A 55,376-nucleotide genomic window follows, 5' to 3' on the forward strand; every position below is an offset into this window, starting at 1 on the left:
GTCGTCGAGGACGGCCGCCGCGCAGTCGACCACGGGGCGGGAGGACATGTGTTCAACCTCGGTCATGGCGTGCTGCCGAGCACCGAGCCCGAACTGATCACCGACGTGGTGGCTCTGGTGCACTCGTTATGACCGCATCGTATTGCGTTGTCGGTGGCGGCGTTTCAGGCTTGGTCGCCGCCTACCGGCTGCGCGTCGCGGCCGGACCGGACGCGTCGATCACGCTCTTCGACCCCGCGGACCGCCTCGGCGGGGTGCTGCGCACCGAGCGTGTCGGCGGGCAGCCGATGGATGTCGGTGCGGAGGCGTTCGTAGCGCGCAGGCCGGAAGTGCCTGCGTTGCTGGCCGAGCTTGGCCTCGCGGGCAGGCAGATCGGGGCGACGGGAGTGCGGCCGCTGATCTACAGCCAGGGGCGGCTGCATCAGATGCCAGCCGGCACGTTGCAGGGCATTCCGGCGCAGCCGACGGCGCTGGCAGGTCTGGTCGACGAGGCGACGATGGCGCGCATCCGCGACGAGCCGGCCCGCCCGCTCTCCTGGCGGCCCGGCGCCGACCCTGCGGTCGCCGACCTCGTCGGCGACCGGTTCGGCGAGCAGGTCGTCGCACGGTCCGTCGACCCGCTGCTGGCCGGCGTCTACGCGGGCTCAGCCGCCTCGATCGGCCTGCGGTCGGCGATCCCGGCGCTCGCCGTCGCACTTGACCGGGGGGCACGCAGCCTCACCGACGCGGTCCGCGACGCGCTGCCGCCACCCGTTACCGGCTCGGTGTTCGGCGCGATCGACGGCGGGTACGCGGTGCTGGTCGACGCGCTGGTCCGGCAAGCCGGCATCCGATGGGTCCAGGTGACCGTCGAACGGGTCGACCGATCACCGCGCGGATGGCAGCTGACTGACGACGAAGGCGCGCGTCATCATGCCGACGCGGTGGTGCTGGCGGTGCCCGCGCCGCGGCTGGCCCGACTCGTCGGCGACGTCGCGCCGCGTACCGCGGCGGCCGCGCGGCGCATCGCGGTGGCGTCGACCGCACTGGTCGCCCTCGCGCTGCCCGGTGGCACGCCGATACCGCCGCAGTCCGGGGTGCTGGTGGCCAGCGGAGAACAGCATGCCCGCGAAGAGCGCCGAATCCCGTTGCGCGCCAAAGCGATAACGTTGTCGACGCGCAAGTGGGGACAACGTGGCAACGTCGAACTGGTTCGCCTGTCCTACGGTCGCTTCGGCGACGACTTGGCCCGCAGCGCGGGCGACGAGGAGCTGCTGACGTGGGCGGGGCAGGACTTGGCCACGGCCTTCGGCGTGAACACCCAACCGGTGGACTGCCACGTGCAGCGCTGGATCGACGCGATGCCCCAATACGGGCCGGGGCACACCGCACTTGTCGCCGAGTTGCGCGCCGGACTGCCGCCCGACCTTGCGGTCGCCGGGGCGTACCTGGACGGCATCGGAGTGCCCGCCTGCGTGTCGTCCGCCACCAAGGCTGCGGCGTCGCTGGTCACCTCACGCGTGGCACGATAGGCACATGGCCAAGCTCGACTACGACACCCTCAACGCGACCATCCGATACCTGATGTTCTCGGTGTTCGCGGTGCAGCCCGGAAGCCTCGGCGCTGAGGACGGGGCGCGGGCGAACGTCGTCGACGAGACCGCGACCTTCCTCAAGCAGCAGGAGGACCGCGGCGTCGTGGTGCGCGGGCTGTACGACATCGCGGGCATGCGCGCCGACGCCGACTTCATGATGTGGACCCACGCGGAGACCGTCGAGGCGCTGCAGGCGACCTATTCGGACTTTCGCAGGACCACGACGCTGGGCCGAGCCAGCACGCCGGTGTGGAGCAACGTCGCGCTGCACCGCCCGGCCGAGTTCAACAAGAGCCACATCCCGGCGTTTCTGGCCGGCGAAGAGCCGGGCAACTACATCTGCGTGTATCCATTCGTACGATCGCTGGATTGGTACCTGCTGCCCGACGAGGAACGCCGCCGCATGCTGGCCGAACACGGCATGGCCGCGCGCGATTACAAAGATGTGCGCGCCAACACGGTGCCCGCGTTCGCGCTCGGCGACTACGAGTGGATTTTGGCGTTCGAGGCTCCCGAATTGCACCGCATCGTCGATCTGATGCGCGACCTGCGCGCCACCGACGCGCGCAGGCACGTGCGCGAGGAGACGCCGTTCTTCACCGGGCCGCGCATCGGAGTGGAAGAGTTGGTCAACAAGCTCCCCTGACGTTCGCGGCGGAAGGACATTCGTTGTCTGAGGCGAAAACCGGCCAGGACAGGCTGTTCGACGCGCTGACGACAAAGGGCACCGCGTTCACTCACGCCGAGCGTCGCAAGCACGGGATCCTCGGCCTGCTTCCCACCGCGGAGAAAACCCTCGAGCAGCAGGTCGAGCACAGCTGGGCCGAATTCTGTACTCGCCGTGAGGGTTTGGACCAGCACATCTACCTGCGTGCGCTGCAGGATCGCAACGAGACACTGTTCTACCGGCTGCTCAGGGAGCACATCGCCGAGACGATGCCGGTTGTCTACACCCCGACCGTTGGTGAGGCCTGCCAGCGATTCAGCGAAATCTACCGCAAGCCACGCGGATTGTTCGTCTCCTACACCGACAGGGAACTGCTGCGCGAGGTGCTGGGCAACCGACCGAAGTCACGGCGCGAGGTCGACGTGATCGTGGTGACCGACGGTCAACGCATTCTCGGACTAGGTGATCAGGGCATCGGCGGAATGGGGATCCCGATCGGCAAGCTCTCGCTGTACACCCTGATCGGCGGCATCGACCCTGCGCGCACGTTACCGATTGTGCTGGACGTGGGCACCGACAACGTCGAGTTGCTCGAGGACCCGCAGTACCTCGGCTGGCGACACCGCCGCATCGGCGACGACGAGTACTACGCGTTCATCGACGAATTCGTGACCGCGGTGCACGAGGAACTGCCTGACGTGCTTCTCCAGTGGGAGGACTTCGCGACCGCGCACGCCCAGCCGATCCTGGACCGCTACCGCGACACACTGCTGACCTTCAACGATGACATCCAGGGCACGGCCGCGGTCGCCCTCGGGGCTCTGCACGGCGCGGCGAACGTGGTCGGCCGTCCGTTGAAAGACCAGCAGATCGTGATGCTGGGCGCCGGTTCGGCGGGTATCGGCGTGCTCAACATGGTCCTGCGCGAGATGGTGTCGCAGGGAATTTCGGAAGCCGAGGCGCTGTCGCGCATCTGGGTTGTCGACGTGGCCGGTCTGCTCACCGACGACCGCACCGATCTGTCGGAAGGACAACGGAAGTTCGCCCAGCCCGCCGGTCGGCTGGGGGGCTGGGGGTTGTCGTCGGCCGCCCAGCTGACCGACGTCGTGCATAACGTCGATGTCGGTGTCCTGCTGGGGCTTTCGACCGCGGCCGGCGCCTTCAGCGAGAACATCGTGCGCGAGCTGGCCAGCAAGACCGAGCGGCCGATCATCTTCCCGCTGTCCAACCCGACCAGCAGGGCGGAGGCGCATCCCGCTGAACTCGACGAGTGGACCGGCGGACGTGCGCTGATCGCCACGGGATCACCGTTCGCACCGCTGCGGCGTGACGGCGTGGAGCGTCAGATCGCCCAATGCAATAACGCGTACATCTTTCCGGCGATGGGTCTTGCCGTCACCGCGGCTCAAGCGACTCGGGTGACCGACGACATGATGCGGGCGGCGGCCACTGCGCTCGGCGACCTGTCGCCGGCCCTCGTGGATCCCAACTCGCCCCTGCTGCCCGCATGGACGGATGTGCCCGAGGTCGCGGTCCGCATCGCGCACGCGGTTGCGCTCCAGGCCGTCAGCGAGGGCGTTGCCCCGCAACGCTCCGCCGAACAGCTCGAGGAGCGGATCACCCAGGTCCGCTGGACGCCCGATTACCCGCCCGCCTGAGGTATGGGATCCTGCTTTGCTGCCTATGCCTGACTGCGACCCGTTTCGAGCGCAGAACCTCGGCTGGCAACGTGGTGCGGATGGTCGTGACAAGGTCGTGCTCTAGTAAACGGCCCGACGATACTTAAACCGGCAAACGATGTGCAACTAGACCTGGAATTTCCCATGAGTGCAGTTATGTTGCTAGCCTGGGTATGTGGTGCATGTCGTCTGGGTCGCGGCCACGGCCACGACGGCAGCCGTTGCGCTTGTCGCGTGGCTGATCGCGGAATGGGGCGGACCGCAGACCACTGAGGCGGCAGCGATGATCGGTGTCCTGGCCTTTGCGGTGTTCGCTGCGCTGTCTGCGGTGTGGGCGGGTTGGTCATCCCGCGGCAGGCAGCGCCTCGCCTGGATGTGCCTGGCCGCCGGCCTGGGGGGATGGGCGTTCGGCGAAGCGCTGTGGGCCTACTACCGCCTGGTGCTGCACGCCGATCCGTTCCCTTCCATCGCCGATGTGGGGTACCTGCTCTATCCCGTGGGCGCCTGCGCGGCGCTGCTGTTGTTTCCTCTGGGGCACAGCGTGCACTCGCGCACCCGCCTGCTGCTGGACGGGTTGATCGTGGTCGGAGCCCTGTTCGTCGTCGCGTGGGTGACGGTGCTGCGATTCGTGTTCGGTTCGGGGTCCGAGAGCGCCTTTGCCGCCGTGCTGTACGTGACCTATCCGGCGACTGACGTAATCGTCGTCACGGTCGCCCTGCTGATCCTGGTTCGTGCCAAACGGCCGGCGCTGGTGCTGCTGACGCTCGGCAACATCGTGACTGCGCTGGCAGACAGTGCGTGGGTGTATTCCGACGCCAGAAATGTCTATATCGAGGGTGGCCTCGTCGATGTGGGATGGATCGTCGGGCTCCTTCTCATCGGCGTCGCGGCTCTGGCCAGCGGGCGGGGCGGCGTCACCGCCGAGGAGGTCCTCGGCCCGCCCAAGCGCGTGGAACTGTGGATGCCGTATCTACCGGTGGCCATCGCTGCGGCGGTCTGCGCGCCCTTCCTGTTGACCATGTCCGGCGTGCCGCCGCTCGTCGTCTCGTGGGCGCTGCTGGTTTCGGCGGTAATGGTGCGGCAGTTCCTGGTCGTCAATCAGAATCAGCGACTGCTCGCCATCGTGGCCGAGCAGGCCCTGCGCGACCCCCTCACCGGCCTGGCGAACCGGCTGCTCTTCCACGATCGCCTGAGCCATGCGATGCAACTGCAGAAGCGCGAGGGCGGGGCGGTAGCCGTGCTGTTGTTGGATCTCGACGACTTCAAGCGCGTCAACGACAGCCTCGGTCACCCCGCGGGCGATGCGTTGTTGGTTCAGGTTGCGCTGCGGATTGTGAGCTGTGTTCGCCCCGGCGACACGGTGGCGCGGCTCGGCGGTGACGAGTTCGCCGTTCTCACAGAGGGTGGACCCGCACAGTCGCGACGTATCGCGCATCGAGTGGTCCGCGCATTCGAAGAGCCCTTCGTCGTCGATGGCCATGCGCTGGTGATCCAGCCCAGCGCCGGGCTCGCCCTGGTGCCCGTCGATGACGACTCAGTCTCCATCGAGGATCTGCTGAAACGCGCTGATACCGCGATGTATTCGGCGAAGCGGTCCACGTCTGGCGGTCTGCAGACGTTCACTCCCGACATGTCCCACGTCGCTGCGAACAAGCGCGACAGCCAGGGCGGCCTTCTGCTTGAAGAGTTGCGCAACGCCATCGACAACGTCGATCTGACCCTCGCGTATCAGCCCAAGTTCGACCTGGACAACGGCGATATCGTCGGCGTCGAGGCGTTGATCCGGTGGCCGCATCCCGAACTCGGCGTGCTCGCGCCGGATCAGTTTCTGCCATTGGTACACCGGCACGGCTTGGTGCAATCGGTGACCGATCTGGTGGTATCCCGCGCCCTTGATGCGGCCGTCGAGTGGCGGGCCAACGGCGTCGCTGTGCCGATCGCGGTGAACATCTCGGCCCCGTCGTTGTCGGATCTGGACTTTCCGAACCGGATCGTGCGTGCACTCGCAGAACGCGGGCTGACCTCCGATGCGCTGACCGTGGAGATCACCGAGGATCTCCTCGTCGACAACATCGACCGCGCGCAAGCGGTACTCGAACGGTTGCGGGTGCGGGGGATCCGGGTCGCGATCGACGACTTCGGCAGCGGCTACTCCGCGCTGTCCTACCTGCGTGACCTACCCATTGACGAGGTCAAACTCGACAGACACTTCGTCAGCCCGATACTGACTGACACCCGCGCCGCGGCGATCGTCCGTGCGGTCATCGATCTCGCGCACGTTCTCGGCGTGACAACGGTTGCCGAAGGCGTCGAGAACGGCGAAACAGCCGCCAAACTGCAGGAATTCGGCTGCGACGTGGTCCAGGGCTACTACTGTGGCCCGCCGATCGACGCCGCGGCCATGCTCGATCTACTCCGCAGGCGCGGTCAGCGTTCTTCTGACGGGTCTTCTGCAGGGTGGGGCGACGCCGGGACCAGTCGCAGCGAAATCGAGTTGATGCAATAGCGCTGATCGGTGGGTGTCGGATATCCCTCGCCCTCGAAGAGGTGGCCGAGGTGGCTGTGGCAGTTCGCACACACGACTTCGACGCGGCGCATGCCCAGCGAGTCGTCGGTTCGCAGGATCACGGCATCCGATCTGGCGGGATCGAAGAATGACGGCCAGCCGCAATGGGATTCGAACTTTTCACTGCTGCGGAACAACTCAGCGCCACACGCCCGGCATTCGTAGACCCCGTCGGTCTTGGTGTCGGTGTATTCGCCGGTGAACGGCCGCTCGGTGCCCGCTCGGCGCAACACCGCGAACTCCTCCGGGGTGAGTTTCTGGCGCCACTCGTCGTCGGACAGTTCCACCTTGGGATGCGGAGTCGTCATAGGTCTACGCTAGCGGTCGCGGCGTTCGCACGGGTCTGGAACTTCTGGTGGTTTGCTGCAGCGGTGCGCCTTCGGGCGCTTGGCCCCCTGGTGAGCAACAGCAGCAATGTCGTAAAGCCGGTGAACCTCAGATGTTGCGCCGCAGATTCGCTGTAGGGGAATCAGGCGGCAAACCGGGGCGCCGTTCGGCCCGTTACGTATTTTGCTCTGTTCAGTATTTTGCTAGCCTCTGAGCGGTGTCCGAGGTCGCGAAAGTCGCGGGTGTCGCCACTACAGCAGCCGTCCTGTTTGCCGTATGGCTGATCGGTGGTTGGGGTGGCGTGTCGACCCTGCATGTCGTCGACGCGGTGGGCCTGATCGGGTTCGCGATCTTCGCGACGGGGTGTTCGGCACTGGCTGCGCGGTCGGCCTGTGGCCGCCAGCGCACGGCCTGGCGATGTATGACGGTGGGCCTGGCGGGATGGGCCGTCGGCGAGGTCATATGGGCGTTCTGCCGGATCGTCCTCGATATGGACCCCTTCCCGTCCGTAGCCGACGTGGCGTACCTGATGTATCCCGTCGCTGCGTGTCTGGCGTTGCTGCTTTTTCCCGCCGGATACACGAACCAATCCCGTACTCGCGTCATCCTGGATGGGTTGTTGGTCGCCGCGGCGCTGTTCGAGGTGTACTGGATACTCGTTCTGCGTGACATCAACGAGGCCAACGGCGTAAGCGGTTTCGCTGTCGGTCTATCGATCGCCTACCCGGTCAGTGATCTCGTCGTGGTCACCATCGCGGTGCTGGTGCTTATGCGTGCCCGCACCGCGCAACGCACCACTCTGATCCTGCTGACAGCAGGTAACGTGCTGAATGCCGTGTCCGACACCGCATTCGTGTATCTGACCACGTCGGGCGGATACGACACCGGAAACATCATCGACATCGGCTGGATCGGCGGACTGCTGTTGCTGGGCCTCGCCGCACTGCACAGCAGGCAGGCCAGTCAGGTAGAGGAGCAGACGCCCGTCGTGCCGTCGCGTCTGGAGATCTGGCTCCCCTATGTGCCGATCCTGTTGGCGGCGTTGGTGTGTGGCCCGGAGCTGATGCCGTTGTCGACTCTAGGCCCTGTCCTAGCCTCCTCGATCGTGCTGGTGGCTGTGGTGTTGGCCCGGCAGTTCATCGTGGTCGGGGAGAACCGTCGGCTGTTGGCCAACGCGGCCGAACAAGCGCTGCGCGACCCGCTCACCGGACTGGCCAACCGGGTCCTGTTCAACGACCGCCTGTCCCATGCCGTCCAATTGCACCAGCGCGACGACCAGGCGGTCTCGGTTCTGTCACTGGATCTCGACGACTTCAAGCTCGTCAACGACAGCCTCGGCCACCCCGCCGGAGATGTGCTGCTGGTCCAGTCGGCTCAACGGTTGATGGCGTGTGTGCGGAGCAGCGACACGCTCGCGCGTCTCGGCGGTGACGAATTCGCCGTGCTGTTGGAAGGCAGCGCCGATGACGCCCACGCCATCGCCCGCCGCATCAGTCGAGCGTTCGACGAGCCGTTCATCGTCGATGGGCAGGAGATCCTGGTTCGGCCCAGCGTCGGCCTTGCCGTCGCTTCGCCCGAAGGCCGCGAAACTACCGCCGAGGCGCTGCTCAAGCAGGCCGACGTGGCCATGTATTCGGCCAAACGGGCGCGCACCGGCGGCGTCCACACCTTCAGCCCGGACATGTACCTGATGGATCCGATCGAGGCCAACGGCGGCACCCGCCACGGCGCGATGGCGGTGCGCCTGCTCGGCGAATTACGATCTGCCATAGCCAATCTCGATCTGAGCGTAGTGTACCAACCGAAGTTCAACTTGCGTGGCGCCGAGATCGTCGGCGTCGAAGCGTTGGTCCGCTGGCCGCATCCTGAGCGGGGTCTGCTCGGCCCAGACCAGTTCCTGCCACTCGTCCGGCGACACGGATTGATGTGGTCGATGACGGAGGTTGTCTTGGCCCAGGCGCTCGATGACGCGGCCTGGTGGCGCTCGCGCGGCTTCAAGGTGCCGATCGCGGTGAACCTCTTCGCACCCTCGTTGAGCGATGTCGACCTACCAGGGCAGATCGTGCGTGCGCTGGCGAGCCGCAACCTGAGTCCCGAGACGCTGACCGTGGAGATCACCGAGGATCTGTTGCTGGACAACATGAGTCGTACGCGCAAGGTGCTGGACGCATTGCGCAGGCAGGGGATCCGTATCTCGATCGACGATTTCGGCAGCGGTTACTCGGCGTTGTCCTATCTGCGCGACCTGCCCATCGACGAGGTGAAATTGGATCGGCAGTTCGTCGCACCGGTGCTCGTCGACTGGCGGGCCGCGGCCATCGTGCGGGCCGTGATCGACCTCTCGCATGTCCTCGGGGTCACGACGGTCGCCGAGGGGGTCGAGAACGCCGAAACCGCGGCCCGCCTCCGCGGATACGGCTGCGACATCGCGCAGGGGTACTTCTACAGTCCGCCCTTGAGCGCGATCGAGATGCTCGAATTGCTGGACTCGGCATCGAAAGCGCCTGCCGCAGCGTCGCGCTGACTAGGCCGGCGCTGTTTCCTTGGTCTTCTGGAGCCACACTGGATCGATGCCCTCGTCAAGACGCCCTTCGGATTTCGCGTCCAGGTAGCGGAAATACAACACCGAGAACACGACGACCAGCATCAGTCCCCAGCCGTAGGTGAACTTCATGTACTCGAGGAAGCGGCCCGTCGTCGGCCAGTGTCCGAGAAGCCAACGGTCAGCGCTCATGAACCCGTAGATGGCCACCCAGGCCACCCAGTTGCGGAGCACTGAATTACGCAGCACCACCGTCATCAGGAACGGGAACAGCATCATCGAGTAGTAGCCCTGGCCCAACGAGAGCACCAGGAACGTCGCAATGAGCAGTACACCGGAGGACGTCAGCATCCAGAACAGCGGGTCCTGGGTCCGGTAGTACTTGTAGAGCAGCCACAGCGTGTAGCCGGCGAGCACCACGAAAGCGATGCGCAGCACCAGGATCAGCCACATGGGCAGGCCGTAGTAGATGCCGTTGCCCGCGATCGAGCTGTTGAAGTAGTCCCGCGTGGTGAGAAGGTAGGGCACCGTCCGCGTGATGAAGTTCATCGGGTCGCTGATCAACGGCCACGCCGCGATATTGAACACCGCAGGTACCACGACCGCGCCGACGAGTGGGCGCCACTGCCGGTTGAGCAGCGGCAGCAACAAGAGCGGGGCCAGGATCGGTTTGACGACGAGCGTCAGGCCGATGGCTACTCCCGCCAACCACTCATACTTCCTCTCGCCGGTGAGCAACCAGCGGAAGAAGAGCACCTCCAGCAACAGGAGGCACCCGTTGATGTTCCCGAAAACGAGTGTGTTGACGACGCTCTCGCTGATGAACATCGCAGCCAGCAACGCAGGCAGCGCCACGGAGTTCACTCCGTATCCGAACAGTTTCACCAGCAAGTACGCGGCCAGCACGATGGCGATCGTGTTGAACGTGATGAACCAGTAGCGCGATGCGTCGACGGGTAGATAGCCGAACGGCGCCATGATCAATGTGCCACCCGGCGGGTACAGGTAGTGCGGGTCGACATGATTGAAGTGCTCGTTGTAGATGTCCCAGCCCATCTTGAAGTTCACGACGGCGCGGTACACAGGTCCGTAGTCGTCGGTGATGTAGCCGTTCGTAGCCAGGACAAAGCTGCGGTGGATGATGAACAGAATCGCCAGCGGCCACAGGATGGACCGCAGCACCGTGGCCACCGAGGGCGGGGAGGTGCGGGGCCGGAAGGCGGCCAGGACAAGATCGCGCACCAGCGCACCGTACACCGATGGCGACGAGACGAGTCGTCAGGCCGGGCAGAACGTGTCGGTTTCCGGGAGCTTGCCGGTGTCGAGGTAGCCCGTCAGTGGGGGCAGCGCGCACGGCGAGTAGATGGCCGCGCCGTGGCCGATGCCCTGCCACATCACCCGCTTGTTGCTGGTGCCCGCGTTGAGCACGGTGGCCGCGACGGCTGCCACGCCTTCGTTGCCGACGACCGGGTCGTTCTGCGTGCCGAGCAGCAGCACCGGGAACTTCAGGTTCTGCGGCTCTTGCGGCGTCGCACCGCTGGGCCAGTTCAGGCACTTGACCAGATCGAGGGCACCGACCGCACCGAACTGCGGGTAGAGCTTGCCCCAGGCGACGACGAGTTCGCGGACCCGGTCCGGTGTCGGCCGGTTCAGCGAATCACTGCAGCCGTTGACGAAGTGACCGTCGGTGTCACGCAGCGCCTCGGCGTCGTTGATCAGGTTGGTCATCGCACTCCAATCGCCGGAGCGGGTGCCTGCCACCGCGGAGGCCAGGCTGTTCATGGCCGCGACGCGGTCGCCGCGCGGATAGGCCAGCGCGGTGGCGATGGCGTCGGCGACGGTGGCCACCGACCGCGACCCGAGCGAGTCGTACCCGCGTGCCTGATTCAGCACGGCGTCGACGGCGGCCTTGGGATCGGGCGCCAGTGGGCAGTTGGCGGCCACGCATTGAGCGGCCCACGCATCGAGTGCGGCCTGCTCGCCTTTGACGCGCTGCTCCATGGCGGCCTCGGCGGCGATGCCCAGCGGCAGCGGCGAATCGAGGACCAGGCGCGCCACCTTGGTGGGATGCGAGCTGGCGTACGCGAGTGCCACCTGGGCGCCGTTGCCGATACCGAGCAGCGCCAACGTCGGCACGTCCCACGTACTGCGCAACCGCTCGATGTCCTCGGCGGCGTGACCGTTGTCGTAGGCCGAGTCACCCGGGGCGATGGTGTCGGTGCAACTGGTGGTCGCGGTCTGCACGATCGCACCGAGGTTGGCGACCGGGTCGTCGCCGGACTGGAACTGCGCCTGGTCGGCCATCTCCTGGCGGTCGAAGAGGTCGCGACAGTCCAGCGCGCCCGACAGACCCATGCCGCGACGGTCGATCGCCACGACGGGACGCGTGTTGAGTACGTCGACACCCGACCGCGACAACCACACCGGCAGTTGTGTCGACGACGGCAGATCCGAACCTGTGGTCATCACCAGTGGTCCGGCGTCCGCCGGGGTCTGCGCGGACTTCGCCCGCACCACACCGATGCTCAGGTTGCCGGTCGCGCCGTTGATGGGATCGAGGTCGGCGTCGAAGGTGGCGCAGTCGAGCGTCACGGCGGGTAGCGGCGTGATGGCGGCCTCGGTGAACACCCGCGACGTGCAGTCGCGCCACGTCAGGTCGTTCTTCGGCACGTCGATCCCCGGCGTCGCGGCCGGCGGCGGGGCGGCTTGCGGCTGACCCTGCGGTTTGGCGCCTGAGTCGGTGGCGTAGCGCGGATTGGCGGCGAGGATCGGAGCGCAGGCAGCGACGAACACCGAGATGACGACCAGGCTCAAGGCCAGCTGAAGACGCCGCCGCATGCAGACCACAGTACTGATGCGTGACGCCTCAACCGCGCACGTAGCGGGTGTAGAGGTAACCCTCGTCGTCGGACAGCAGATGAGCCGGGCGCATCCGGTGGTGCACTTCGCCCGGGCCGGTGGCGATCCGCGGCGCCGCACCGCCGACCAGGAACGGTGCCACCGTCAGGCACAGCTCGTCGAGCAGTCCGTGTTCGATGAACAGGCTCAGGATGAGCGGACCGCCCTCGGTGAGCACTCGCAAGAGCCTGCGCTCAGCGAGCGTCTCGAGCACCCTCGCACCGTCTACCTGGTCGGGTGCGGATGCCGACGCGTCGATGACGTCGGCGACCGCACCCAGGCGCGCGCGGGTGGCCTCGAACGACTGGGTGCTGGTGAGTACCAGCGGCGGGACCTCGGTGCGGGTGAAGAACAGCGCGGTCGGGTCGAGGTCGCCGGAACGGGTGATGACCGCGATCGGCGGCACCTCCTGCTGGCCGCGACCCTGTCGGGCGCTGCGATGCGCGACGGGCACCTGCGCGCCGGAGTAATTCTCCGTGCGCACGGTGGCCGCGCCGACCACGATGACGTCTGCGGCGTAGCGCATCAGTGTGAACAGGCCGTGGTCGCCCGCACCGCCCAGTCCGGCGGTCTTGCCGCCCGAACTGGCCCCGCCGTCGACGCTGGCGATCATGTTGCCCCGCACCCAGCAGCGCTGCAGGCCCTCGGGGTATGCGTAGAAGTCCGACAGCCGGCCCTCGGCGCCGTCGATCTGCGGGCCGGTGGGCCCCAGCACGGTGTACTGCGCCCCCGCGGCGGTATCGGCCATGAACACGATTGCAGCACGCCGTTAAGGTGCCTGCATGCACGGGTCCAGTGGTGTCGGCCATCTGGTCGATCGGCACCCCGACGTCACCCCCGAGCGTCTGATCGCTCAACTCGTCCCCCCGCCGACGTTCGCCGACGTCAGCTTCGACAGCTACCTGCCCGACCCCGCCGAGCCGTCGCAGGCCGCGGCGGTGCAGTCGTGTGCGCAGTTCTGCGATCAGGCCGTCGAGCGTCGCGCGGGAAAAAAGAAGCTGTTCGGCCGTCGCGAGACGCTTCCCGGCGTCGGGCTGTACCTCGACGGTGGATTCGGCGTGGGCAAGACCCATCTGCTGGCGTCGTCGTACTACCGCCTGCCGGAACCGAAGGCGTTCGCGACGTTCGGCGAATTGACGCAATTGGCAAGCGTTTTCGGTTTCGTCGAGTGCATCGAGCTGTTGGCGGACTATGTGGTGGTGTGCATCGACGAGTTCGAGCTCGACGACCCGGGCAACACCACGCTGATCTCGCGTCTGCTGTCGCAACTCGTCGAACGCGGTGTGTCGGTTGCGGCGACATCCAATACGCTGCCCGAACAACTCGGCGAGGGACGCTTCGCCGCGCAGGACTTCCTCCGCGAAATCAACACACTCGCCGCGATTTTCACCACTGTGCGGATCGACGGGCCGGACTATCGGCATCGCGGTCTGCCGCCGGCGCCGGAGCCGCCCAGCGACGACGACGTGGTTCGTGGCGCCGCCCAGCGTCCCGGTGCGACGCTCGACGGTTTCGACGAGTTGTGTGCGCACCTGGCGACCATGCATCCGTCGCGCTATTCGACGCTGATCGAAGGGGTGTCCGCGGTGTACCTGACCGATGTGCACCCGATCGACGACCAGAATGTGGCGCTGCGGCTGGTGTCGCTGACCGACCGGCTCTACGACGCCGGAATCCCGGTGATCGCGTCGGGGGCCAAACTCGACACCGTCTTCAGCGAGGACATGCTCGCCGGTGGGTTTCGCAAGAAGTATCTGCGGGCGACGTCGCGGCTCCTGGCCTTGTCCCGCCAGGGCGACGCTTAGGCGCGAACGTTCCGTACCGCTCGAAATTCCGGCCACTTTTCGAGTGGTAAGGAACGTTCGGCCGGGGAGTCAGAGCGGACGCACCATCACGTAGTCGTTCTCGAAGCCTGTGCCGAGCCGGAAGCTTCTCGTGCCGGCGATGGTGAACCCGTGCTTGCCGTAGAACCGTTGCGCGCGGCCGTTCTGCTGGTTGACGCCGAGCCACACGCTCCTGGCGTCGAGATCACCGGCCCGCTGCAGCGCCGCGGTCATCAGCGCCGTAGCCGCGCCCGCGCCGTGACAGTCGGGCAGCACGTAGATCTTCGACAGCTCGACGGCCGGCCGGATCGTGACCGCACGCTGCACATCGCCGTCGTCGGGGACGCCACGAATCAGCATGGCGTATCCGATAATTCGGGTGTTCGACCGAGCGGCGAGCACCACCCGGTCGGGATCGGACAGGTAGCCCAGAAACCGGGCTTCGGACAGATGTTGGTCGATGAACGCCGCGATGTTGTCAGCCGTCACCGACGGGGGACAGGCGAGCGGGAACGTCTCGGCCGCGACGTCGGCGAGTTCTGCGATGTCGGCGTCGACGGCAGCGGCGACCTCAATGCGCAACGCGCGCTACACGTTCCACTGCGCCAGGTGTTCGCCGGTGACCTTGTCGACGAGTACGACGTTGGATACCAAATCGCGGTAGCAGTCCCACCAGACGCCACCGCTCACCGTGGATCCGGCGGGCGCGTTGAGCAGGGCGTACCGCAGCGCATCCGGCGCGTCGGAGTTGCGCGGTTCATACGCGTCGCCGGTCGGCGTGACTCCGCGGAAGGAGTAGGTGATGCTCTGCGCGTAGGGGGTGGGCACCTTGACCGGATGTACGGTCACCTGCGCGCGCCACACCTGATGACGAGGCGGACGCGGGGGGTAGCCGAACCCGGGCGGGATCGGTGATGGAGCGATGCTGTGCACCGTGATGTCGGCGACTAGGCCTTTGAAGTTCACTTGCAGCGTGTCGCCGAGACGCCCGATCGGCGCGGTCGCGGCGGAGACGGGCACGGCCGTGAGGCCGGCCACGGCAGCCATCGCGGCGATCAGGAGGACGAACCAGCGACGCATGCACGAATGATGGCACAAACTGAAACGTGTTACAGCCGCTTCAGGGCACCGAGGGGCCAACGCCGCCGACCTTGTCGATGCGGATCCGGGTGAGATAGCCCGGCGGCGCGCCGTCGGGCGGGAACTTCACCGCCGGGTTTGCCAACGTCTGGGCGAGCTGGTCGAGCAGTTCGGGCGCGCCGCCTTCGACGATGCGCGCGGTGCCGTTGATCGCCAGATACGGGCGCATCACCTCACCGGGTCCCTCCGGCGAAAGGATGGTCACCGCGACGCGCGGGTCGCGTCTCACATTGCGGACCTTCTTGTGCTCGGCCAGATGCGCGGTTACCAGTTCGTCGCCGTCCGGGTTCGACTGCAACGCCACCCATACCAGCGTGACCTGCGGGCTGCCGTCGGGGTTGAGCGTGACCAGCGTGGCGTCGGCGCCCGCACCGATGAGCGCGCGGGCGGCTTCATTGAGCTTCATGCGACGTTCTACCGCGTCGCGGACTGTTTCATTCCCTCAGGCGGCCTCGAGGTCGAGCAACGCCGACTTGGCCAGTGGTCCGCCGATGTACTGTCCGGTCGACCCGTCCGAGCGCACGACGCGATGGCAGGGGATCACCACCGGCAGCGGGTTACGCGAGCAAGCCGTGCCGACGGCCCGCACCGCCCGCGGGTGGCCGATGGCGGCCGCGACGGTGGCATAGGTCTCCCGATGGCCGTAACCGATGTCGCGCAGATGCTCGATGACGCTGCGCCGGAAGCCGTCAGCCAGGCGCATGTCGATCGGCACGTCAAAGGTGGTGCGGCGCTTCGCGAAATACTCCTCGATCTGGTGCGCGGCGGAATCCAGCCGTGCAGGCGCGTGCAGGACGCGTGGGCTCACAGCGTCGGCCAGCAGCGCGAGTACCGCGTCGTGCCCCTCGATGTCGTAGGCGACGCGAACCAGGCCGGCGCGGGTGGCGGCCAGCAGCAGGGTGCCCACCGGTGTGTCGAGGGTGCGGTAGGCGACGTCGAGCACACCCTCGCTGTCCGCGTCCTGCTCGAGCCGCAGGTGCAACCGCGCCAGTGTCTTCTCATCGGCGGCCAGGGAGTCGAAAAGGTTGCTCGTCATGCTATTTCGTCCTTCCGGTAAGTCTTGCGGAGCGTCTTGATGCCGTCGGCGGCGGCGCGGCGGGCGGCCTCGGGCGAGTTGCCGAGAAGCCTGGCGATGTCGGCGAACGGCAACCCGGCGATGTGGTGGTAGGCCACCGCCTGCCGCTGTTTGGTCGGCAGCCGCGACAGCGCCGACCACAGATCGGGGTCACGGGTTGCCGGGTCGGCTCGGGCGGCCACCCGTTCGGGCATGGCGTCGGTCGGTACCGGCGCGCGGGACCTCGCGCGCCCGACGTCGAGTGCGCGCCGGTGGGCGATGGTCACCAACCACGCTTCGACGTTGGCATCCTCGGACAAGTCCGGGTAGGCGCGCAGCGCTGACAGGAAAGTCTCCGACCAGGCGTCGTCAGCGTCCACCGGCCCGACGACGGCGCGGCAGACCCGCAGCACGGTCGCTCCGTGCGCGGCTACCACGTCTTCGAACGGTCGCACCCTCACATCATGTAGACGCCACAGGGCTCCGCGTTGTGAGATCAGCCCTTCACGAACGGCTCGAGCGCCTTGGTCAGGTCGTTCTCGAAGCGGTCCTTGTCGACACCGAGGCGGTGCAGGACGCCGCCATCGTCCTCGGCCTCGAACAGGGCCAGCACAATGTGCTCGGTGCCAACGTAGTTATGGCCCAAGCGAAGTGCTTGACGGAATGTCAACTCGAGGACCTTTTTCGACGCCGCATCGAACGGCGTCAGCGGCGGGAGATCGCACTCGGCGCGCGCGGGCAGCGTGACCGCACTCGCGACCTTGTCGCCGTCGATGCCTTGTCCGGCGAGCAGCTTGACCGCGATTCCGGTCGGATCTGCGAACATCGCCAGCAGCAGGTGCGCCGGGCTGATCTCGGCGTTACCGGCCTCCTGCGCCTTGTTTTGCGCCTCGACCACCACGTTGCGGGCGCGGGGCGTGAAGCGGCTGAACCCGGCCTCAGGGTCGAGCGCGGCCGAATCCATGGGTGACTTCGGTACGAAGCGCTTCTGGGCCGCCTGCTTCGTCACGCCCATGCACTTGCCGATGTCGGTCCATGACGCTCCCGACCGGCGCGCCTGGTCGACGAAGTGACCGATGAGATGGTCGGCGATCTCGCCGAGTGCCTCGGCGGCCAGCACCGCGTCGGTGAGCTGGTCGAGCGGCTCCGAGTGCACGTGTTTGATGACGTCGATGAGGTCGTCGAGGCGGACAGGATTGGTGATCTTCGCGGACTCGGTCATGCGTCAACTTTAGGTTGACGACGACGCTTTCGTCAACCTTGGGTTGACGATCTGGGGTAGCCGCGTCGGACGGTCCGGTCCAGGATGCCGAGAGTGGCGCGAAGGGCGGATTCGGAGACGACGGGAAAGATGTTCGCCTCGCGCCAATGCGGATCAATGTCGGACCAGTCGTAAAACGACGTGACGAGCGTGCCGTCGGCGACCGGTTCCAGTCGATAGCCATACACGTGGCCGATCTGCGGGCGGATCTGCCCGAGAATCGTCCACGCGATCAGGCGGTCCTGCTCGAACTCCCTGATGGACACGGTGACGTCGTATCTGCCCAGTGGGAAGTCGTTGAGCGACTCGCGGTCCATATGGACGACGAAACTGTCGCCGACCTTCCGCACTGGGTCACCGTCGGCGTCCTGGAGCATGCCTGTCGCGTCGATCGCGACGTGGCCCTGCGGGTCGCACAGCACAGCGAAGACGTCGGCGGCCGGGGCGGCGATGTTGCGCGCAATCTCGATGCGGTCGGTCATCGCTTGATCGTGTCAGGGTCGCCGCTGGCCGCGATCCAGTTTCACCGATCCGACTTCGGGTAATACCTCAGCAAATGCGTAGCCACGTCGAGACCACGAGATCGCAGCCACCGTTGCTGCAGCGCGCGATCGCGTTCATCGACGAGAACGCACGCCAGGACATCACGCTCAGCGACATCGCAGCAGCGGTCAACGTGACGCCGCGCTCGGTGCAGTACGTGTTTCGTCGGCATCTCGGCACGACTCCGCTGGAGTATCTGCGCCGGGTGCGCCTCGACCGTGCGCACCGTGACCTGCAGGCCGCCGATCCCACCGTCGACACGGTGACAGCAATCGCGGGGCGCTGGGGGTTCGGCCACGCCGGCCGGTTCAGCGGCATCTACAAAGAGACGTTCGGTCGGCCGCCGAGCCGCACGCTGCGCAGCTGATCAACCCTGCATTGAGGGTCGGGCCTCAGCGCGGGAAGAAGCCCTCCCGGGTGAAGAAACCGGGTTGCCACCCGCGAGTACCGAGGCACAGCATCGGTTTTCCGTCTGGTGACTGTGCCGCCGACTGCGGCTTCGGGCACGGCGCGCCCACTTCCTGGACGCCGAACAGCTCGTAGGACGCGACCCAGAAGCCGGTGTACACCGGGGGCCACTGGTTTTCGATCCAGCGGCATTGCAGCGTCTCGCCTCCGGGGCCCCGCCCGAACGTGAACAGCTCCATGTTGGTGCAGGGGCCGGCGAGATGGGCGTCGTAGTTCATGCCCGGCACGTCGGTGGCGTAGCGCCCCGGCTCGTCGAAATAGATCCGATCGTCGGCGGCGGCGAGCGGCGCAGTGCTGATGACGGCGCCGGCAATGGCAGCAGCGGCGAAGAGTTCGCGAATCACGTCCCACCCCTTGGTGTCATGACCGGTTGGCCTTCGAAAGAGCGTAGTAGGTGCAGCGAAGCTATCGAGTCCTTTTGCCCATAGGCCCGGCTCTCACCGGTCGCCGATGAGGACGTCGATGGCAATATCGACCCGTTCGTGCTGGCCGTCCAGGCGGAATGTATAGACATGCCGTCCACCCGCAGGCTCTATGGGCAGCACCATCTCCGGCAGGCGCATGAACAACATCGGCGTTTCAACCAGGAAGTTCGCGGTCTGCACGGCAGGCCATCGTTGCCCGGTGGGGCCGGCCGCGTCGACGAGCAAGGTTTGGTGGTGGCCGATGTCGTCGTGTCCGACGTCGCAAAGCACCACGGTGTAGCAGCTGAAGCCTGACGAACGCGGCGCGACCGTGGTGCTCGCCCAGAAACCGCCGTCGACGCTGAGCATGCCGTTCACGACGTCGGCACGGTTGGCAAAGAACGCTGCGCTGAGCCGCATGCATGGCAATCTAGTGGAATCTCTGTGCGCTCATCGACCGCGCCGGCGAAATGGCGATGATGTGAACCGCTCCGACTGTACGAATCGCCGTGTCCGGCTGGACATGTCTAGCCAGTGCGAACGCGCATCCAGCGAGGCGGCTATGCCGATCAGAACCGTACCGACTAGCAGGCCGACGATGGCCAACGCTCCGAGAAGTTCCATTGCTCACCGGCTACCCGAACACTTCAAAACCCACACACCTGGGAGATCGGCTGGTCTAATGGCGGCCGGCAACGTACGCCGCTCAACACGCTCCCCATGTGGAGGATCAGTTGCCGGCCGCCGCAGTGTTGATGCCCGGCCGCAGCGACGGCGAAACGCTGGTGTCGTGATTCACGCCGCTCTCTGTATCGTGGCGTCGGTGCACCGATAGTGCATCGATGAATGTCGAAAGTTGTGCGGCGCTCGACAGGCCAGGCTCGCTGCTGAACTCTCAGGGTCACCCCGTCGAACGCCTCACGCCGGACCGAAACGTGACCAATCCCAGAGCCGACGCTCAACACCCCGTTCCCGTCGCTCAGCTCAGCTAAACAGCCGGCCGATCAGCTGGTGCGGGGACGCGGTTTGCGAGCGGTGTAGTCCGCGCCCTTCAACGTGGCCTCCGGTTAACCCCCGAACCTGTCCCTGTAGTGGCGAGCGAACCGGCCGGGGGCCAACTGCAATGCCCGGGGGTCACATGCGCGACGAAGGCGATGTCGACCACGGTGATGTCGGCATGGGCGTTGCATTCGATGAAGTCGGTGGCGACGCGCAGCCACGGCGCGGGGGGCGGTTGGGCCAACCACCTCGATGTTCCTCGCGCATACCTCGGCTCTTCTTCGCTCGAAGTTGACGCGTTGAACCCTTTCGATGCACAAATGATGCAGCAATCGCGGCGGTGACGGCACGCCGCTCACTGCGCGGATGCTCTGTCGAGAACCGAGGTGCACGGTCGAGATGGGCGGCAGCCGAGCGGCCACGCCGCGGAACACCATTACTTGTCGGCGATTTCGGGACGCACGCGTGCCGGGAAGAATTTCTTCTGACAGTCGCCGCATTCCCAGAGTTGTGTTTTGGAACCTCGGGAGTCGTCCACTGCATAGGTGTCGGCGCTTCCGCACCGGGGGCAAGTTGTCACGAGCACATGCTGCCTCGGCTCGCGGCCCCTAACGGGGGCAGTCCTCGTAGTAGCAGTAGATACCCTCTCGGGTGAGCACCGTGACTTCGCCGTTCGTGGTCTGATATGCCGCCCGATCCTGCAGCGGTCGATGGCAGTCGGGGCAATTGTTGTCGGTATCGAAATACTCGTATCCCTCGATGGCCATCAAGGTCGACGGTACGCCTAGCGAAAACGGCCGTCGACAGCACGACCGATATCAGCTGTTTCGCGGGCGCTCCAAGACTGTTGCGCGCGACGGTCGATTGGGCGCAAGTTCAAGGCTTGCAGCGTTCGTCGTCGACGCTGGCAACGGCAGCCGGCGAGTACTTCAGCTCCGGCTGGCCGGCCCGGGGATCTACGTGCGCGATACTGGGATTGAACCAGTGACCTCTTCCGTGTCAGGGAAGCGCTCTCCCGCTGAGCTAATCGCGCTGGGTCCAACTTGGAGGTGGAGACGGGAATCGAACCCGTGTGCACGGCTTTGCAGGCCGTTGCCTCACCACTCGGCCACTCCACCGCTGGGGTTGATGCCACTGCACCTTCGAGCGGATGACGGGATTCGAACCCGCGACCCTCACCTTGGCAAGGTGATGCGCTACCAACTGCGCTACATCCGCGCGCCACAGACGACATTGCCGCCCGTCGCGAAGGACGACGATAGTCCACTCAAGCGTGGCCGCACAAATTTCGTCGACGCCCGACTCGTCGTCCAGCCCGTCGACCGTCAGAAGACTCGATATGCCTCTCGTGATATCGAGAAGCCGTGGCCCGATTCGCTATCGAGGCAGGTGATGCCGGACTGGGCACTTTCACAGCGCAGGCGGTCGGCGGCGATGGACTCCCCGTACGGCAGAACTTGATCCGCTCCGAAGGCAGTGTCGCCGGCGCAGACGAACTGAGCCCGCTCACCGGGCGCCAGCGAGATTCCCTGCCCATAGTCGAACTCGCAGTCCGGCGGTCGGGGTGGCGGCGACCAGTTGCGGTCGATGATGTCGCAGCGGGCCCAGGTGGCGTCCAGCATGCAGGCGACGTTGCCCGACGGGGAGATGAAGCCGGTCAGCTCCTGCACCTCCCGCTGGACAGCTGTCGGGCCGGGTGTCTTGTCCTTGTGCGAAGCGGTTTGGGACGTGACACTCTCAGCCACGACGCGAGGCGGCTCGCCGCAGCCTGCCAGCGCGACGGCCGCGGCGGTCCCGGCAATCACGGCCCCGAGCTGCCGAACGCGGTGAGCCACCGCGCGACCATAGCCCGGCAACCAGCCTGGGCCGCACGAAACGCGAGATCGCGACCGTTCACGCGCGTCGGCCGACCGCCCCGCGAGTTCGGGTCAAATGCCGCGATCGTGCTAGTCTTCGACGTCGTTCGGCCTGTCGGGTCGAGCACCCCGGTCTCGTAGCTCAGGGGGAGAGCGTCCGCCTCACACGCGGAAGGTCACTGGTTCGATCCCAGTCGGGACCACAAAGAATTACCTCAGCTTCGGCGGCTGACTCCGGACGCAAGACTCCCTAACTCCACCCTTTCAAGGTGTTCTATTGGGCCAAAATAGGGCCAACTGATAGTGCTCGTATGCCGGACGGTCATCGAGCGCGTCGAAAGCCGAACCCACATTGTCAAGCAAGTCGTCGTACATGTCGGTATAGATGTGCGCGGTCACGGTAGCCGAAAAGAGGGAAAACTGATTTCGTAGACCGCGCAGGCGCCTAACCTCTGGTTTGCGGGCCGCGTCGAGCAGCAGACCCCGAGTGTCCGACCAACAGATCGCGGGTTCGGGCGCGGCGACGCGATGGGTTCGGGGAGGATCTCTTGGCCGACGATCACACTGTGTTGGGCCGCGCGGTGGCGATCCTGGACTGCGTCGTCGAAGCCAACGGGCCGCTTCCGCTTGCAGTGCTCACCCGGCGCACCGGGATGCCGAAGCCCACGGTGCGACGCATCGCTAACGCTCTCGCTGAGCGTGGCATGCTCGAGCAGACCCCGGATGGCTACATGCCTGGCCAGCGGCTGATCGATCATGGAGTTCGGTCGGCGCACCGGCAGGGATTCGCAGTGACGGTCCAGCCGTATCTACAGGATCTGCATTCCAGGACGCGTGGACAGACGGCTTGGGTCGCCACGATGAATCAGGGACAACTGACGATGACCGGCGCGGCATTCGCCAGACCCCATCTCGAGGGGATGCGAAAGCCGTGGTTGACCTATTCGGCCATCGGTCCGGGAATGGTGCTGCTCGCCTCGGGTCGAATGCAGGCCGCTCACGATGCGGAACTGGCCGAGCAGGTTCTCGCAAGCCAGTTTCCGCCGATGACTCGCTACTCCGTCATCGACAAGTCGCGGCTGCGAGCACTGATCGAGGCAGCCAGGGACTCCGGTTATGCGCAGGAAACGGAGCAGGCGGTGCTGGGAAACAGTTGCATCGCCGCCGCGATGCGGAACTCGGCAGGAGACCTGGCGGGCATCATCGGCGTCGCCGGCCAGTGCAGCGCGATTGAGGCACGCGGTGTCGGGGCCGCTCTGATGCGATCGGCTCTGCTCCTGCAGCACGAAATCCGTTCGTTGTCATGCGAAGAAAATCTGGATATGTGGAACGCGCCGATCTTCAATCAGCGCACAGGCATTGGGTACACCTGGCCGACCGCTGACAACGGCGATCCGCGCTGAATTGGTCGCCGCCGCACGCATACGAATTGAAACGTTTCACTGAGTGACACGCTGCCGGTGCGCAGGAGAGCCCGCCGGTAGATGCTTGGCATAGCAAACATAATCATCCTTCCGATCGGGGAGGTTGCCGGGCGATATGGGGAGTTAGAGATGGCCGGACCAGGCAGAGACCGCGCCCACACAGAGGCGGGTCGCCATCGAAGCAGGGGTAACACCGCGTTGCGGCCGTGGTCGGCGGTGGCGCCCATGCTCACTACGGGGGTGGTGATCGTGGGCGCCAGCGTGCTGCTGGTCTCGCATTTGTCCGGGACACCCGGCGCCGGCGGGGGCGTCGACATTGAGGGGTTCGACGCACCGGCGCTCAGGACGGCCGCGGTAATGCCGGCGGCGGTGACGGTGCCCTGGTGGCCCGTGGGTGGCTCGAGCAGTTCCGCCGGCAGCAGCGGCGGGGGTCTGCAACGGCCCTCCGGCGGTGCGTCATTGGCCACCGATCAGGCCGGCGCGGTGCTCAACGCGTTCATTTCGGGACGCGCCCCCATGACCTCGACGGCCTCGGATGGGTCGACGTCGCTGCCGAGTCTGTTCAGTCCGAACACTCCTGACAACGGCCGATCCGCGGGTGGAGATGCGACCTCGGGTGCGGCGTCGCCCGGTTTGGCCCGAGCAGCGGCCGCGCCCAACCTCGCTGCGGCGAACCCCGACCTGATCGGTGCGCTGATCGGATTGTTCATCGGCAACGGCGCCGACGCCGCCGCGGACTGCACCGGCGCCGCCTGCAACGGCGGCGCCGGCGGCATCTTCTTCGGCAACGGCGGCGCGGGCGCCAACGGCGGCGCGGGCGGCAACGCTGGGCTGTTCGGCAACGGTGGCAACGGTGGCAACGGCGTGGACGCGTTCACCAACCAGGACGGCGATCGGGTCGCGGCCACCGCCGGTGGACCCGGCGGCAACGGCGGGATCTTCTCCGGCAACGGCGGCAACGGCGGCAACGGCGGCAACGACATCAACACAAACTTCGACGACGAAACTGACGCCGTCGGCGCGGCGGGCGGTCGCGGCGGCAACGCCGGCATCTTCGGCGGTGACGGCGGCTCCGGCGGCTCCGGCGGCAACGGGTCCTCAGCCGGTGTGAACGGCACCGGTGGTGCCGGTGGCGCCGGTGGATCGGGTGTCACCGGCGGTGACGGCGGCCAGGGCGGTGACGGCGGCGGCGCTGGGGGCGGCACCGGCGGGACCGGTGGTGCCGGCGGCAACTCATCGGGTGATGTCGGCGGCACCGGCGGCGATGGCGGCGACGGCTTTGGCGGCCAGTCAGGTAGCGCCTTTGCAGACGCCAGTGGCGGTGCCGGTGGGGCCGGCGGGTCCGGCGGCGGCTCAGAGGACGGCGGCGCGGGCGGTGCCGGCGGGGCCGCCAGCACCATCGCCGGAGATGCCACCGGCGGCACCGGTGGGGCCGGTGGTGTCGGCGGTGTCTCCGGGGGCACCGGCGGCGCCGGAGGCGACGGCGGCGGCGCGTCGACGATGTACGACGACGAGGGCACTACCGCTACCGGCGGCGGCGGCGGTACCGGCGGCGGCGGCGGATTCGCCGGCGGTGACGGTGGTGACGGGGGCGACGGCGGCGACGCGACCGGCGCTGAGACCAACAACGGCGGCGCCGCAGGTGCCGGCGGCGCCGCAGGTGCCGGCGGCAATGGGAGCCCCGGCAACACCGGCACTCCAGGCAACGGCGGCGCTTAGGTGAACGGCCGGCTCTACGGTTTTCGACGAAGCCGATGCCAGTTCGTCGCACCGGTCACGTCACGGACAACCAGGCGGGCGCTTATCGAGGAGCCAGGGTGTCTTGCCCAGGAAACACAGGAGGCGGTACTGGCAACAGTGACATCGCCGCCGCGATGCGGAACTCGTCACGACACTTGACGGGCATCATCGGCGTCGCCGGCCAGTGCAGCGCGATCGAGGCACGCGGTGACGGCACCGCTGCCGCGGCATCGGCGTCCCATCCAAATTCTCGACAAGTCACGTCCTATCATGAACTACTCAGCCAAATACGTTGCGCTACATAGCAACTAGTGCAACTCGCTCTCAATCGGTATGGCACACCTGCACAAGGTGTGCGACGTTGGAAGCAGCACACAATCGTGTGCCGCCTCGAACTCTGTGCCACAGGCGATCTCGGCGAGCGGCGGTGATCGACGTGTTGACGATCGCGAAGCTCTCACGCTGGTCGATCAGGTACTACAATGACACCGCCAACGCCGTCGGCCATGCCGTGAAGGATGGCCGGAAAGCCGCCGGCGGGCTGGGGAGTACTACACCGATCATGACACCCGCACCCCGGCTTACCACAACATTCAGCCGGATACGGGCCCCGCCAACGAGGCAACCGCGAAAGCGCCGCCGATGAGCGCGACGTGAGCCGCGCAGCCGATCGCCGGGACCATGACAGCACGCCGTCTCTTGGCCATGAACACGATCGCGATAACGATGTCGAAGAGCAGGAACGCCCCGTTGACCCACGTGCCAAGGAACATCGCGACCAATATCCAGTCCTCGTTGCCGCATTCGACGTAGCCGCACGAATCGGTGCTCATCGCGATGCCGATGTTGAGAAACAGCAGAAACAGCGCAAGTCCGGCGTGCACGAACAGCAGCAACACCGCTCCCACTCCGTCGCCGGGACTCCGCGGCCGTGTGTCGGTCACCGACTTCTCCATGTCAGTAAGTATGCGGCCCACGACAGTGCGATCCGGACATCAGAATTGATGCTGCGCGACCTGGTTTCCGCCACTGCGCTTCGCGGCGTACATGGCACGATCGGCTGCGTCGATGAGGTCGTGGATGGCCCCGCGCGACGTGTCGACGCAATGCAGTTCGGCGGTCGCGTGACCAACGCTGGCGGTCACCGAGTGTGACAGCCGGGCGATCGCCTGGCAGAGCAGCGCGGCGACCGACGATGCGTCGCGCGAGGGGACCGTCAGCGCGATGAGGAACTCCTCGCCTCCGGCGCGACAGATCGCGCCTGCGGATGGAATGTGTTGGCGCAGAAGGTTCGACACCGCCAGCAGCACCCGGTCTCCGGCGGCGTGGCCCTGGCTGTCGTTGATGCGTTTGAAGTCGTCGAGGTCCACCATGAGCACTGCCAGGTGGGTGTCGCCCGGCCTGGCGCCGGCCAGCACGCCGCCGACAGCCTCGTCGAAACCGCGCCGGTTCAGCAGCCCCGTCAGCGGGTCTTCGTCCGAGCGCACCGCGTACTGGCTCATTGCGAGGGTGGTTCCCCGAATGCCCAGGGGGACTGCGCTATTCAACAACCATATCAACCAGAAGGCGGCGAGCGCAGTCGCAATGTTGGTCTGCTCGGCGAGTCGGACCCCCGCCGCTACGGCGGCCGCGACGGCGATCGCGAAGTTGAACAAGAGGAGCTTGTTGGTGTGGAAGAACGCGATGTACCCACCGGTGACCGCCAAGGCGGTACACCCCAGAGCGGCGACCGCAGGACTCGGCTGGCCCAAGCTCCAGGTAGCGACGCAGATCGCCCCCAGAGCGGCGGTCAGCTCGGATTGTCGACGGGTCGGCCATCGCGAGAGCCAGAACCACATCATCCACATGCAGAACGCGGCTCCCGTGATGCCGATCGTCAAAGACACCACTGGGTTGCGGTGCTGCTGGCCAAGCACGGCCAGCGGCGCCAGACTCGAGGAGGCCGCGACGATGGCCATGATTATCTGTGCGGAACGCAGGAGGCCACGCCGGCGGAGGAAGTCAGTGACCCATTCGAATTGATCGGGTTGATTCCACCACGCAATCAGTCGCGCCATCAGCCGCCTCCGAGACCAGGATCTCGCTATCAGAGCAAACTCGAACAGCTAAATACTAGCCGGTATCGAAGGTTGCTCGAGGCGGTAATCCTCACAGAGACCCCCCAGCATGCATTTGCTGAGAACCCATGCGGGCAGGTGAAACGCAAAGGGCGCAAATCGGCGGTACGGCGGTTCTACTTGAAGGGGCGCGTACTGAACTCTAGCGCCGCCGCCGCCAGATCAGGACGCCAACTGCCAGCGCGATCAGCACCACAGCGGCAACCGGTACCGAGCGCTTCGGATTGTCGGTCGCCGCATGCTTGATGGTGTCGGCCTTCTCGACGACGGCCTGCTTGGTCTCGGCGGCCTTCTCGACAACGGCCTGCTTGGTCTCGGTGGCCTTATCGGTCGCGCGACCCTTGACGTCGAGTTTGTCCTGCAGCGCCTGGACCGTCTCGCCGAGCTCGGTACGTGTTTGCTCGATATCGGCTTCGATGTCGTCGATGTCGGCGTCTGGCCCCGGCTCGGGGCGGCCGGGATTAGCTGCGGTCATTTGCGCGCGTCCTTCAGTTCCTGGATGTCTGCTTTGACTGTCTCAACGGTCCGCGGTGCCGCGGGCGTGGCTTCCTGCGCTTGGTTACGCCCGACGAGCGCCGCGATGCCTGCGCCGATGAACAACACGGCGCCGACGATCAGCGCCGCCGCCCACACCGGCAGCACCAGCGACAAGGCCGCGATGGCCGCGGTGAGCACTGTCGCAAAACCGAAGAACGCCAGAAGTCCCGCGACGCTGAACAAGCCCGCCCCGATTCCGGCGTGCTTGACGGATTCGTGAAACTCCTTCTGCGCCAATCGCATTTCGTCGCGGACGAGCCGAGACGTCTGCGACGACAATTGGCTCATCAACTCACCGATTGAAGCGTTCGCGGCGGGTTTGCTATCCACACTCATCACTGACCCAACTTCTGACTTGCATTTGCATTGTCGCGACACGGATGCCCCCGGTGCGACCGGCCGAAACACCAGGGGTCGGGGAAACCAAAGTCAGGCGGCGCTTACCTCTGAGGGAATGGCAACTATTTTCCGATCCGGAATACTGTCCGCGTGCCAACGGCAGACGCCAGACCGCCCATCCTCTTCGTGCACGGTGTATTCGGCCGGCCCTCGCTGTTGCAGCCGTGGACGCAGTTCTTCAGCGCCGCCGGATTCGAGTGCCACGTCCCGACGCTGCCGGGTCGAGACCCCACCAGCGACGAGGTGCTGGCACGCACCGGCATCGAGGACTGCTTCGAGGTCGCACTGGCCGCCTACGACCGACTGGGCACACCGCCCATCGTGATCGGCCACAGCATGGGCGGCCTGCTGACCCAGAAGCTGGCGGCTGCTCGCACACCCCGCGCCGCGGTGCTGCTCGCGTCGATCCCGCCGGGAGTGCTGTGGACCCAACTTCGCGGCATGCCGTATTTGTTGCCGCTGTTGCCGCGCATCCTGGCGGGCAAGCCCTTCCTTCCGCCTGCGCGAACCATGCGCGAAGTACCGCTGAGCACGTTGCCCACCGCCGAGCAGGATGAGCTGATCCCGAAGCTGGTACGCGACTCGGGCCGCGTCTTTCGCGAGATGGCGCTCGGGGCGTCGTCGACCCGGGTGAACGCGTCCGACGTGACGTGCCCGGTGCTATGTGTCAGTGCGGGCCAGGATCGCAATGTCGCACAGTGGATTTCGCGTCGTATCGCCGCGCGCTACAACGCCGAGCACCAGGTGCACCCCGGCCTCCCGCACTGGATCATCGCGGGGTCTGCGGTCGACGAGGTTGCCCCACCGGTGCTTGCGTGGCTCAACAACACCCTCGGGCTGGCCGGCTGACGCGCTACCCGCCGTTTCGGTGTGACCTCGACACCAGGTCGGTCGCAATGCGGTGCAGCGGCACGTTCGAGTCCTGCGACAGCTTGCGCAAGACCTCGAAAGCCTGGACGGCGTCGACGCCGTAGCGCTCCATGATCATGCCCTTGGCCTGGCCGATGGTGTCTCGGCTGGCCAACGCCCGCTTGAACTGCTCGTCGCGGCGCGCCGAGCTCCACGCCACCGACGAGTGCGCGGCGAAGATCAGCCCCAGAGTCCTCGATTCCGCGCCGAACACATTCGGTTGTTCGGCATAGACATTGAGCGCGCCCATCGTCTCGCCGGCGATGAACAACTGGAAAGCCATGATCGACCGGATCGGCGTTTCGGCCAGAGCGTCCTGCCGATACCGCGGAAACCGCTCGTCTATTTCGAGGTCGGCGACATGGACGGTCTTCTCTTCCCAGGCCGCGGTGAGGCACGGGCCCTCCTGATGGCGCTGCTGGACCTTGTCCAGCAGCACCGGCCACATGTGCGTCGCGGCAGGGGTGTCGATGTGCTTGCCGTTGCGGGTGACGGTGATGCCTGCGTACTGGGCGCCGGGAATCTCGACGGCCGCATGCTCGGCGAGTTCGGCGATCACGGTGTCCGAATCGGCCTCGGGGCGACTGTATAACCGCTGCACAAGCTCGGCAATGCGCAGGTGAGTAGCTTCTACGACACTGGGCTCGTTCACCGTCACCATTCGTGATTCCTTCGTTAGGTTGTCCAAGACTACGCGCTGCTCACAGCGGAGGAGCTATGGATCAACCACGTCACACCCGCCGCCACACGCTGACGCGAAACGCCGCCGGGCCAGGCCTGGCCGAGGCATTCGTCATCATTGCGATCGCGACCATCCTGATCACTCGGCTCTACCTACGTTTGACGGGATATCCGCAGATCGGCGGCGGCGACCTGCACATTGCGCACGCCCTCTACGGCGGTGCCCTGATGATGCTGGCCCTGATCATCGGCTGGGCGACGCTGGGCTTCGGCCCGCGGGTGCTCTGCGTGGTCCTGGGCGGCATCGGATTCGGGCTGTTCCTCGACGAGGTCGGCAAGTTCGTCACCAAGGACAACGACTACTTTTACGGCCCGGCCGCCGAGATCATGTACATCCTGGTGGCCGTCCTGCTCGTCGGCGCCCGCATCATGCGGGACTTCCGGCCCCTCGACGCCCGCGAGTGCCTGGCCTCGGCGGCCGCGATCGCCGCCGACGGCATCGCGCGCGGACTTGCTGCCCGTCGCCGCGAACTCGGTCTGAGTCTTCTGGATCGGGCACGAGAAGGGGAAGTGGACCCTGCTGACGTGAAACACGTTGAGGCGCTGTTACTTTCGGCGGACTCCGCAACAGATCGGCTCTACTCCGCACAGCGCCGCGCCATCACGCTGATTCCCGACTTCTTCCGCAGCCCGCGGTGGGTGGCGGTGGTGGGCTGGATGCTGGTCGTCGGTTCCTTCTTCAGCGCCGCTCTGGGCGCCCTCGGCGCCGCACTGGGCGGCTACCTCTACGAGGACCACGACGTCCGCATCGAACTCGCCGGCCTCAGCGTCGCCACGATGATCCTGTTCGTCAGCGCGGCACTGACACTCGGCATGGCACTGCCCGCGATGATCGCCCGGCGGCGCAATGACGGGGTGGGGCCGCTGCAGTGGCTGCGCAACGCGGCATTGACGTTCACACTGCTCAACGCGCTGGTCGACTTCGCCACCGAAGGTTTCGGCGCGCTCCTCGGCCTGTCGGTGGGCCTGTTCGCTCTGGCGATCCTGTCGTATCACCTGGACCGTGCGGCTCGAAGCGGCGTCGCCGAGGCCGTTCCGGCTACAGCGCCCGAAGGTATCGCTCGGTGACGACCCGTTGGATCATCGACGTCACCGGCGAGGCCAACCGGCTCCACCAGGTCGCGTGGCGCGAGAAGGCGGTCACCTCGGCATAGACCTGCTCGGTGGCCGGGTCGTAGCGGACCAGGAACAGTTCCTCACCGCACTCTGCATGGCCGGGCAGCGTCCCGTAGGCGAAGCCGCGACGGTCAGGTTCGTCGACGACATAGACCACCCGACACGGCGCCTGCACCGGGCCGAGGTTGACGATCACCTCCGACCCCGCCTCCGCAAGCTCGGTCGTCGCCGCGACTCGTACCCCCGCGCCGCGCAGCATGCCCCAGCGCATCCCTGCCGCCGCCGCTTCGGAGAAGCGGCTTCTGCCGTAGCCGATGACGGCCGACTTCCGCACATGGTGGTAGCCGGCGGGCAGCGGGCCCGCCGTGGCGCCCACCTCCGGGTAGGTCAGCGGCAAGGCCGTCAAATCGCTCAGTTTCACCGGGCCAGACCATATCGCCCCTCAACACGTCACCGGCGTACGGTCGGAGAAATGAATTCTCCCGTCGCACAGGCATCTGGCACATTCACCTTCGGCGATCTGACGGTCAACCGTCTCGGGTTCGGCGCGATGCGGCTGACCGGAAAGGGAGTGTGGGGCCCGCCGACCGACCGCGACGAATGCATCCGGGTGCTGCGCCGCGCCGTCGAACTCGGCGTCAACTTCATCGACACCGCCGACTCATACGGTCCGTACGTCTCCGAGGAACTCATCCGCGAGGCCCTGCACCCCTATGACGGCGTCGTCGTCGCGACCAAGGCGGGGCTTCTGCGCACCGGACCCGACGACTGGACGCCGCTCGGCTTTCCGGCGTACCTGCGCCAGGAATGCGAGATGAGCCTGCGCCGTCTCGGCGTGGAGACCATCGACTTGTTCCAGCTGCACCGCATCGACGCGAAGTTCCCCGCCGAAGATCAGCTCGGCGAGCTAGTCGCTTTGCAGCAGGAGGGCAAGATCCGCCACATCGGTCTGTCCGAGGTCACCGCCGACGATCTCGCGGCCGCCCAGAAGACCGCAACCGTCGTGTCGGTGCAGAACATGTACAACGTGACCGTCCGTACCGCAGAACCAGTGCTGGAGGCCTGCGAAGCCCAGGGCATCGGGTTCATCCCGTGGTTCCCGTTGGCCGCCGGGCCGCTGGCCGCGCCCGACGGGCCGCTGCAGCGCATCGCCGCCGAGCACCACGCGAGCCCGTCCCAGCTCGCGCTGGCGTGGCTGTTGAAACGCTCGCCGGTCATGCTGCCCATCCCCGGGACGTCGAAGGTCAACCACCTGGAGGAGAACGTCGCGGCCGCCGAGATCGAGCTGTCGGACGAGGAATTCGCGACGCTGAGCAAAGCCGGGTCCGCCTAGGGCACAGGAAGCTAATACGGTGGTCGGGTGACCATCGAGCAGCAGGCGCCTCCCGGCGGGGGATTCAATCCGCCTGTCCCGACCACGCGTGGCGGACCGGACTACGGCCGGTTCATCGAGGCGGTCCGCACGCTGCAGGACCACGCCCGCGCGGCCGACGCGCCCGACGAGGTCATCACCGAAGCGGCTGACCTGGTGGAGAAGGTGTCGCAGCTGCTGGCGCCGTATTACGCCGACGAATGGGCGTCACCGTCGGGACGCCGGATGGATCTGCCCAACCGGGGCAACGTCTTGGCTGTTCCGCTCGACTTGCGCGTCACCGACGACCAGCGCGTCCGCGGCACGACACAGTTCCGGCGCTTTCACCTGGGCCGCAACGGTGCCGCCCACGGCGGCGCGGTGGCCATGTTGTTCGACTCGATACTGGGCTTCACCGCGTTCATGCTCAGCGGCAGCAAGGCCCAGCGCACCGCGTTCCTGCACGTCGACTACCGCAAGATCGCGCTCGTCGAACACGAATACCAGGTCGAAGCCGGTGTCGACCGGATCGAAGACCGCAAGATCTTCGTCTCCGGCCGGGTACTGGACGGCGAGACCGTGCTCGCCGAGGCCCACGCGTTGTTCGTCAAACTCAAGCCGGGACAGCCTTGAACGCCGCCGACGTCAAGAGGCGCTGGAAGCGCTGGCGCGACCGGCTGCGGGAACGTCCGACGGCCGATTTCGTCTACCGCATCGTGGTGGGCGTGATCGGTACGGCGGTCTTCGTCGTCGGCATCCTGGCGATCCCGTACCCGGGTCCCGGGTGGGCCATCGTGTTCATCGGCCTGGGCATTCTGGCCACCGAGTTCGACTGGGCACGTCGGCTGCTGGCCTACGCCAAGGAACGCTACGACAAGGCGATGGAGTGGTTCCATCGCCAGCCCGCCATCATCCAGATTCTCGGCGGGGTTCTCACCGCGCTCATCGTGGCGGCGACGCTGTGGTTGCTAGGCGCTCTCGACTGGACGGCCGAAGTGGTCGGGCTCCAATACGAGTGGCTGAACAGTCCGATCGGCATCGGTGACTGACCGCTCGCACCGATAGCATGGTCGCGTCCTGCATCCGATGAACGAACTGGAGACATCCCGATGAGCGCGCCCGCCAGCCCCGCCCCAGCAGCCCCGATCCGGGTCGCTGCCGGGACGACCGCCGGGGCGGCGGTCCGTGACGCCGGCCTGCCCAGTCGCGGCGCGCCGGACGCCATCGTGGTCGTCCGCGAGGCCGACGGCCGCCTGCGCGACCTGTCCTGGGTGCCCGACAGCGACGTCGAGGTCGTCCCGGTGGCCGCAGACACCGACGAGGGTCGCAGCGTCATCCGGCACTCGTGCGCGCACGTGCTGGCCCAGGCGGTGCAGGACATGTTCCCCGAGGCCAAGCTCGGCATCGGTCCGCCCATCACCGACGGCTTCTACTACGACTTCGACGTGGAACGCGCGTTCACCCCGGAGGATCTGGAGGCGCTGGAGAAGCGCATGCGCCAGATCGTCAAAGAGGGCCAGCTGTTCTCCCGGCGGGTCTACGAGTCCAAAGAACAAGCGCGCGAAGAGTTGGCGCGCGAGCCGTTCAAGCTCGAACTGGTCGACGACAAGTCCGGCGACCCCGAGGTGATGGAAGTCGGCCCCCCCGGCTCTGATGAAGAGCTCACCGCCTACGACAACCTCAACCCACGAACGCGCGAACGCATCTGGGGCGACCTGTGCCGCGGGCCGCATATCCCGACGACGCGCTACATCCCCGCGTTCAAGTTGACCCGTAGCTCGGCCGCCTACTGGCGCGGTAATCAGGACAACGCCAGCCTCCAGCGCATTTACGGCACCGCATGGGAGTCGCAGGAGGCCCTCGACCACCATCTCGAGTTGATCGAGGAGGCGCAGCGGCGCGACCACCGCAAGCTCGGCGCCGAGCTCGACCTGTTCAGCTTCCCCGACGAAATCGGTTCGGGCCTGGCGGTTTTCCACCCCAAGGGCGGAATCATCCGCCGCGAGTTGGAGGACTACTCGCGGCGCAAGCACATCGAGGCCGGCTACCAGTTCGTGAACAGCCCGCACATCACCAAGGCGGAGCTGTTCAAGATCTCCGGCCACCTCGACTGGTACGCCGACGGGATGTTCCCGCCGATGCACCTCGACGCCGAGCTCAACGACGACGGCACCGTGCGCAAGCCCGGCCAGGACTATTACCTCAAGCCGATGAACTGCCCCATGCACTGCCTGATCTTCCGGTCGCGCGGGCGGTCCTACCGGGAACTTCCCCTGCGGCTCTTCGAATTCGGCACCGTCTACCGCTACGAGCTGTCCGGCGTCGTGCACGGGCTGACCCGGGTGCGCGGGCTGACGATGGACGACGCGCACATCTACTGCACCCGCGACCAGATGCGCGACGAGTTGAGCTCACTGCTGCGCTTCGTGCTCGCGCTGCTCGGCGACTACGGCCTGACCGACTTCTACCTTGAGCTGTCGACCAAGGACCCCAAGAAGTTCGTCGGCTCCGACGAGCTGTGGGAGGAGGCCACCGGCGTGCTCGCCGAGGTGGGCGCCGCCTCCGGCCTCGACCTGGTGCCCGACCCGGGAGGCGCGGCGTTCTACGGACCCAAGATCTCGGTACAGGTCAAGGACGCGCTGGGCCGCAGCTGGCAGATGTCGACGATTCAGCTCGACTTCAACTTTCCCGAGCGCTTCGAGCTGGAATACACCGCCGCCGACGGCAGCCGGCAGCGACCGGTGATGATCCACCGCGCGCTCTTCGGGTCGATCGAGCGGTTCTTCGGCATCCTCACCGAGCATTACGCCGGCGCATTCCCGGCGTGGCTGGCGCCGATCCAGGTGGTCGGGATCCCCGTCGCCGACGACCACATTCCGTACCTCAACGGCCTTGCCACACAACTGAAGACGCACGGCGTCCGGGCCGAAGTGGACAGCAGCGACGACCGCATGGCCAAGAAGATCGTCAACCACACGAACCAGAAAGTGCCGTTCATGTTGGTCGCGGGTGACCGCGACGTGGAAGCCGACGCGGTCAGCTTCCGCTTCGGCGACCGTACTCAGCTCAACGGTGTGCCGCGCGACGAAGCGGTCAACCTGATCCTGCAATGGATTGCGGCCCGCGAAAACTCGACTCCCACAGCCGAACTGCTCAAGGCGGGCAACTCGTCGTGACTGCGAAGGACGACCACGCGATCGGCGATGAGCGCTTGCGCGAAGAGCGATCAATAGTCGACCGCGGCGCTGGTGACCCCGACCATCTGCAACGGCTGTGGACGCCGCACCGCATGACCTACATCGCCGAGTCGCCGATGAAGAACCCGGCCTCGGACAAGTCCAGCGAGCCGTTCAGCGAGATCCCTACCCTGTCCGACGAGGACGGCCTGGTCGTCGCGCGCGGCGAAACGGTGTACGTCGTGCTCAACCTCTATCCGTACAACCCGGGCCACTCGATGGTGGTGCCCTACCGGCGGGTGGCTGAGCTGGAAGACCTCACCGCTGACGAGAGCGCCGAACTGATGACGTTCACGCAGAAGACGATTCGAGTCATCAAAGCCGTCTCGAGCCCGCACGGTTTCAACGTCGGGTTGAACCTCGGCAAGTCCGCAGGCGGCTCGCTGGCCGAACATCTGCACATGCATGTGGTGCCGAGGTGGAGCGGCGACGCCAATTTCATCACCATCATCGGCGGCTCCAAGGTCGTGCCGCAGCTGCTGCGCGAGACGCGTGAGCTGCTCTCCACGGAGTGGGCGAACCAGTCGTGAGCAACCTCTACCTGATGACCAGGGCCGCCTACGAGAAGCTGTCGAGGCCGGTCGCCAAGGCGGCACTGCGGGCCGGCTTCACCCCCGACAGCATCACGATCCTCGGCACGGCCGGGTCGGTGCTGGCCGCGCTGACGCTGTTCCCCATGGGGCAGCTGTGGTGGGGCGCGTTCACCGTATGGATCTTCGCGCTCGCCGACATGCTCGACGGTGCGATGGCTCGCGAGAGCGGCGGCGGCACCCGATTCGGCGCGGTACTCGACGCCACCTGCGACCGGATGGGCGACGGTGCGATCTTCTGCGGGCTGCTGTGGTGGGCAGTGTTCGGGCTCGACAGCCCGTCGCTGGTGGTGGCGACGCTGATCTGTTTGGTCACCTCGCAGGTGATCTCCTACGTCAAGGCCCGCGCCGAGGCCAGTGGTCTGTCCGGCGGGGGTGGCCTCATCGAGCGGCCCGAGCGCCTCGGCATTGTGCTGCTCGGCGCAGGGCTGTCCGGCCTGCCGTTCCTGCACATGCCGTGGCTGATACACGTCGCGATGTGGTCGCTCGCGGTCGCGAGCCTGATCACCGTCGGGCAGCGGCTGCACTCCGTCCGAACCTCGCCGCGCGCGATGGATCCACTTGTCAAGCCGGACAACTCAGCCGGCGATGAGGAGCCCGAGGCGTGACAGCCGCCGCCTCAGAGCCGGCGTCGGGCATCTCGTTCGGCGGGCGGATCGCCGACTGGGGGTATGCAGCCGGCTGGCAGTTCGTCCGTGCGATGCCGGACCTTCTGGCGCGCAACGCATTCGACGTAGGCGCATACATCGCAGGTCGTAACGGCGGGCCTGAGCAGTTGCGCAGGAACCTGGCCCGGGTCATCGGTGTGCCACCCGCCGAGGTGCCCAACGGGCTGATGCGCGCCTCGTTGGCCTCCTACGGCCGGTATTGGCGGGAGGCGTTTCGGTTACCGACCATGGATCACGAAGCGCTGGGCCGCGAACTCGACGTGGTGGAGATCGACCGCGCGTGGGCGGCATTGGACGAGGGGCGCGGCGCGATCCTTGCGCTGCCGCACAGCGGCAATTGGGACATGGCCGGGGTATGGCTGGTGCAGAACTACGGCACGTTCGCCACCGTCGCCGAGCGGCTGAAACCCGAGTCGCTGTATCACCGTTTCGTCGCCTACCGCGAGAGCCTCGGCTTTGAGATCATTCCGACGACCGGCGGTGAGCGGCCCCCGTTCGAGGTGCTGACCGAGCGGCTACGGGACAACAAGCTGGTGTGCCTGATGGCCGACCGCGACATGAGCCGTAATGGAGTGCCGGTCGATTTCTTCGGTGAACCGAGCCGCTTTCCGGCAGGGCCCGCGAAGTTGGCCATCGCGACCGGTGCAGCCCTGCTGCCGGTGCACTGCTGGTACGAGGGTGACGGCTGGGGGATCAGGGTGTATCCCGAACTCGACGTCTCCTCGGGCGACGTCGGCGTCGTCACGCAGGCGCTCGCGGACAAGTTCGCCGAGAACATCGCCGCGCATCCCGAGGATTGGCACATGATGCAGCCGCAGTGGCTGGCCGATCTGTCCAAGGAACGCCGCGCTCAGCTGGAGACACGCTGATGCGTATCGGCATGGTCTGCCCGTACTCGTTCGACGTGCCCGGCGGGGTGCAGTCGCATGTGCTGCAGCTGGCCGAGGTCATGCATGGCCGCGGCCACGAGGTCAGCGTGCTGGCACCGACTTCTTCTGACGCGCACGGCGCACTGCCCGACTACGTGGTGTCCGGCGGCAAGGCCGTTCCGATTCCCTACAACGGCTCGGTCGCGCGGCTGAGGTTCGGTCCTGCCACCCACCGAATGGTCAAGCGGTGGCTGATGCAGGGGCAGTTCGACGTCCTGCATCTGCATGAGCCCAACGCGCCGAGTCTGTCGATGCTCGCACTGAACATCGCCGAGGGACCGATCGTCGCGACGTTCCACACGTCGACCACCAAGTCGTTGACGCTCAGCGTGTTCGAGCCGTTTCTGCGTCCTATGCACGAGAAGATCGTCGGGCGTATCGCGGTGTCCGACCTAGCGCGGCGCTGGCAGATGGAGGCACTGGGCAGCGACGCCGTCGAAATTCCCAACGGGGTCGACGTGGCCTCGTTCGCCGACGCGCCGCGTCTCGACGGATACCCGCGGGCAGGCAGGTCGGTGCTGTTCCTTGGCCGGTTCGACGAACCGCGAAAGGGCATCGCGGTCTTGCTGCGGGCCCTGCCCACGCTCGCCGAGCGGTTTCCCGACATCGAGATCCTCATCGTGGGCCGTGGCGACGAGGACGAACTGCGCGAGAAGGCCGGCCCCATGGCGGGGCACCTGCGCTTCCTCGGTCAGGTCGACGATGCGCAGAAGGCGTCGGCCATGCGCAGCGCCGACGTGTACTGCGCGCCGAACCTCGGCGGCGAGAGCTTCGGCATCGTGCTCGTCGAGGCGATGGCCGCGGGCACCGCGGTGGTGGCCAGCGATCTCGACGCGTTCCGGCGGGTGCTGGCCGACGGCACGGCAGGACGGCTGGTTCCGGTCGATGACGCCGACGGTCTGGCCGACGGTCTGATCGAGGTGCTGGCCGACGACGCCACCCGCGAGCGCTACATCGCGCACGCGACCGACGCCGTGCGCCGATACGACTGGTCAGTCGTCGCCGGACAGATCATGCGGGTCTACGAGACCGTCGCCGGGGCGGGCGCGAAGGTCCGCGTGGCGGGCGGCGCGCGCAGCGTGATGACCGGGGAGCCCCGATGACCTGGGTCGTCGTTGTCTCGCTCGTCGTCCTGCTGCTCGCGCTGCTTGCCGTCGGCGCGTGGGCGTACCAGACCGCCAACCGGCTGGACCGGCTGCATGTGCGCTACGACCTGTCGTGGCAGGCGCTCGACGGCGCGCTGGCCCGCAGAGCGGTCGTCGCGCGCGCGGTGGCGGTCGACGCCTACGGCCGCGCGCCGGAAGGCAAGCGGCTGGCGGCCCTGGCCGACGCCGCCGAACGTGCCCGACGCCCGGCGCGGGAGGCCGCCGAGAACGAGCTCACCGCGGCATTGGCCGCGGTCGATCCCGGTTCGCTACCGGTCGCATTGGTCGCCGAACTGGCCGATGCGGAGGCGCGGGTGCTGTTGGCGCGCCGCTTCCACAACGACGCAGTCCGCGACACGCTGGCGTTGCGTGAGCGTCCGGCGGTGCGCCTCCTTCGGCTCGGCGGAACCGCAGCGCTGCCAACCTATTTCGAGATCGCGGAGCGCGTCGAGGCCACGTCGGCGGTGAGCCGTCGGTTGTCGGCGCGCGTCGTGCTGCTCGACGAGGACGGCGCGGTTCTGCTGTTCTGTGGGTCAGATCCGGCGTTCGACGAAGACTCCGACGGCCCGGCACCGCGCTGGTGGTTCACCATCGGTGGCGCGGCCGAACACGGCGAGACGCTGGCGCAGGCCGCGGTGCGGGAACTCGAAGAGGAGACGGGGCTGCGCGTCACCACGGACGACATGATCGGACCGGTGTGGCGGCGCGACGCGGTGATCGACTTCAACGGCGCCGTCGTCCGCAGCGAAGAGATGTATTTCATCCACCGGACCACCCGGTTCGAGCCCTCGGCCGCCGGCCGCACCGGCTTGGAGCGGTCCTACATTCACGGGCACCGCTGGTGTGATGCGACAATGATCGGCGAGCTCGTTGCCAACGGGGAAACCGTCTACCCGCTGCAGCTCGGCGAGCTACTGGCAGAGGCCAACGCCTTGGCCGACGCGCGGGGCGGAGCACCGCGGCGGCAGCTGCAATCGATCCGCTGATGTGCGGAATAATCGGATTTGCCGCCGCCATTAGACTGGATCAGTAGCGATTCGGAGGAGATAGCAGTGGATACCGCACCTGACACAGGGTCGGTGACCCAGACCGGTACCGCCCGGGTGAAGCGCGGAATGGCAGAGATGCTCAAGGGCGGCGTGATCATGGACGTCGTCACCCCGGAGCAGGCGCGCATTGCCGAGGCCGCGGGCGCCGTCGCGGTCATGGCGCTCGAGCGCGTGCCCGCCGACATCCGCTCCCAAGGTGGCGTCGCGCGGATGAGTGATCCTGATCTCATCGAGGGCATCATCTCCGCGGTCACGATCCCGGTGATGGCCAAGGCTCGCATCGGTCACTTCGTCGAGGCGCAGATCCTGCAGAGCCTCGGCGTCGACTATGTCGACGAGTCCGAGGTGCTCACGCCCGCCGACTACACCCACCACATCGACAAGTGGAAGTTCACCGTGCCGTTCGTCTGCGGTGCGACCAATCTCGGTGAAGCGTTGCGACGCATCACCGAAGGTGCGGCGATGATCCGCTCCAAGGGCGAAGCCGGTACCGGTGACGTGTCGAATGCGACCACACACATGCGCCAGATCGGCGGCGAGATCCGTCGTCTCACGTCGCTGTCCGAGGACGAGTTATACGTCGCGGCAAAGGAATTGCAGGCGCCCTACGATCTCGTCGTCGAGGTGGCCCGGGCCGGCAAGTTGCCGGTGACGTTGTTCACGGCCGGTGGGATCGCCAGCCCGGCCGACGCGGCGATGATGATGCAACTCGGCGCAGAAGGTGTGTTCGTCGGGTCGGGAATCTTCAAGTCCGGCGATCCGGCAGCGCGCGCCGCCGCGATCGTCAAAGCCACGACCTTCTACGACGACCCCGACGTGCTTGCGAAGGTGTCACGCGGGCTGGGTGAGGCAATGGTCGGCATCAACGTGGAGGACGTCGCGGCCCCGCATCGGCTCGCCGAACGCGGCTGGTAAGACTTGCTGCTGTGATGAGCCGCTTGCGCGAAGAACCGAAATAATGGCGATCGAACAGATCCTTGATCTCGAACAACTCGAGGTCAACATCTACCGCGGAAGCGTGTTCAGTCCGGAGTCGGGCTTCCTGCAACGCACCTTCGGCGGGCACGTAGCAGGTCAGTCGTTGGTCTCGGCGGTGCGCACGGTCAAGCCGGAATTCCAGGTGCATTCGTTGCACGGGTACTTCCTGCGACCCGGTGACGCCAAGGCGCCAACGGTGTACACCATCGAGCGGCTGCGCGACGGCGGGTCATTCGTGACACGACGAGTCAACGCGATCCAGCACGGCGAGACCATCTTCTCGATGTCGGCGTCTTTTCAGTCGGACCAGAGCGGCATCACCCACCAGGACGCCATGCCAGCGGCGCCGCCGCCGGATGATTGTCCCGGGCTCACCGAGATCAAGGCCTTCGACGACGCGGGCTTCAACCAGTTCGCCGAATGGGATGTGCGCATCGTTCCGCAGGAGAAGCTGACGCGGTTGCCCGGCAAGGCATCTCAGCAACAGGTGTGGTTCCGGCATCGCGACCCGCTGCCCGACGACCATGTGCTGCACATCTGCGCGCTGGCCTACATGAGCGACCTCACGCTGCTCGGTTCGGCGCAGGTGCACCATGCGCGCGAGCGCAAGCATCTGCAGGTCGCCTCCCTGGACCACGCGATGTGGTTCATGCGCCCGTTCCGCGCCGACGAATGGCTGCTCTACGACCAGTCGTCGCCGTCCGCCTCGGGCGGTCGCTCGCTGTGCCAGGGCAAGATATTCAACCAGTACGGCGAGATGGTGGCGGCGGTCATGCAGGAGGGGCTGACCCGCTACAAGCGCGACTACACGCCGTGAGTTCGCCGCACGTCGGAGTCCTTGCGCTGCAGGGGGATACCCGCGAACACCTCGCGGCCCTGCGCGAGGCCGGAGCCGAGGCGTCCACCGTCCGCCGGGTGGAGGAACTTGAGGCCGTCGACGCGCTGGTGATTCCGGGCGGTGAGTCCACCGCGATGAGCCATCTGCTGCGCGAATTCGAACTGCTCGAACCGCTGCGGTCACGCTTGGCCGAGGGCATGCCGGCATATGGGTCGTGTGCGGGCATGATCCTGCTTGCCACCGAGATTCTCGACGCCGGCGCCGCCGGACGCGAGGCCACGCCGCTCAAGGCCATCGATATGACGGTGCGGCGCAACGCTTTCGGTCGTCAGGTCGACTCCTTCGAGGGCGATATCGCGTTCGGCGGTCTCGACGGGCCGGTCCACGCGGTGTTCATCCGCGCGCCGTGGGTCGAACGGGTCGGTCCCGACGTCGAGGTGCTCGGGGAAGCGGACGGTCACATCGTGGCGGTGCGGCAGGGCAAGGTGCTCGCGACCTCGTTCCACCCCGAGGTGACCGGCGACCGCCGGGTCCACAAGCTGTTCGTCGACTCGCTCTAAGTGGTGATTTCGGCGCGCTGACGATCGCTGAGCGACGGTTTGCGCACCGAAATAGCTAGCCCGCGGGCGCCGGACCGCAAACTGGATAGTCGTCGATCAACGGCCTGCTGCCGGCCTGGGTCAGCGGATGGGTAGGCCGGTTACCGCGCGACCGATCACCAGCCGTTGGATCTCGCTGGTGCCCTCGAAGATCGTGAAGATCTTGGCGTCGCGGTGCATTCGCTCGACCGGGTACTCGCGGGTGTAGCCGTTGCCGCCGAGGATCTGGATCGCCTCGTCGGTGACGTAGACGGCGGCCTCACTGGCGACGAGTTTGGCCATCGAGCCCTCGGCGTTGTCGAAAGTCTTGCCGTTGCGGGCCATCCAGCCGGCGCGCCACACAAGCAGTCGCGCCGCGTCGACGCGTGACTTCATGTCGGCCAGCTTGAAAGCGATCGCCTGGAATTCGCCGATCTTGCGGCCGAACTGTTCGCGCTGCAGTGCGTATTCCAGGGCGTACTCGTAGGCGGCGCGGGCGACACCGACCGCCATCGCGCCGACAGTGGGGCGGGTCCGCTCGAAGGTCGCCAGCGCTGCCTGGCCCTTGGACTTCCGGCCCTCGCGGACCCGGGCGATCCGTTCTTCGAACTTCTCCCTGCCGCCGACGATCAGGCGGCCCGGGATGCGGACGTCGTCCAACACCACCTCGGCGGTGTGCGACGCCCGGATGCCGTGCTTGAGGAACTTCTGGCCCTGCCGGAAGCCGGGCGTGTTCGGCGGGATGATGAACGTCGCCTGCCCACGGGTGCCGAGTTCGGGATAGACCGACGCCACGACGATGTGCACCTCGGCGATGCCGCCGTTGGTGGCCCAGGTCTTGGTCCCGTTGAGCACCCATTCGTCGGCGGCCTCGTCGTAGCGCGCCCGCGTGAGGATGGCGCCGACATCGGAGCCGGCGCCGGGCTCGGAGGAACAGAACGACGCGACCTTCGGATCGTCGACGGTGCCGAACATCTGCGGCAGCCACTCACCCATCTGTTCCGGAGTGCCGTTAGCCGCCAGCGACGCGGCGGCCAGACCGGTACCGAGGATCGACAGCGCGATGCCTGCGTCGCCCCAGAACATCTCCTCGAATGCGACCAGCATGCCGAGGCCCGACGGCTCGCCGGCCTGCTCGGCGAAGAATTCCATCGAGTAGAGGCCCACCTTGGCGGCCTCCTGGATGATCGGCCACGGCGTCTCTTCGCGTTCGTCCCATTCCGCCGCAGCGGGCCGGATCACGTCAGTGGCGAATTCATGTACCCAGTCGCGGATATGGACCAGGTCAGGAGAGAGCTCCAGCGAAAAGGACATGCCCATGATCTTACTCTGGAGTAAGTTCGGTGCAGAAGGGTTGTGTCTGAGCTAACAGCTGCTGAGATCGATACATGACGACAGTCGAGGTCGAAACCCAACCGCGCATCGACACTGTGGTCCGGCTTCCCGACGGCAGGGAGGCCCGTCACACGGAATACGCGGGCACGGCGTGGTTCGACGGCAAGCCGGTCATCCGCAGTGGGTCGCTGAGCCGGCCCCGGAACGCGCCGTGGGGCATCCGCAACAGCGCCTTCTCGACGTCGTTCTTCGTGCCGGACAGCCTGCCGTACCAGCGAAGCGGTCTGGGCGACGCCACGCTGTCGGCGTCGGTCACGCTGCGCGCCAGTGGCGGAGAGCACGACGCCGTCGTCCGTGCGGCCGCGATCTTCACCGACGATCCGTCCGGGGCGCCGACCTGGATCCAGTTGCACATCCGCGGCAACCTCGGTTGGCCTGCCGGCATCGGCTACCGGATCGTGGCCCTCACGCCGCCCGAGGCGGTTCGGTAGCGCTCATCGGTCCACGTAGACTCATCTACTGACTTTGCAACACAGAAAGCGAGTTGTAGCTGCATGAGCGGCCATTCCAAGTGGGCCACCACAAAGCACAAGAAGGCCGTCATCGATGCACGCCGCGGCAAGATGTTCGCCAAGCTGATCAAGAACGTCGAGGTCGCCGCGCGTGTGGGCGGTGGGGACCCGGCCGGCAATCCGACGCTTTACGACGCGATTCAAAAAGCCAAGAAGTCGTCGGTACCCAACGACAACATCGAGCGGGCCCGCAAGCGCGGCAGCGGTGAGGAAGCCGGCGGCGCCGACTACCAGAACATCACTTACGAGGGCTACGGACCCAACGGCGTCGCGGTGCTCATCGAGTGCCTGACCGACAACCGCAACCGTGCCGCCGGTGAGGTGCGTGTCGCCATGACACGCAACGGCGGCAACATGGCCGATCCGGGTTCTGTGTCATATTTGTTCTCCCGCAAGGGATTGATCTCGCTGGAGAAGAACGGACTGACTGAAGACGATGTGTTGACGGCGGTGCTCGAGGCCGGCGCTGAGGACGTCAACGATCTGGATGACACGTTCGAGATCATCTGCGAGCCGGGCGATCTCGTGGCGGTGCGCACCGCGCTGCAGGAAGCGGGAATCGACTACGAGTCCGCGGAGGCAGGCTTCGAGCCGTCGGTGACCGTCCCACTCGACGCCGACGGCGCGCGCAAGATCATGAAGCTGGTCGACGCGCTCGAGGACCTCGACGACGTGCAGGACGTCTACACCAACATCGAGATCTCCGACGACGTCGCCGCACAACTCGACGGCGATTAGCGCCTGCCGTTGCGGGACCGGGCCAACTCGTCGTCGTGATCGCCGAGGTGGTCATCGAAGGCCTTAGCGCGTTCGTCGGCCTCCGGGCTGCCGGAGAACAGACCTGACGAGACCCGCAACGTCTCATCGGCACTCCTGCTTCGCGCCGGCTGTTCGGGCGCCGCCTCGAAGTTCTCGATGCGCTGCGTCGGCAGTACCCGAGTGCGCCGTACCCAGTCGACCATGCCTTCGCGCACCGCACACCGTAGGTCGAACAGTGCGCCGGCGTTCGGTGCACTGACCACGATGCGGACCCTGACCACTCCGCCGACGGCGTCGGTCACCTGCAGAACGCCGCTGCGACCGTCCCACAACTCGTTTTCGGTCAGCAGGCGGTCCAATTCGGCACGCATGTCGCCGAACGGGACCGAGAAGTCGACGTCGAACTCGACGGTGCCCATGATCTCGGTGGCGCTGCGAGTCCAGTTCTCGAACGGTTCGGTGGTGAAGTAGGTGCACGGCAGAACCAGTCGGCGCTCATCCCATAGGCGCACCACGACGTAGCTCAGCGTGATCTCCTCGATGCGGCCCCACCATTGACCGTTCTCGAGCTGGACGACGTCACCCACCCGGATGGCGCCGGAGAACGCGATCTGCATGCCGGCGAACATGGCGCCGAGCGCGGTCTGCGCGGCGAGGCCAGCGACGACGGACAGCACACCGGCCGACGCGAACACCGTTGTGCCGATGTTGGAGAACGACGGGAATGTCATGAGTATCGCCGCGCCGCCGAAGACGATGACCACGGCAATGGCCAGCCTGCGCAGCACGGTGACCTGAGTGCGGACGCGCCGCCACCGGCGGTCGGCGTCGGAGATCTCCTCGCCGCCGCCACCGAACCGGGAGATCATGCGCCGCTCGGCGACCCGCACCAGGCCGGTCAGCAACCACGTGGCCGCGGCGATCATCAGGATCAGCAGTGTGTGGTCCACCCACGGACGCCACGAGTCCGCCCCGTCGGACGTTCGCTTGACCGCGATCGACGCGACGAAGATCATCAAACCCACCCGCAGCGGTTTGCGGGTCAGCGCTTCGATGTCCTTGAGCACCGCGCTGCGGCGGCTCGCCCGGCTCAGCACCCACGTCAGCAGCACCCCCAGCAGGTAGGCACCGGTGACGGCGCCGACGGTCCAGGCCAGTGTCACAGCGAGATTGGTGGCGGACTGCAGCTCGTTCTCGACGGGCATCGTGTGAGTTCAGCTCCCACGGGTCGGGGTCGGGATCTCTGGCGACGGTAGCGTCCATCGCCGCGGTCGTCACATTGACGCGGCCAAAGTCCGGTAAACGCCCGGATCTCGGGCGGTGGCAAGCAGAATAGGCGGGTGGCGGTACTGACAGATCTCAACGGCACAGTCTGGAACGTGTATCGCGACTGGTGGCCGTTCCCCGGTGACGTGACCGATTTCACCGACCTTTTCGAGCTGGTGATCGGAGCGGTCTTTCTGGCGCTCTGGCCGTTCTGGTTGTTGGGCAAATGTCTCGGCGTTCGGTGGGCGGTGGTGATCGAACGCGACGGACGCGAGGTCGGACGCGAAAAGGTGCGCGGCTTCGGCAAATCCAAGCGCCGAGTCAACGAACTCCTGGCCGAGGTCGCCGCAGGCGGCCGCAGCGGTCGTTTCGTCATCTAGCGATGGCCGCAGGGCGTGTCGCGTCCGCTGTCGTCGGGGGATCGGGTTAGTCTCTCGAACAAGTGTTCACGACAAGGAGCGGGCCCGTGCGGGTGATGGGTGTGGACCCCGGGTTGACACGCTGCGGGTTGTCCGTCATCGAGGGTGGCAAGGGACGGCAGGTCACCGCCCTCGACGTCGACGTGGTGCGCACCCCGTCCGACGAGGCGCTCGCCTATCGACTACTCACCATCTCCGACGCGGTCGAATACTGGATGGACACTCATCGGCCCGACGTGATCGCGATCGAGCGGGTGTTCTCACAGCAGAATGTCTCGACGGTGATGGGCACCGCGCAAGCCGGTGGGGTGATCGCGCTCGCGGCCGCCAAGCGCGGCATCGACGTGCATTTCCACACCCCCAGCGAGGTTAAAGCAGCCGTCACGGGCAACGGCAACGCCGACAAGGCGCAGGTGACGGCGATGGTCACGAGAATCCTTGCCCTGCAGACGAAACCGACACCGGCCGACGCCGCGGACGCGCTGGCGCTAGCGATCTGTCATTGCTGGCGGGCTCCGATGATCGCCAGGATGGCGGCCGCCCAGGCGCTGGCCGCCGAGCAGCAGCGCAAGTACAAGGCGACGATCAAGGCAAAGGCGAAGGCGGCACGATGATCGCATCTGTACGCGGCGAGGTTATCGACATCGCACTCGATCACGCCGTCATCGAGGCAGCGGGTGTCGGCTACAAAGTGATGGCGACCCCGTCCACTTTGGCCACGCTGCGCCGCGGCGCGGAGTCAAGGCTGATCACGGCGATGATCGTGCGCGAGGATTCGATGACGCTGTACGGATTTTCCGATTCCGACGCCCGCGACCTGTTTCTTACCCTGCTTGCCGTCTCCGGCGTCGGTCCGAAGATCGCGCTGGCGACGTTGGCGGTGTACGACGCGCCGTCACTGCGCCATGCACTTGCCGACGGCGACGTCACCGCGTTGACCCGGGTTCCCGGCATCGGCAAGCGCGGCGCCGAGAGGATGGTGCTCGAGTTGCGTGACAAGATCGGGCCGGTGTCGCCGTCAGGCGGGTCGGTGCTCAACGGACACTCGGTGCGCACCCCCGTCGTGGAAGCGCTTGTCGGCCTTGGCTTTGCCGTCAAACAAGCCGAAGAAGCCACCGACAAGGTGCTGGCCAACGATCCCGAAGCCACGCAGTCCTCCGCGCTGCGTGCGGCGCTGTCCATGCTGGGCAACAAATGAGTCGCTTCACCGACGACAGCGAGGAGTCCGAAGACCGGGAAGTGACGCCCGCGCTGACCGTCGGCGAGGGCGACATCGACGCGAGCCTGCGGCCGCGGTCGCTCGGCGAGTTCATCGGTCAGCACCGCGTCCGCGAGCAGTTGCAACTGGTCATCGAGGGAGCCAAGAACCGCGGCGGCACACCGGATCACATCCTGCTGTCCGGCCCTCCGGGCCTCGGCAAGACGTCGCTGGCGATGATCATCTCCGCCGAACTCGGCTCGTCGCTGCGCGTTACGTCGGGTCCGGCATTGGAACGCGCCGGGGACCTGGCGGCCATGCTGTCCAACCTCGTCGAGCACGACGTGCTGTTCATCGACGAGATCCACCGTATCGCCCGGCCCGCCGAAGAAATGCTGTACCTGGCGATGGAGGACTTCCGGGTCGACGTCGTTGTCGGCAAAGGGCCCGGCGCCACCTCGATTCCGCTCGAAGTGGCACCCTTCACGTTGGTCGGAGCCACCACGCGCTCCGGAGCGCTGACCGGGCCACTGCGTGACCGGTTCGGATTCACCGCGCACATGGATTTCTACGAACCCGCCGAACTCGAACGCGTGCTTGCCCGATCGGCCGGCATTCTCGGCATCGAGTTGGGCGGCGACGCCGGCGCTGAGATCGCCCGTCGCTCGCGCGGGACGCCTCGCATCGCCAACCGGTTGTTGCGCCGGGTGCGCGACTACGCCGAGGTGCGCGCCGACGGCGTGATCACCCGCGATATCGCCAAGGCCGCGCTGGCGGTGTACGACGTCGACGAACTCGGACTCGACCGGCTCGATCGCGCGGTGCTGACCGCACTCACCCGCAGTTTCGGCGGTGGCCCTGTCGGGGTGTCCACTCTCGCGGTCGCGGTAGGGGAGGAAGCCGCCACAGTCGAGGAAGTATGTGAGCCGTTCCTGGTGCGGGCGGGCATGATCGCCCGCACCCCACGGGGCCGCGTCGCCACCGCCCTGGCCTGGACGCATCTCGGAATGAACCCGCCTGTGGGCGTTGTGGGTTTCGGGCAGGCCGGCCTGTTCGAGTAGGAAGGCAATCGATTGGGCATCGGAACGATCAGACTCGGCGGATTCTTCGGGATCGCATGTGCGGCCACCGCCGTGCCGGCCTATGTCGTCGGCTCTCCCGAGGTGCCGAGGCAACCCGAGGTCGCCGCAACGTATTTCGACCGCGCCGACTCCTATCTGTTCAGCAACGGCACACTGCCGCTGCTGCACCTGTTGTTCGGTCTGCTGTTTCTCGCCGTCCTGATCTCCATGCTGCGCACGGCGTCCGGTCCGACCGGCGCGCTGTACGTCGCGTTGTTCGGTGGCGCCTTGTTCCTGACGCTCACCGGCGCCGGGTTGGCAGCTGAGGTCGCCGTACCGGCGGCGATCGTCCGATTCGGCGACCTCACGGTGACCGAGTTCTCCCAACCGTTCCTGAGCCTGGCCGTGTGGCTCTACCACTACAGCCACGTCGGTTCCGCTGCCTTGGTCTTCGCGACGGCCTATCTCGTCTGGCGCACCGCGGTGTTGCCGAAATGGTCTGCCGGACTTGCCGTTCTGGGTGTGCTGCCGGCCCTGCACACCTGGGTCGGTCTACCCGGCGCCTACAGCATGGTGGCCTGGCTCGCGTTGACGGGAGTGGTGATGCTGGCCATTCCGCCGGTCGTGCGAGTGGAAAGTGTAGGTGCGTGAATGGGATTCGTCGGGCTGTTCTTCGCCGTTCTGGCCGCGTTGCTGCACGTCTACATCTGGGTTATGGAATCGCTGACGTGGACTTCGGCGCGCACCAGGGCGACGTTCGGCACCTCTGAGGAGCAAGCCGTGGCCACTAAGGAACTCGCCTTCAATCAAGGCTTCTACAACTTGTTCCTAGCCGTCGTCACCCTGACGGGCATCGTCATCGCCGGCACGGGACGTCACGGTATCGGCCTGGCGCTGGTGTTCTCCGGCGTGGGTTCCATGCTCGCCGCGGCTGTCGTGCTCGTGTTGTCGTCGCCGGACAAGAAACGTGCCGCGGTGACCCAGGGCATCTTTCCGTTGCTCGCCATCGTGCTCATCGGGTACGGACTGACGCTGTAACCCCGCCCGGCTACAGCAGGCCGAGCAGCTGAAGGTCGGTGGCGTACTTGACGATGACCTCACGCGTCACGTGCGGAATGTCCTTGTCCGGACCGATCTTCGCGTCCTGCACCGCCTCGCGGAAGCGGGCCGTGGGCGCGATCGACCCGCGAATCGGCGTGGCCGGCTGCCGATAGCTGTGCAGTAGTGGCAGCAGCGAGGCCTGGCGTTGTCGTTCGGGCAGCGAGCGCATCGCGGTCTCGAACCGCTGCAGCCAGTCGGCGTAGCCGCCGACCCGGTCGATCCCGTATCCCGCATCGATCAGCCAGTCGACGTAGACGTCGAGCCCGATCCCGTCGTCGTACGGGTTCATCACGTGGTAAGTCTCGAAGCCGTCGGTCACCTGCGCCCCGAGCGTCGAGATCGCCTCTGCGATGAATTCGACCGGCAGCCCGTCATAGTGGGCTTCTTGCCGCCGGCCGTCGCCGTCGAGTTCGTAGAACGAGCCGGGCGCGATGCCGGTGGCGAGCAGGCTGAGCATCAGCCTGGTGAACATGTCAGGCACGTTGAGCTGACCCGCATATGTGGTGTCGGCCAGGATCATGTCGCAGCGGAACACCGACACCGGCAGATCGTAGAGTCCATGAGCTTCGCGCAGCAGCACTTCCCCCGCCCACTTGCTGTTGGAGTAGCCGTTCGCGTAGCTGTCGTCGACTGCACGGGTGGCGCTGATTTCCCGGACGTCGCCGTCCTCGGTGAACCGTCCCGGCTCGATGCCCGCGCCGACACCGATGGTCGACACGTAGACGAACGGCTTGGGCCTCGTGGTCAACGCAATTCGGATCAGCTCGGCAGTGCCGACGACGTTGGGGCCGAACAGTTGGCTGTAGGGCAGCACGTGGTTGACCAGAGCCGCGGGGTCCACGATCAGGTCCACCGTGTCGGCGAGTCGCCGCCAGGTCCGCCGATCAAGCCCAAGGTCGGCCTCGCCTTTGTCGCCGGCGAGCACCTCGAGGTGATCGGCGGCCAAATCACGGTAGTGGCTGAGCAATCGGGGGTCGCCGCTGTCGAAGGTCTTGTCCAGCCGGTCGCGGGCGGCCGTGTCATCTTTCGCGCGCACCAAACAGATCACCTTGCCGCCGACCAGGCTCATCCGCTCCAGCCACTCCAGTGCCAGATAGCGGCCGAGGAATCCTGTCGCACCGGTCAACAGCACCGTGCGCACCTCCGCCCGTGGCGCGGGAAGCGACGCCGCCGCGGCGAGCGTCTCGGCGTCGATGAACTTGTCGAGAGTCAGGTCACGCGCGTGCGCGACAGTCGCATCGCGGCCGTGCACCGACGCGAACGACGGTCGCTTCGCCGTGCGGCGGCGTTCGGTATCGATGTAGGCGGCCAGTGACGCCAAATCGGTTGCGGGACTGACGATGACACCGACCGGCACGTCGATGCCGTAAATCTCGTGAAGGAGATTGCCGAACGTCAGCGCCGACAGCGAGTCGCCGCCCAAATCGGTGAAGTGCGCCTCGGATTGCAGATCGGCGGTCGCGGCACCCAGCAGCGCGCCAGCGGCCTTGCTGATGGTCTGAAGCACCGGTAGGTCGGCCCCGTGCAGGCGAAGCTCGCGCAATTCGTTTGCCTGACTGTCGGCCAATTCGGTGTAGAGCTGTTCGAGACGTTGGCCGTAGTGCTCCTTGAGCTTCGGTCGCGCGAGCTTGCGGATGCCCGTCAGCAAGCCGTTTTCAAGCGTGAAAGGCGTTGTCTCGATGATGAAGTCGCGCGGAATTTCATATGACTGCAGTCCCGCGGCCCGGGCGATGTCCTGAAGGGACTCGGCGATCATGGGCCTGACTGCCTCGGTGCCGTGTCGCGCCAGGGCTTCTGACGTCGGCACGATGACGGCCAGCAGGTACGACCGTGCGCTGTTGCCGTAGACGAATATCTGCCGCACCAGCGGACTGTCGCCGAACACCGCTTCGAGCTTCGCGACGGTCACGAACTCGCCCTGCGAGAGCTTGAGCACGTTGTTTCGGCGGTCGACATACGCGAGCCGGTCCGGTGCGAGTTCGGCGACGATGTCACCGGTCCGGTAGTAGCCCTCGTGGTCGAACACCTGCGCGGTGATTTCGGGTCGCATGTAATAGCCGGGGAACATGGTCTCGGACTTGACCAGTAGCTCGCCCCGCGAATACGGGCGGTCGGTGCCGAAGTAGCCGAGCTCGGGAACGTCGGCCAGTTTGTAGTCGAGCACGGGTGGCCGTGCCACCTGACCGTCGACGAAGACCGCTCCCGCCTCGGTGGAGCCGTACCCGTCGGTGAGGTGCAGGTCGAGAAGCGACTCGACGAACTCCTTCATGTCAGCCGAGATCGGGGCAGAGCCGGTCATCGCCGAGACGAATCGCCCGCCGAGCAGGTTCTGGCGCAAGTCGGCCCGTACGTCCGTCTCGACCGCCCAGCGATCCGCACTTTCGGCGAGGCGACGATCTACCTCGCTCTGGTACTGCTGGAACACCATGTCCCAGATCCGCGGGACGCAAATCAGCTGCGTCGGTCGCACCATCTTCAGATCTTCGAAGAAGGTCGAAAGATCGCTGCGGGCAACGAAATACGCGGTACCGCCGGCGCCGAGCGTCGCGTAGAGGACACCACGACCCATCATGTGACTCATCGGCAGAAAGTTCAGCGTGATCGATGGGGCCGGAAGCCCTTCCGTGGTGTTGGCGTCGTCGCCGCCCCACATCGCCCGGCTCGAACGGCGCCACGCGCCGGCGACCATCTTCGCTAGGTACATCGCGCCCTTCGGCGTGCCGGTGCTGCCCGAGGTGTAGATCAGCAACGCAAGGGCGTCGTTGTCGAAGTCGAAGGCCGACGGGACCGGCAGCGCCGGCCCGCGGGTCAACATGTCACCCAATGTCTCGACCACAACGCGGTCGGCCAGGCGGCCGACCGCGGCCGCGAGCGCGTCGCGGTGTTCGTCGACTTCGGCGTGGAAGTCGAACACCACCAAACGGGTGGGGAGGCGGCCGGTCAGGATGAGTTCGACGGCGTCGTCGAGGAAGTCGACGCTCGATGCGATGGCCACCGGTTCGGTCTCTTGCAGGATCGGCCGCAGCTGTGTGACCGGTGCGCTCGTCTGCAACGGCACCGATACTGCTCCCAGGCGCAGCAGCGCCATGTCGACGATCGTGTAGTCGATGCTGGTGAAGCCGAGGATCGCGACGCGGTCACCGGGCCGAATGTCACTCGACGCGGCGGCGAGGGCGTTGACCCGGTCCGACAGCTCGCGGTAGGTGATGGTGTCGAAGCGGGGGAGCAGTTCGGCGACGGTGCGGCCGGTCGCAGCGTCGGCGACGAAATCGACTGCGCGCTGCCCGAGTGCCGGCCGATCCGCGTAGCCGTCGATGACCGTCTGCACGACTTGGGGCAGGCACAGGCCGGGCGCCTCGATCGCCGCAGCGACGGTGGCCAGCGGCCGGGCGTCGGCAAACTGCTGGTCGGTGGTGTGCAGTGCGGCGATGCGGCGGGCGAGCCGCTCGTCTCGGGTGTCAGTCGTCATCGTGATCCTCGGGAAGGCAGGAAGGTTGGCAGAACGCCTCATTGCGCCTAACTCGAATATCGTTAGGGAAGCTAAGGTTATTCCGGCGGGCTGCTGCCAGTTCGCTGTGAATCGGTCGAACAGCGGGTAGCTGCGTGCTACCTGATGGCAGGCACCGCGGCGGCGGGCGCGGCGCGCCCGGCGAGCACCTCGACAGCAGCAGTCGGGTCCGGTACAGCGATCAGCAGGTCACGCACCGCGGCGAGCGCCTCCGGTGACGGCTCGATCCCGCCGACCGCGTCGGCCAGGTCGAGCAGATGCACGGTGGCCTCCATCAGCGCCACTTCGGCGATCACCTTCATCGTGGTCGAGCCGACGACCGGGTACCGCAGCACGACATCATCTGCGATCGGGGCGGAGCGCAGGATCTGCGCGCATTCGCTGAACCGGCTCGCGGCCGCCTCAGGAGTCAGACCGGCGGCGTCGGCGACAGCTTGGTCGGCGAGATCGTCGGCCCCCGTGTGGGCGACCCCGCCGGGTGCGTTGAAGCGGCGCAGCAATTCTGCGGCGTCGGTGACCAAAGCGTCTTCGTCGATTCTCGCGGCGTCGAGTTCGTCGAACATGGCGGCGGTCGGGCAGACATGCGCCAGGAGTGCGGCGACATCCCAGGGACGACACCGCGTCGGCGTCGACCACTGATCGGGGGTGAGTTCGGCGCAGCGCCGCGCCCAGCGCTCCCACGCGTCGGCGAGCAGTTGCCTGAGGCCATCGCTGCCAGGACGCATGAGGTCACCCTATTCAGGGGCGTGGGTTACGCGCGCGTCAAGACGGGGTACTCCGTAACTGACCGAGGAGGTTTCATGACTGACACGCGTGCACGTGCCCGCGGCGGCCGGATGCAGATGCCGCGCAGCCGCGGTGCGTTGAGTGGTTTTCTCTTGATCTTGTTGGGCCTCTGGGGCGCGTTGATCCCGTTCGTGGGACCGCTTTTCGACTTCGCGTTCACGCCGGACAAGGAATGGACGTGGACGACGGGCCGCGGCTGGCTCGAGGTTCTGCCGGGGGTGGCAACCGTGATCGGCGGCCTGTTGCTGCTGAGTTCGCGCAATCGGGCGACCGCCATGTTCGGTGGCTGGCTGACGGTCATCGCAGGAGCGTGGTTCGTCGTCGGGCGCGCGTTGGCCGGACCGCTGGGTCTCGGTAATGCGGGTGCGCCGGTGGCGACGACCGACGACAAGCGAGTGTGGCTCGAGCTGACGTACTTCTACGGCCTCGGCGCGCTGATCGTGTTCCTCGGAGCCCTTGCGTTGGGCCGCATATCGGTTCGCAGCGTGCGTGACATCAAATGGGCAGAGGGCCCGGACGCTGCCTACCCCACCACTACCGCCGAACCGGTCGCGGCACAGCCGGCGCCGGTGATGGCCGACCAGAAGACAGAGGTCATCGGCCCGACGCTCGAGTCGCAGTCACAGTCGCAGGCGCAGCCTCAGCGGCGCCGCAGCTGGCGAGACAAGCTGCCGGGCAGGCTCGGCGGCAACGGTGACAAGCTGGCACACCGCTAGTCCAGCTCACTGACCACGAGATAGCGTTCCTGGTCGTTCTTCGCGAGGGGTAACGACTGGGGACGCTATTTCGGCATCTGCCAGGCTCACCGCCCGCGCCGAAATGGAATTCCCGGCTATCAAGCCACGGGCTTGAGCGCCGGGAATTCCATTTCGGCGAAAGCCGGGCTAGCCCGTGTAGGCCATCACATGCTTGATGCGGGTGTAGTCCTCGAAGCCGTACATCGACAGATCCTTGCCGTGGCCCGACGACTTGAAGCCACCGTGCGGCATCTCCGCGACCAGCGGGATGTGGGTGTTGATCCACACGCATCCGAAGTCGAGTGCCGCCGAGACCCGCAGCGCCCGCGACACGTCCTTCGTCCACACCGACGAGGCGAGACCGTATTCGGTGCCGTTGGCCCACGCGATCGCCTCGTCTTCGTCGGAGAACGACTGCACGGTGATAACCGGGCCGAAGATCTCCTGCTGAACCAGGCGGTCCTCCTGGCGGAGTCCGCCGATCACCG

At 66.5% G+C, this 55,376-nt stretch carries 60 protein-coding genes and 4 tRNA genes (2 of these 64 only partly in view); 35 read left to right on the forward strand and 29 right to left on the reverse strand.

All coding sequences use genetic code 11. From position 1 onward, the window contains the following. The 5 genes from hemE to N4S67_RS14170 all read left to right on the forward strand — a co-directional run. Window positions 1-132: the final stretch of a uroporphyrinogen decarboxylase gene (gene hemE / locus N4S67_RS14150; protein WP_260993603.1), read on the forward strand. It extends 933 nt beyond the left edge of the window; 132 of the gene's 1,065 nt are visible here — the last part of the coding sequence; the start codon falls outside the window, past its left edge; the stop codon is at window positions 130-132. Beyond that, window positions 129-1,511, forward strand: coding sequence for a protoporphyrinogen oxidase (locus N4S67_RS14155; RefSeq protein WP_260993604.1), 1,383 nt, complete (start codon window positions 129-131; stop codon window positions 1,509-1,511). Before hemE ends, N4S67_RS14155 begins: the two co-directional genes overlap by 4 nt. 4 nt (window positions 1,512-1,515) lie before the next feature. Next, a complete protein-coding gene (gene hemQ / locus N4S67_RS14160; protein WP_260993605.1) occupies window positions 1,516-2,220 on the forward strand; it encodes a hydrogen peroxide-dependent heme synthase in 705 nt (234 codons plus the stop codon). 23 nt (window positions 2,221-2,243) lie between these two features. After that, window positions 2,244-3,899, forward strand: coding sequence for an NAD-dependent malic enzyme (locus N4S67_RS14165; protein WP_260993606.1), 1,656 nt, complete (start codon window positions 2,244-2,246; stop codon window positions 3,897-3,899). 196 nt (window positions 3,900-4,095) lie between these two features. Continuing rightward, window positions 4,096-6,426, forward strand: coding sequence for a putative bifunctional diguanylate cyclase/phosphodiesterase (locus N4S67_RS14170; protein WP_260993607.1), 2,331 nt, complete (start codon window positions 4,096-4,098; stop codon window positions 6,424-6,426). On the opposite strand, the gene msrB is transcribed toward N4S67_RS14170, so the two are convergent. Continuing rightward, window positions 6,348-6,794, reverse strand: coding sequence for a peptide-methionine (R)-S-oxide reductase MsrB (gene msrB / locus N4S67_RS14175; RefSeq protein WP_260993608.1), 447 nt, complete (start codon window positions 6,792-6,794; stop codon window positions 6,348-6,350). The two genes, N4S67_RS14170 and msrB, sit on opposite strands and share 79 nt — an antisense overlap. Window positions 6,795-7,030: 236 nt before the next feature. On the opposite strand from msrB, the gene N4S67_RS14180 reads away from it, so the two are divergent. Continuing rightward, a complete protein-coding gene (locus N4S67_RS14180) occupies window positions 7,031-9,337 on the forward strand; it encodes a putative bifunctional diguanylate cyclase/phosphodiesterase (RefSeq protein WP_260993609.1) in 2,307 nt (768 codons plus the stop codon). On the opposite strand, the gene aftC is transcribed toward N4S67_RS14180, so the two are convergent. From aftC to N4S67_RS14195, 3 genes are read right to left on the reverse strand one after another with little or no spacing between them, the layout of a single operon-like run. After that, entirely contained in the window at window positions 9,338-10,597 is a 1,260-nt protein-coding gene (aftC, locus tag N4S67_RS14185) for an arabinofuranan 3-O-arabinosyltransferase (protein WP_260993610.1), read from the reverse strand. It abuts the gene before it with no gap. Between the two features lie 36 nt (window positions 10,598-10,633). After that, window positions 10,634-12,193: an alpha/beta hydrolase gene (locus tag N4S67_RS14190; protein WP_260993611.1), complete on the reverse strand. Its 1,560-nt coding sequence runs from the start codon at window positions 12,191-12,193 to the stop codon at window positions 10,634-10,636. Between the two features lie 28 nt (window positions 12,194-12,221). Next, window positions 12,222-13,001: a pyrimidine reductase family protein gene (locus tag N4S67_RS14195; protein ID WP_260993612.1), complete on the reverse strand. Its 780-nt coding sequence runs from the start codon at window positions 12,999-13,001 to the stop codon at window positions 12,222-12,224. A 34-nt stretch (window positions 13,002-13,035) separates the two neighbouring features. Between N4S67_RS14195 and zapE the strand changes: the two genes are divergently transcribed. Further along, entirely contained in the window at window positions 13,036-14,058 is a 1,023-nt protein-coding gene (zapE, locus tag N4S67_RS14200; RefSeq protein ID WP_260993613.1) for a cell division protein ZapE, read from the forward strand. 69 nt (window positions 14,059-14,127) lie between these two features. Here zapE and N4S67_RS14205 read toward each other — a convergent pair whose 3' ends face one another. Genes N4S67_RS14205 through N4S67_RS14235 form a run of 7 tightly spaced genes read right to left on the reverse strand, consistent with a single transcriptional unit; the run spans window position 14,128 to window position 18,013 of the window. Beyond that, window positions 14,128-14,658, reverse strand: a complete 531-nt coding sequence (locus N4S67_RS14205; RefSeq protein WP_260993614.1) for a GNAT family N-acetyltransferase — start codon at window positions 14,656-14,658, stop codon at window positions 14,128-14,130. 6 nt (window positions 14,659-14,664) lie between these two features. Beyond that, window positions 14,665-15,156 carry a hypothetical protein gene (locus tag N4S67_RS14210; protein WP_260993615.1) on the reverse strand — a complete coding sequence of 164 codons (492 nt, stop codon included), beginning with the start codon at window positions 15,154-15,156 and terminating at the stop codon, window positions 14,665-14,667. 40 nt (window positions 15,157-15,196) lie between these two features. Then, on the reverse strand, window positions 15,197-15,622 hold the full coding sequence (locus N4S67_RS14215) for a PPOX class F420-dependent oxidoreductase (protein ID WP_260993616.1): 426 nt from the start codon (window positions 15,620-15,622) through the stop codon (window positions 15,197-15,199). 36 nt (window positions 15,623-15,658) lie between these two features. Further along, on the reverse strand, window positions 15,659-16,252 hold the full coding sequence (locus N4S67_RS14220) for a methylated-DNA--[protein]-cysteine S-methyltransferase (protein ID WP_260993617.1): 594 nt from the start codon (window positions 16,250-16,252) through the stop codon (window positions 15,659-15,661). Then, window positions 16,249-16,731, reverse strand: coding sequence for an RNA polymerase sigma factor (locus N4S67_RS14225; protein WP_260993618.1), 483 nt, complete (start codon window positions 16,729-16,731; stop codon window positions 16,249-16,251). Before N4S67_RS14225 ends, N4S67_RS14220 begins: the two co-directional genes overlap by 4 nt. 35 nt (window positions 16,732-16,766) lie before the next feature. Continuing rightward, a complete protein-coding gene (locus tag N4S67_RS14230) occupies window positions 16,767-17,492 on the reverse strand; it encodes a Clp protease N-terminal domain-containing protein (RefSeq protein ID WP_260993619.1) in 726 nt (241 codons plus the stop codon). 32 nt (window positions 17,493-17,524) lie between these two features. After that, window positions 17,525-18,013: an SRPBCC family protein gene (locus N4S67_RS14235; protein WP_260993620.1), complete on the reverse strand. Its 489-nt coding sequence runs from the start codon at window positions 18,011-18,013 to the stop codon at window positions 17,525-17,527. A 74-nt stretch (window positions 18,014-18,087) separates the two neighbouring features. Here N4S67_RS14235 and N4S67_RS14240 point away from each other — a divergent pair, with 74 nt between their 5' ends. Then, complete coding sequence (locus tag N4S67_RS14240; RefSeq protein ID WP_260993621.1) at window positions 18,088-18,441, forward strand: helix-turn-helix transcriptional regulator; 354 nt, start codon at window positions 18,088-18,090, stop codon at window positions 18,439-18,441. Between the two features lie 25 nt (window positions 18,442-18,466). Here N4S67_RS14240 and N4S67_RS14245 read toward each other — a convergent pair whose 3' ends face one another. Further along, window positions 18,467-18,886 carry a hypothetical protein gene (locus tag N4S67_RS14245; protein WP_260993622.1) on the reverse strand — a complete coding sequence of 140 codons (420 nt, stop codon included), beginning with the start codon at window positions 18,884-18,886 and terminating at the stop codon, window positions 18,467-18,469. Between the two features lie 93 nt (window positions 18,887-18,979). Further along, on the reverse strand, window positions 18,980-19,366 hold the full coding sequence (locus N4S67_RS14250; RefSeq protein WP_260993623.1) for a hypothetical protein: 387 nt from the start codon (window positions 19,364-19,366) through the stop codon (window positions 18,980-18,982). Window positions 19,367-20,100: 734 nt separating this feature from the next. Between N4S67_RS14250 and N4S67_RS14255 the strand changes: the two genes are divergently transcribed. Further along, on the forward strand, window positions 20,101-20,289 hold the full coding sequence (locus tag N4S67_RS14255; protein WP_260993624.1) for a hypothetical protein: 189 nt from the start codon (window positions 20,101-20,103) through the stop codon (window positions 20,287-20,289). Window positions 20,290-20,553: 264 nt separating this feature from the next. Here N4S67_RS14255 and N4S67_RS14260 read toward each other — a convergent pair whose 3' ends face one another. The 5 genes from N4S67_RS14260 to N4S67_RS14280 all read right to left on the reverse strand — a co-directional run bounded on the left by N4S67_RS14260 (window position 20,554) and on the right by N4S67_RS14280 (window position 21,780). Further along, complete coding sequence (locus tag N4S67_RS14260; protein ID WP_260993625.1) at window positions 20,554-20,712, reverse strand: hypothetical protein; 159 nt, start codon at window positions 20,710-20,712, stop codon at window positions 20,554-20,556. A 194-nt stretch (window positions 20,713-20,906) separates the two neighbouring features. Further along, window positions 20,907-20,978, reverse strand: a tRNA-Val gene (locus N4S67_RS14265). An 11-nt stretch (window positions 20,979-20,989) separates the two neighbouring features. Next, window positions 20,990-21,063, reverse strand: a tRNA-Cys gene (locus N4S67_RS14270). Window positions 21,064-21,090: 27 nt separating this feature from the next. Further along, window positions 21,091-21,163: transfer RNA gene (locus N4S67_RS14275), tRNA-Gly, on the reverse strand. Between the two features lie 107 nt (window positions 21,164-21,270). Further along, window positions 21,271-21,780: a DUF6636 domain-containing protein gene (locus tag N4S67_RS14280; RefSeq protein WP_260993626.1), complete on the reverse strand. Its 510-nt coding sequence runs from the start codon at window positions 21,778-21,780 to the stop codon at window positions 21,271-21,273. A 152-nt stretch (window positions 21,781-21,932) separates the two neighbouring features. Here N4S67_RS14280 and N4S67_RS14285 point away from each other — a divergent pair. The 3 genes from N4S67_RS14285 to N4S67_RS14295 all read left to right on the forward strand — a co-directional run bounded on the left by N4S67_RS14285 (window position 21,933) and on the right by N4S67_RS14295 (window position 24,944). Beyond that, window positions 21,933-22,004, forward strand: a tRNA-Val gene (locus N4S67_RS14285). 345 nt (window positions 22,005-22,349) lie between these two features. Then, on the forward strand, window positions 22,350-23,204 hold the full coding sequence (locus tag N4S67_RS14290; protein ID WP_260993627.1) for an IclR family transcriptional regulator: 855 nt from the start codon (window positions 22,350-22,352) through the stop codon (window positions 23,202-23,204). Between the two features lie 246 nt (window positions 23,205-23,450). After that, window positions 23,451-24,944 (forward strand): hypothetical protein, encoded by a 1,494-nt coding sequence (locus tag N4S67_RS14295; RefSeq protein ID WP_260993628.1) that lies wholly within the window; start codon window positions 23,451-23,453, stop codon window positions 24,942-24,944. Window positions 24,945-25,558: 614 nt separating this feature from the next. Here N4S67_RS14295 and N4S67_RS14300 read toward each other — a convergent pair. The 4 genes from N4S67_RS14300 to N4S67_RS14315 all read right to left on the reverse strand — a co-directional run bounded on the left by N4S67_RS14300 (window position 25,559) and on the right by N4S67_RS14315 (window position 27,955). After that, window positions 25,559-25,909 (reverse strand): hypothetical protein, encoded by a 351-nt coding sequence (locus N4S67_RS14300; protein ID WP_260993629.1) that lies wholly within the window; start codon window positions 25,907-25,909, stop codon window positions 25,559-25,561. A gap of 51 nt (window positions 25,910-25,960) precedes the next feature. Continuing rightward, complete coding sequence (locus N4S67_RS14305; protein ID WP_260993630.1) at window positions 25,961-27,022, reverse strand: GGDEF domain-containing protein; 1,062 nt, start codon at window positions 27,020-27,022, stop codon at window positions 25,961-25,963. 202 nt (window positions 27,023-27,224) lie between these two features. Further along, window positions 27,225-27,557: a DUF3618 domain-containing protein gene (locus N4S67_RS14310; RefSeq protein WP_260993631.1), complete on the reverse strand. Its 333-nt coding sequence runs from the start codon at window positions 27,555-27,557 to the stop codon at window positions 27,225-27,227. Beyond that, window positions 27,554-27,955 (reverse strand): phage holin family protein, encoded by a 402-nt coding sequence (locus N4S67_RS14315; RefSeq protein ID WP_260993632.1) that lies wholly within the window; start codon window positions 27,953-27,955, stop codon window positions 27,554-27,556. The genes N4S67_RS14310 and N4S67_RS14315 overlap by 4 nt, the downstream gene beginning before the upstream one ends. Window positions 27,956-28,108: 153 nt before the next feature. On the opposite strand from N4S67_RS14315, the gene N4S67_RS14320 reads away from it, so the two are divergent. Next, the gene (locus N4S67_RS14320; RefSeq protein ID WP_260993633.1) at window positions 28,109-28,867 is read left to right on the forward strand and encodes an alpha/beta hydrolase; all 759 of its coding nucleotides are present in this window, start codon (window positions 28,109-28,111) and stop codon (window positions 28,865-28,867) included. A 4-nt stretch (window positions 28,868-28,871) separates the two neighbouring features. Here the strand turns inward: N4S67_RS14320 and N4S67_RS14325 are convergent, their stop codons facing one another. Continuing rightward, a complete protein-coding gene (locus N4S67_RS14325) occupies window positions 28,872-29,588 on the reverse strand; it encodes a GAF and ANTAR domain-containing protein (RefSeq protein ID WP_390893365.1) in 717 nt (238 codons plus the stop codon). Window positions 29,589-29,644: 56 nt separating this feature from the next. On the opposite strand from N4S67_RS14325, the gene N4S67_RS14330 reads away from it, so the two are divergent. After that, a complete protein-coding gene (locus N4S67_RS14330; RefSeq protein ID WP_260993634.1) occupies window positions 29,645-30,736 on the forward strand; it encodes a hypothetical protein in 1,092 nt (363 codons plus the stop codon). Here the strand turns inward: N4S67_RS14330 and N4S67_RS14335 are convergent. Continuing rightward, window positions 30,708-31,205: a DUF1990 domain-containing protein gene (locus N4S67_RS14335; RefSeq protein ID WP_260993635.1), complete on the reverse strand. Its 498-nt coding sequence runs from the start codon at window positions 31,203-31,205 to the stop codon at window positions 30,708-30,710. The two genes, N4S67_RS14330 and N4S67_RS14335, sit on opposite strands and share 29 nt — an antisense overlap. A gap of 51 nt (window positions 31,206-31,256) precedes the next feature. Between N4S67_RS14335 and N4S67_RS14340 the strand changes: the two genes are divergently transcribed. The 12 genes from N4S67_RS14340 to pdxT all read left to right on the forward strand — a co-directional run bounded on the left by N4S67_RS14340 (window position 31,257) and on the right by pdxT (window position 42,128). Then, entirely contained in the window at window positions 31,257-32,117 is an 861-nt protein-coding gene (locus N4S67_RS14340; RefSeq protein ID WP_260993636.1) for an aldo/keto reductase, read from the forward strand. A 27-nt stretch (window positions 32,118-32,144) separates the two neighbouring features. After that, complete coding sequence (locus N4S67_RS14345) at window positions 32,145-32,768, forward strand: PaaI family thioesterase (protein WP_260993637.1); 624 nt, start codon at window positions 32,145-32,147, stop codon at window positions 32,766-32,768. Next, on the forward strand, window positions 32,765-33,184 hold the full coding sequence (locus N4S67_RS14350; protein WP_260993638.1) for a TIGR02611 family protein: 420 nt from the start codon (window positions 32,765-32,767) through the stop codon (window positions 33,182-33,184). The genes N4S67_RS14345 and N4S67_RS14350 overlap by 4 nt, the downstream gene beginning before the upstream one ends. A 60-nt stretch (window positions 33,185-33,244) precedes the next feature. Next, the gene (gene thrS, locus N4S67_RS14355; protein ID WP_260993639.1) at window positions 33,245-35,311 is read left to right on the forward strand and encodes a threonine--tRNA ligase; all 2,067 of its coding nucleotides are present in this window, start codon (window positions 33,245-33,247) and stop codon (window positions 35,309-35,311) included. Continuing rightward, entirely contained in the window at window positions 35,308-35,901 is a 594-nt protein-coding gene (locus tag N4S67_RS14360) for an HIT family protein (RefSeq protein ID WP_260993640.1), read from the forward strand. Before thrS ends, N4S67_RS14360 begins: the two co-directional genes overlap by 4 nt. Further along, window positions 35,898-36,569, forward strand: coding sequence for a phosphatidylinositol phosphate synthase (pgsA, locus tag N4S67_RS14365; RefSeq protein ID WP_260993641.1), 672 nt, complete (start codon window positions 35,898-35,900; stop codon window positions 36,567-36,569). The genes N4S67_RS14360 and pgsA overlap by 4 nt, the downstream gene beginning before the upstream one ends. Next, entirely contained in the window at window positions 36,566-37,498 is a 933-nt protein-coding gene (locus N4S67_RS14370) for a phosphatidylinositol mannoside acyltransferase (protein WP_260993642.1), read from the forward strand. The genes pgsA and N4S67_RS14370 overlap by 4 nt, the downstream gene beginning before the upstream one ends. Continuing rightward, window positions 37,498-38,661: a glycosyltransferase family 4 protein gene (locus N4S67_RS14375; RefSeq protein ID WP_260993643.1), complete on the forward strand. Its 1,164-nt coding sequence runs from the start codon at window positions 37,498-37,500 to the stop codon at window positions 38,659-38,661. Before N4S67_RS14370 ends, N4S67_RS14375 begins: the two co-directional genes overlap by 1 nt. Next, window positions 38,658-39,689, forward strand: a complete 1,032-nt coding sequence (locus N4S67_RS14380; RefSeq protein WP_260993644.1) for an NUDIX hydrolase — start codon at window positions 38,658-38,660, stop codon at window positions 39,687-39,689. The genes N4S67_RS14375 and N4S67_RS14380 overlap by 4 nt, the downstream gene beginning before the upstream one ends. 66 nt (window positions 39,690-39,755) lie before the next feature. After that, window positions 39,756-40,667: a pyridoxal 5'-phosphate synthase lyase subunit PdxS gene (gene pdxS / locus N4S67_RS14385; protein ID WP_260993645.1), complete on the forward strand. Its 912-nt coding sequence runs from the start codon at window positions 39,756-39,758 to the stop codon at window positions 40,665-40,667. A 43-nt stretch (window positions 40,668-40,710) separates the two neighbouring features. Next, window positions 40,711-41,547, forward strand: a complete 837-nt coding sequence (gene tesB / locus N4S67_RS14390; RefSeq protein WP_260993646.1) for an acyl-CoA thioesterase II — start codon at window positions 40,711-40,713, stop codon at window positions 41,545-41,547. Next, window positions 41,544-42,128, forward strand: a complete 585-nt coding sequence (pdxT, locus tag N4S67_RS14395) for a pyridoxal 5'-phosphate synthase glutaminase subunit PdxT (protein WP_260993647.1) — start codon at window positions 41,544-41,546, stop codon at window positions 42,126-42,128. Before tesB ends, pdxT begins: the two co-directional genes overlap by 4 nt. Window positions 42,129-42,248: 120 nt before the next feature. Here the strand turns inward: pdxT and N4S67_RS14400 are convergent, their stop codons facing one another. After that, window positions 42,249-43,460 carry an acyl-CoA dehydrogenase family protein gene (locus N4S67_RS14400; protein ID WP_260993648.1) on the reverse strand — a complete coding sequence of 404 codons (1,212 nt, stop codon included), beginning with the start codon at window positions 43,458-43,460 and terminating at the stop codon, window positions 42,249-42,251. A gap of 74 nt (window positions 43,461-43,534) precedes the next feature. Here N4S67_RS14400 and N4S67_RS14405 point away from each other — a divergent pair, with 74 nt between their 5' ends. Together N4S67_RS14405 and N4S67_RS14410 are read left to right on the forward strand one after the other, a co-directional pair. Continuing rightward, complete coding sequence (locus tag N4S67_RS14405; protein ID WP_260993649.1) at window positions 43,535-43,972, forward strand: hypothetical protein; 438 nt, start codon at window positions 43,535-43,537, stop codon at window positions 43,970-43,972. Window positions 43,973-44,035: 63 nt separating this feature from the next. Then, window positions 44,036-44,791 (forward strand): YebC/PmpR family DNA-binding transcriptional regulator, encoded by a 756-nt coding sequence (locus N4S67_RS14410; protein WP_260993650.1) that lies wholly within the window; start codon window positions 44,036-44,038, stop codon window positions 44,789-44,791. On the opposite strand, the gene N4S67_RS14415 is transcribed toward N4S67_RS14410, so the two are convergent. Further along, on the reverse strand, window positions 44,788-46,017 hold the full coding sequence (locus tag N4S67_RS14415; RefSeq protein WP_260993651.1) for a mechanosensitive ion channel family protein: 1,230 nt from the start codon (window positions 46,015-46,017) through the stop codon (window positions 44,788-44,790). The genes N4S67_RS14410 and N4S67_RS14415 overlap by 4 nt on opposite strands. Before the next feature lie 135 nt (window positions 46,018-46,152). On the opposite strand from N4S67_RS14415, the gene N4S67_RS14420 reads away from it, so the two are divergent. From N4S67_RS14420 to N4S67_RS14445, 6 genes are all read left to right on the forward strand, one after another. After that, window positions 46,153-46,458: a hypothetical protein gene (locus tag N4S67_RS14420; protein ID WP_260993652.1), complete on the forward strand. Its 306-nt coding sequence runs from the start codon at window positions 46,153-46,155 to the stop codon at window positions 46,456-46,458. 86 nt (window positions 46,459-46,544) lie between these two features. Next, entirely contained in the window at window positions 46,545-47,111 is a 567-nt protein-coding gene (ruvC, locus tag N4S67_RS14425) for a crossover junction endodeoxyribonuclease RuvC (protein WP_260993653.1), read from the forward strand. Beyond that, a complete protein-coding gene (gene ruvA / locus N4S67_RS14430; RefSeq protein ID WP_260993654.1) occupies window positions 47,108-47,695 on the forward strand; it encodes a Holliday junction branch migration protein RuvA in 588 nt (195 codons plus the stop codon). Before ruvC ends, ruvA begins: the two co-directional genes overlap by 4 nt. Further along, window positions 47,692-48,756, forward strand: coding sequence for a Holliday junction branch migration DNA helicase RuvB (ruvB, locus tag N4S67_RS14435; protein WP_260993655.1), 1,065 nt, complete (start codon window positions 47,692-47,694; stop codon window positions 48,754-48,756). The genes ruvA and ruvB overlap by 4 nt, the downstream gene beginning before the upstream one ends. Window positions 48,757-48,768: 12 nt before the next feature. Beyond that, entirely contained in the window at window positions 48,769-49,407 is a 639-nt protein-coding gene (locus N4S67_RS14440; protein ID WP_260993656.1) for a hypothetical protein, read from the forward strand. Continuing rightward, a complete protein-coding gene (locus tag N4S67_RS14445) occupies window positions 49,408-49,794 on the forward strand; it encodes a DUF1304 domain-containing protein (protein ID WP_260993657.1) in 387 nt (128 codons plus the stop codon). Between the two features lie 10 nt (window positions 49,795-49,804). Here N4S67_RS14445 and car read toward each other — a convergent pair whose 3' ends face one another. Together car and N4S67_RS14455 are read right to left on the reverse strand one after the other, a co-directional pair. After that, window positions 49,805-53,326, reverse strand: a complete 3,522-nt coding sequence (car, locus tag N4S67_RS14450) for a carboxylic acid reductase (protein ID WP_260993658.1) — start codon at window positions 53,324-53,326, stop codon at window positions 49,805-49,807. A 137-nt stretch (window positions 53,327-53,463) separates the two neighbouring features. After that, window positions 53,464-54,090 (reverse strand): maleylpyruvate isomerase N-terminal domain-containing protein, encoded by a 627-nt coding sequence (locus N4S67_RS14455; protein ID WP_260993659.1) that lies wholly within the window; start codon window positions 54,088-54,090, stop codon window positions 53,464-53,466. Window positions 54,091-54,165: 75 nt separating this feature from the next. On the opposite strand from N4S67_RS14455, the gene N4S67_RS14460 reads away from it, so the two are divergent. Beyond that, window positions 54,166-54,867: a hypothetical protein gene (locus N4S67_RS14460; protein WP_260993660.1), complete on the forward strand. Its 702-nt coding sequence runs from the start codon at window positions 54,166-54,168 to the stop codon at window positions 54,865-54,867. Between the two features lie 168 nt (window positions 54,868-55,035). Here the strand turns inward: N4S67_RS14460 and N4S67_RS14465 are convergent, their stop codons facing one another. Further along, a protein-coding gene (locus N4S67_RS14465) for a gamma-aminobutyraldehyde dehydrogenase (protein ID WP_260993661.1) crosses the window boundary here: on the reverse strand, window positions 55,036-55,376 show its 3' end. 1,093 nt of this gene lie beyond the right edge of the window; 341 of the gene's 1,434 nt are visible here — the last part of the coding sequence; its start codon lies beyond the right edge, outside the window; it ends in the stop codon at window positions 55,036-55,038.

Origin of the sequence: Mycobacterium deserti (genome assembly GCF_025345615.1) — a bacterium.
GTDB lineage: Bacteria > Actinomycetota > Actinomycetes > Mycobacteriales > Mycobacteriaceae > Mycobacterium > Mycobacterium deserti.

Excerpts from the sequence above, each read along its gene's own strand:
- N4S67_RS14240 (WP_260993621.1), top strand. The coding sequence starts at position 18,088 with ATGCGTAGCCACGTCGAGACCACGAGATCGCAGCCACCGTTGCTGCAG.
- N4S67_RS14305 (WP_260993630.1), bottom strand. The coding sequence starts at position 27,022 with ATGGCGCGACTGATTGCGTGGTGGAATCAACCCGATCAATTCGAATGG.
- N4S67_RS14325 (WP_390893365.1), bottom strand. The coding sequence starts at position 29,588 with ATGGTGACGGTGAACGAGCCCAGTGTCGTAGAAGCTACTCACCTGCGC.
- N4S67_RS14460 (WP_260993660.1), top strand. The coding sequence starts at position 54,166 with ATGACTGACACGCGTGCACGTGCCCGCGGCGGCCGGATGCAGATGCCG.
- ruvA (WP_260993654.1), top strand. The coding sequence starts at position 47,108 with ATGATCGCATCTGTACGCGGCGAGGTTATCGACATCGCACTCGATCAC.
- N4S67_RS14310 (WP_260993631.1), bottom strand. The coding sequence starts at position 27,557 with ATGACCGCAGCTAATCCCGGCCGCCCCGAGCCGGGGCCAGACGCCGAC.
- N4S67_RS14415 (WP_260993651.1), bottom strand. The coding sequence starts at position 46,017 with ATGCCCGTCGAGAACGAGCTGCAGTCCGCCACCAATCTCGCTGTGACA.
- N4S67_RS14155 (WP_260993604.1), top strand. The coding sequence starts at position 129 with ATGACCGCATCGTATTGCGTTGTCGGTGGCGGCGTTTCAGGCTTGGTC.
- N4S67_RS14260 (WP_260993625.1), bottom strand. The coding sequence starts at position 20,712 with ATGGCCATCGAGGGATACGAGTATTTCGATACCGACAACAATTGCCCC.
- N4S67_RS14295 (WP_260993628.1), top strand. The coding sequence starts at position 23,451 with ATGCTCACTACGGGGGTGGTGATCGTGGGCGCCAGCGTGCTGCTGGTC.
- N4S67_RS14410 (WP_260993650.1), top strand. The coding sequence starts at position 44,036 with ATGAGCGGCCATTCCAAGTGGGCCACCACAAAGCACAAGAAGGCCGTC.
- N4S67_RS14445 (WP_260993657.1), top strand. The coding sequence starts at position 49,408 with ATGGGATTCGTCGGGCTGTTCTTCGCCGTTCTGGCCGCGTTGCTGCAC.
- N4S67_RS14400 (WP_260993648.1), bottom strand. The coding sequence starts at position 43,460 with ATGTCCTTTTCGCTGGAGCTCTCTCCTGACCTGGTCCATATCCGCGAC.
- N4S67_RS14340 (WP_260993636.1), top strand. The coding sequence starts at position 31,257 with ATGAATTCTCCCGTCGCACAGGCATCTGGCACATTCACCTTCGGCGAT.
- car (WP_260993658.1), bottom strand. The coding sequence starts at position 53,326 with ATGACGACTGACACCCGAGACGAGCGGCTCGCCCGCCGCATCGCCGCA.
- N4S67_RS14235 (WP_260993620.1), bottom strand. The coding sequence starts at position 18,013 with ATGACCGACCGCATCGAGATTGCGCGCAACATCGCCGCCCCGGCCGCC.
- N4S67_RS14190 (WP_260993611.1), bottom strand. The coding sequence starts at position 12,193 with ATGCGGCGGCGTCTTCAGCTGGCCTTGAGCCTGGTCGTCATCTCGGTG.
- N4S67_RS14315 (WP_260993632.1), bottom strand. The coding sequence starts at position 27,955 with ATGAGTGTGGATAGCAAACCCGCCGCGAACGCTTCAATCGGTGAGTTG.
- N4S67_RS14230 (WP_260993619.1), bottom strand. The coding sequence starts at position 17,492 with ATGACCGAGTCCGCGAAGATCACCAATCCTGTCCGCCTCGACGACCTC.
- tesB (WP_260993646.1), top strand. The coding sequence starts at position 40,711 with ATGGCGATCGAACAGATCCTTGATCTCGAACAACTCGAGGTCAACATC.
- zapE (WP_260993613.1), top strand. The coding sequence starts at position 13,036 with ATGCACGGGTCCAGTGGTGTCGGCCATCTGGTCGATCGGCACCCCGAC.
- N4S67_RS14330 (WP_260993634.1), top strand. The coding sequence starts at position 29,645 with ATGGATCAACCACGTCACACCCGCCGCCACACGCTGACGCGAAACGCC.
- N4S67_RS14455 (WP_260993659.1), bottom strand. The coding sequence starts at position 54,090 with ATGCGTCCTGGCAGCGATGGCCTCAGGCAACTGCTCGCCGACGCGTGG.
- N4S67_RS14405 (WP_260993649.1), top strand. The coding sequence starts at position 43,535 with ATGACGACAGTCGAGGTCGAAACCCAACCGCGCATCGACACTGTGGTC.
- hemQ (WP_260993605.1), top strand. The coding sequence starts at position 1,516 with ATGGCCAAGCTCGACTACGACACCCTCAACGCGACCATCCGATACCTG.
- N4S67_RS14375 (WP_260993643.1), top strand. The coding sequence starts at position 37,498 with ATGCGTATCGGCATGGTCTGCCCGTACTCGTTCGACGTGCCCGGCGGG.
- N4S67_RS14255 (WP_260993624.1), top strand. The coding sequence starts at position 20,101 with ATGTCGACCACGGTGATGTCGGCATGGGCGTTGCATTCGATGAAGTCG.
- N4S67_RS14380 (WP_260993644.1), top strand. The coding sequence starts at position 38,658 with ATGACCTGGGTCGTCGTTGTCTCGCTCGTCGTCCTGCTGCTCGCGCTG.
- thrS (WP_260993639.1), top strand. The coding sequence starts at position 33,245 with ATGAGCGCGCCCGCCAGCCCCGCCCCAGCAGCCCCGATCCGGGTCGCT.
- N4S67_RS14215 (WP_260993616.1), bottom strand. The coding sequence starts at position 15,622 with ATGAAGCTCAATGAAGCCGCCCGCGCGCTCATCGGTGCGGGCGCCGAC.
- N4S67_RS14250 (WP_260993623.1), bottom strand. The coding sequence starts at position 19,366 with ATGCGGCTCAGCGCAGCGTTCTTTGCCAACCGTGCCGACGTCGTGAAC.
- N4S67_RS14195 (WP_260993612.1), bottom strand. The coding sequence starts at position 13,001 with ATGGCCGATACCGCCGCGGGGGCGCAGTACACCGTGCTGGGGCCCACC.
- ruvB (WP_260993655.1), top strand. The coding sequence starts at position 47,692 with ATGAGTCGCTTCACCGACGACAGCGAGGAGTCCGAAGACCGGGAAGTG.
- N4S67_RS14210 (WP_260993615.1), bottom strand. The coding sequence starts at position 15,156 with ATGCGTCGCTGGTTCGTCCTCCTGATCGCCGCGATGGCTGCCGTGGCC.
- N4S67_RS14220 (WP_260993617.1), bottom strand. The coding sequence starts at position 16,252 with ATGACGAGCAACCTTTTCGACTCCCTGGCCGCCGATGAGAAGACACTG.
- msrB (WP_260993608.1), bottom strand. The coding sequence starts at position 6,794 with ATGACGACTCCGCATCCCAAGGTGGAACTGTCCGACGACGAGTGGCGC.